The organism is Pseudomonas helvetica, assembly GCF_039908645.1.
In the GTDB taxonomy this organism is placed as follows: Bacteria; Pseudomonadota; Gammaproteobacteria; order Pseudomonadales; family Pseudomonadaceae; genus Aquipseudomonas; species Aquipseudomonas helvetica.
In genome coordinates, this window is the sequence record NZ_CP150917.1 from 5,309,762 (window position 1) to 5,367,432 (window position 57,671).

Here is a 57,671-nt window from a genome sequence, read left to right on the forward strand (position 1 = left end):
GGTTGCTCAGCAGTTGGCGCACGTAATCCCACTTCGGCCCGTCGCTGCGCTTGCCCCGGTCCTGATCCATGTCGACCAGGCCGCCGTTGTCGGCGATGTGTTTGAACTCGGCGTCATTGATCATCGGGTGCTGGCGCGGGCTGTGGATAATTTTCAACCAGATCAGCGAGAACACGATGCCGATCCCGCCCATCACCATAAACACGTGCTGCCAGCCAAAGCTGTAGACGATCCAGCCCATCAGCGGCGCGAAGATCACCGTGGCGAAGTATTGCGCCGAGTTGAAGATCGCCGAAGCGGTCCCGCGTTCGGCGGTTGGAAACCAGGCCGCAACGATGCGTGCATTACCGGGGAAGGATGGCGCTTCGGCCAGGCCCACCAGAAAGCGCAACATGAACAGCGCGACGATGGCGGTGGAGACACCGAACTCACCGACATAGCCTTGCAGCACGGTGAACAGCGACCAGGTGAAGATGCTCAGGGCATAGACTTTTTTCGAACCGAAGCGGTCGAGCAGCCAGCCGCCGGGGATCTGACCGGCGACGTAGGCCCAACCGAATGCAGAGAATATGTAGCCGAGGGTGACGGCGTCGATGCCCAGGTCTTTTTGCAGGCTGGAGCCGGCAATGGCGATGGTGGCACGGTCGGCGTAGTTGATCGTGGTCACCAGAAACAGCATGAGCAGGATTAAATAGCGGACGTGGGTCGGCTTGGTCGCTTGCATGTAGATGTACTCCCACTAATTATTTTTTTTGCGGGTAATCGTTTTATTTTTTGCTCTCTGTGGGAGCGAGCAAGCTCGCTTCCACAGAGAGCGGTGTTGCGTGTTACGAACCGATATAGGAAGTCTTCACCACGGTGTAGAACTCCTGCGCGTAGCGACCTTGCTCCCGCGATCCATAGGATGAACCTTTTCGGCCACCAAAAGGCACGTGGTAATCCACGCCGGCAGTCGGCAGATTGACCATCACCATCCCGGCCTGGGAGTGGCGCTTGAAGTGGTTGGCATACTTCAACGAGGTGGTGGCGATACCCGCCGACAAACCGAACTCGGTGTCGTTGGCCATCGCCAGCGCCGCGTCGTAATCGGCCACCCGAACGATGTTCGCCACCGGGCCGAAGATCTCTTCGCGGCTGATACGCATCGCCGCCTCACTGTCGGCAAACAGCGTTGGCGCCAGGTAATAGCCTTCGGTGTCACAGGTCACCAGGCCACCACCGCTGACCAGTCGCGCACCTTCGGACTGGCCAATGTCGATGTACTTCAAGTCCTGTTCCAGTTGTGCTTGCGAGACCACCGGGCCGATATCGGTGCCGCTCTTCAAGGCATGCCCGACCTTGATCGACCTCATCCGCTCAGCCATGGCCTCGACGAATTTGTCGTGAATCCCGGCGGTGACGATCAAGCGGCTCGAGGCCGTGCAACGCTGGCCAGTGGAATAAAACGCGCTCTGCACCGACAGTTCGACAGCTTGCTTGAGGTCGGCATCGTCGAGAATGATCTGCGGGTTCTTGCCGCCCATTTCCAACTGCACCTTGGCCTGACGCGACACACAGTTGACCGCGATCTGCCGGCCTACGCCCACCGAGCCGGTGAAGCTGATGCCATCGACTTTCGGGCTGTTGACCATGGCGTCGCCGATCACTCGACCGCTGCCCATCACCAGGTTGAACACCCCGGCCGGGAAACCTGCCCGGGAAATGATTTCAGCCAGCGCCCAGGCGCAACCGGGCACCAGTTCTGCCGGCTTGAGCACCACGCAGTTGCCGTAGGCCAAGGCCGGGGCGATTTTCCACGCCGGGATCGCAATCGGGAAGTTCCACGGCGTGATCAAACCCACCACGCCAAGGGCTTCGCGGGTGACTTCGACGTTGACGCCAGGACGCACCGACGGCAGGTAATCGCCGGACAAGCGCAGGCACTCACCCGCAAAGAACTTGAAGATGTTGCCGGCACGAGACACCTCGCCGATGGCTTCGGGCAGGGTCTTGCCCTCCTCCCGCGCCAGCAAGGTGCCGAGTTCTTCGCGACGCGCGAGGATTTCGCTGCCGACTTTATCCAGCGCATCGCTACGGGCCTGAATGCCAGAGATCGACCAGGCCGGGAATGCAGCACGAGCGGCGTCGATGGCGGCGTTCACCTGAGCCAGGTCAGCCTTGGCGTATTCGCCAATGACATCGGACAACTCGGACGGGTTGATATTGGTCGAGTACTCGGCACCTGCGACCCATTGGCCGCCAATGAAGTTGTCGAATCGTTTTACGTCTGCCACAACAATCTCCTTACGCAAAAAGCCACTGATCGCTCAGCGGCCCTGGTTGATTCAGCGGGTTATTGCGCGCCTTGCTTGTCCATCAACGCCGCGAGCATTTCGAACTCTTCTGGCGTCAGGTCAGTCAGCGGGGTACGTACGGGACCGGCATCGTAGCCGGCGATTTTCGCGCCCGCCTTGACGATGCTCACCGCGTAACCGGCCTTGCGGTTACGGATGTCCAGGTAAGGCAGGAAGAAGTCATCGATCAGTTTGCCGACGGTAGCGTGATCGTCGCGGGCGATGGCGTGGTAGAAATCCATCGCCATTTTCGGCAGGAAGTTGAACACCGCCGAGGAATAGACCGGAACGCCCAGCGCCTTATAAGCCGCGGCATAGACTTCGGCAGTCGGCAGACCACCCAGGTAGCTGAAGCGATCACCGAGACGGCGACGGATCGACACCATCAACTCGATATCACCCAGACCATCCTTGTAGCCGATCAGGTTCGGGCAGCGTTCAGACAGGCGTTCCAGCAGCGGCGCGGTCAGGCGGCAGACGTTACGGTTGTAGACGATTACACCGATCTTGACCGATTTGCACACGGCTTCAACGTGAGCGGCAACGCCGTCCTGACTGGCTTCAGTCAAGTAGTGCGGCAGCAGCAGCAAGCCTTTGGCGCCCAGGCGCTCGGCTTCTTGAGCGTATTCAATGGCCTGACGGGTCGAACCACCGACACCGGCCAGAATCGGCACGCTGCTGGCGCAGGTGTCTACAGCCGTCTTGATCACATCGGAATATTCGCTGGCCGCCAGGGAGAAGAACTCACCGGTGCCGCCTGCGGCGAACAAGGCCGAAGCGCCGTATGGGGCCAGCCATTCGAGACGTTTGATATAGCCCGCGCGATGGAAATCGCCCTGAGCATTGAAATCGGTAACCGGGAAGGACAGCAAACCGGAGGAGAGGATGGACTTCAGTTCTTGTGGATTCATTATTCGAACACCCTGGACGCACGTTGTGATGAGAAAACCTGCTCAGCTCTCGCCGAAGTTGTAAGTCATCGTACAACTTAAAATACGACCGTCAACTGCATTTCATCGCCAGATGGAAAATCCGGGTAAGAAAAAGCACTTCCTTGACGTAGGAGATTTTGCAGCTATGCTCGACAACAACTGTATATACATACAGTTATTAGAGACGCAACCTACGACATATCAAGGAGCTAGAAATGTCAGGTCTACACACCCAATCGCAGGAAAACCTCAATCATGACGACCGGATCATTGCCGATCTGGATCAGCTGTTCAGCGAACGTGGCATTGCCATTTCCGATGACGGCGATCACCTGATACTGCTGACTCACAGTCAACACAGCCCCAAACATCACACACCGGGTCTGGCTGGAAAATCGCTGAACACCGAGCCTGCACCTCGCTTCGAAGGCGGCGAACACACCGCCATCGGCGATGCCACCCTGCTGCGCTTCGTCAAGGACGCACCGGCCATTGCGGCCTGGCAAGTGCCATTGCACCTGCCCAATGGGCTGGCACTGAGCTACGGCCAAATCGTTTCGCTAGGCGGTGATTTCTACGGCATTCCCGACCAGCCAATCTGCGATGGCGCGACCCCGGTTGATCGCATCCAGCGTTTTACTGCCGCGTTCAACTCACTGGCCGTACTGCCGGCGTCACGAGCAGAAGCCGGGTTGATTCTCGGCGTGATGCAGAAGGAAATCACTGCCGCCAATCAGGCGATCAGGGACGGCAAACAACCCCACGAGGCCTACGACGCACTCGGTGATACGTTGTCCGAAGAGTGGAACAAAATCACCGGCGGCGGCAGTTTCGTCTCAGCACTGTTCCCCTTGGGGCGCTATCTGAAACTGGCGGCGAACAACGCCGATCACTTCGGTGAATGGGCGTTGCTGGCGTACATCGCCGGGCACACCGCCGCCCTGCAACAGGCTGTTCTGGCCCACAACAGTGGCGATGAAAAGCAGTTGGAACTGGCCTACGCAATGAACGCATTTGCCGACCATTACCTGACCGACCTGTTCTCTGCCGGCCATCTGCGAATCCCGCGCAAACAACTGGCAGCAGCGGTTACGCCGAGTGACCTGGGTTCGCTGATCACCCGTTTCATGCACGACGAAGACAGCAAATACGGCCTCAACGTGAACAACACCAACGGTGATCAGTGGCATGCCTACGGCGACAAACGCTACTTCGACTCGGTCGACAGCGCCAACCGCAAACAGGTCAAACTCGCGGTCCAGCGCTCGGCCGACGAAGTCTTCGATACGTTCCTCAGCGGTTCACTGCCCGCGCCTTCCAGCTACGTTGCACTGAAGTATCTGCCTGACCTCAACGCCGTGAAAAAACCGGCGGGAAACTTCTCCGGGTTATTTGTTCTGGATGGCAACAAGGTGCTGCGTCGCAGCGACGTCAACAACCTCAACGACAGCAGCAAGATCGACAACTGGTGGGGCTGGAGCACTTACTTGCTGCTCAAGGACTACACACCGAACAAACCGGCCGGCTACCTGGAATCCCCAGCCACAGCGCCGACGATCCAGGCTGACGGCTGGCAGAGCCAAACGCCCGGCGAACCCAACTGGTTGCCAGGCAATGCCGTGCGTTACGCCTTCAGCTACACCAACGGCTTGAATGAGTCCTACATCGGCCCCTGGTCGAATTACGCGGAGTTGAGCGAACGCTTTCAGCCAACGCTGAACGTGCCGGGCAACGGCGCCTCACGCAACATTTTCCGCCAGTTTCGCGGTGGCTCACCCGAGCTGATCGGCTCGATCGACACGCACACCAGCACCTTCATTGACCGTAACGCCTGATAAGGAAATCACCGATGACTATCAACCTGACACTCGAACTGGCCTCGGGCCAATCCCTCAACGGCGCACCGCTGGAACTGCTGGCCAATGGCGTGCCGGTTGCCCGGGCGACTGTGGATGACAAGGGCCACGTGGCGTTTGATGCCAAGCCCGGAGCCGGGACACTGGCGGTGAGGGTGGATCGTTCGATCCTCAAGACTGGCTGAAGTTATAGCGAGATGGCTGCCGGCCCTTTCGCAAGCAGCGAACGTCGCCCGGCCCTTCCCATATTTGATCGTTGTCGTACACAGCATCTGAGTACGACTTCAATCCAGTGTGAGAAGGGCCGGGCGACGTTCGTTTGCTCGTGAATGCAGTCTGCCGGACGACACCCTTCTTGCAGCTGGACCTCTGAAGACCGACCACTCGTCGAACCTGTAATTTCTGACAGTAGGCGGACTTGAGCGGCTGTGACCTAAATAGCTCCAGAGTTAACAGACCGGCTCCTTCAGCGCAGCACTCAACGACGCGTTTTTCAAACAGTTTGAAACATCATTAAAGGGATTTTGATCATGACTGCACAACATAAAGTTCTGCTTGCCCCCGACCTGAAAGAAGCGGTCGACAATGTTCTTTACGTCCACAAACTAAAAGACGCAGCCCATGGCGTGGTTCCGCCGAACACCGGCATGAAGGTAGGCGCAATCGTCACGTTTAAGGTTCAGCCATCTCATGGCAATGCATGGAGTAGTGAGCGGCACGTCGTAACTGATCCAAGCAAGCCCATCACTTTCGCAATTCCGAAGCACGTGTTTGAAAAGAACCTGTTCCCCGACGCCACGGCAATACTTCATTACAGCGTCAAAGACCAGTCTGGCAATGTGGTCGTATCTTCAGTCTTGACCATCAAAGTCGAAGAATAACCCGTCCCGCCTCAGCGCTGCGCTTCTGCCTCTTCATGGGCATGGCGCAGTCGTTCGCGGCTGTTGGTCAGGTGCAGGCGCATGGCCGCTCGGGCCGCGTCCGAATCCTGGCGGGCGATGGCGTCGTAGATTTCTTCGTGCTCACGCGCCAGGCGATTCATGTAGTGCTGCTGGTCATCGTGGGCCAGCCGCGCAGAATTGAGCCGGGTACGCGGAATGATGCTGGTGCCCAGGTGGGTCATGATGTCGGTGAAGTAGCGGTTGCCGGTGGCCAGGGCAATCTGCAAATGGAACTGGAAGTCCGATGCCACCGCATCGCCGGCGTGGGCCGCGCTTTCGTTGAGGGCATCCAGTGCCGCGCGCATCAAGGCCAACTGTTCGGGACTGCGGCGTTGCGCTGCGAGGCCTGCGGATTCCACTTCCAGGCTGATGCGCAACTCCAGGATCGCCAGCACATCGCGCAAGGTCACCACGGTCGCCGGATCGATGCGAAAGCCGCTTGGGCTCGGCGTGTCGAGCACAAACGTGCCGATGCCATGACGGGTTTCAACCTGCCCCGCCGCCTGCAAACGCGATATCGCTTCACGCACCACCGTGCGGCTGACGCCATGGGCCTCCATGATCGCCGACTCGGTGGGCAACTTGTCGCCACGCTTGAGCATGCCGTCGCGAATCTGCTCGGACAGCACCGTAACCAGTTCCTGCGCGAGGCTGCGGCGCTTGCGCGGAAGACGGGGGGCGTCGATCGGGTTTTCCATGGTGAACATCAGTCTCAGGCAAACGGTGGTGAACGCATCATAGCGCAGCGCAGTTGTACGATCACTGCCGGTGAACTTCGCCCCGTAGAAGCAAGGCTTGCCCGCGATGAACGATGATGCGGTTTATCAGAGAGACCGCATCAAGACCATCGCGGGCAAGCCTTGCTCCTACACTTACGCGGTAACGGTCTGCTCCAGCAGATGCCCGCTGTCGATCCGCACATGCCGTGGATGGAAACGTTTCAGGCTGCTGCGATGGCCGACGCTGACGATGCTCAGGCCTGGCAAGTGATCGATCAGTGCCTGATACAGCGACGCTTCATCTTCTTCGTCCATCGCCGAAGTCGCTTCATCCATGTACAGCCATTGCGGCGCGTAGAGCAGCGCTCGGGCAAACGCCAGACGTTGCTGCTCACCCGGTGAGAGCATTCGCTGCCAGTGATTGGCTTCGTCGAGACGGGAAACCAGATGCGGCAAACGGCAGGTTTCCAGCACACGCGCGTAGTGCTCGTGCGTGTAGGTGTCGCCGGCCTGTGGATAACTCAGGGCGTCACGCAGGCTGCCAATCGGCAAATACGGCTTTTGCGGGAGGAACAGATAGCGCGCAGCCGGCAGTCGGATGTTGCCGTGACCCGCAGGCCAAAGATGCCCCATCGCCCGCAGCAAGGTGGATTTGCCACTGCCGGAACGACCGCTGAGCATGACGCGCTCGCCCGCCTCTACCGTCATGTCGGCATTAGTCAGCAAGTGACGACCGTCGGCCAGGTCCAGCCCCAGGTTGTGGATCTTCAGCTCCGAGCCCTGATTCTGCACGTCGATGGCCGGCTGGCGCTCTTCGTTTTCGCTCATGGCCTGACGGAAACTCAGCAAACGGTCGCAGGTGGCGCGCCACGAGGCGAGTTCCTGGTACGCACTGATGAACCAGCTGAAACTCTCCTGCACGTTGCCGAAGGCCGAACTGATTTGCATCAGTTCACCGAGTTCGATCTTGCCGGCAAAGTAGCGCGGCGCGGCGACCATGAACGGGAAGATAATCGCGATCTGGCCGTAACCGGAGGTAAAGAAGGTCAGGCGCTTGGACACTTTCATGATGTCCCAGAAGTTGTGCCAGACCCTGCCAAACCGTGTGCTCAAGCGCTGATGTTCGTTCGGTTCGCCGTTGTACAGGGCGATACTCTCGGCGTTTTCACGCACCCGGACCATGGAAAAACGCAGGTCGGCTTCGAAGCGTTGTTGTTGGTTATTCAGACCGATCAAGCGGCGACCGATCAAATGCGTCAGCCAGCTGCCAACCGCCGCATAGACCAGCACGCACCAGAACATGTAGCCGGGAATGGTAAAGCCAAACACCTCGATACTGCCCGACACACCCCACAGGATGATCGAGAACGACACCAGGTTGACGATATTGCGAATCAGGCCCAGCCCCAAAGCCAGGGTGTTGGACGTGAAGTTGTTAAGGTCTTCGGAAATCCGCTGGTCCGGGTTATCGGTGTACCCGCCCTGCTCCAGCTGGTAGTAATTCTTGTCGCCGAGCCAACGGGCGAAGTGCTTCTCGGTGAGCCAGGCCCGCCAGCGAATGGTCAGCATCTGGGTCAGGTAGAGCCGGTACACCGCACCGACAATCGCCACCGCGGCAATCGCGCTGAAATACAGGATCAGATGCCAGAATGCCGCTTCGTCCTTCTTTTGCAGGGCGTTGTAGAAGTCCTTGTACCAGGTGTTGAACCACACCGAGATCCCCACGCTGATCAGCGACAGCACGATCACCGCAACCAGCAGTGCCCAGGCCGTGCCCTTCTCTTCACTGCGCCAGTACGGCGTGATCATCTGCCAGACACGGCGAAAAAACTGCCCGCGCACACTGTCGTTGACCGCGGAATATTCAGCGTTCTGATTCATGGTTCAGACTCGATAAAGAAAAGAACAGGCACAAGCCGATCATAGATGATCGGCTCGGGTTGTCGCGAGGCCTGGCGATAACCGTTCAGCGCCGGTTCAGCGACGAACGGGACGCTTCTGCAGTTTGCGCTGCAGGGTGCGCCGGTGCATGCCCAGGGCGCGGGCAGTGGCGGAGATGTTGCCTTCATGCTCGGTCAGCACGCGCTGGATGTGCTCCCATTGCAGGCGGTCCACCGACATCGGGTTTTCCGGCACCAGGGTATCAAGGTCGGCGTGTTCTGAGAGCAAAGCGGCCAGCACGTCATCGGCGTCGGCCGGTTTGCACAGGTAGTTGCAGGCACCGCGTTTGATCGCCTCGACGGCAGTAGCAATGCTCGAGTAACCGGTGAGGATCACCACGCGCATTTCCGGGTCGAGTTCGAGCAGCTTGGGCAGCAGCACCAGGCCCGAATCGCCGTCCATTTTCAGGTCCAGCGCGGCAAAATCAGGCAGATCGGCCTGAGCGATGGTCAGGCCTTCTTCGGCAGAGCCTGCGGTGCTGACCCGAAAGCCACGGCGGCTCATGGCGCGGGCCATGACGCGGGTGAATGTTGCGTCGTCGTCTACCAGCAACAAATGCGGCAGCTCTTCGCCTTCGACTTGGATCTCGTCACTCATGTTCGTCTCCTCGGGCGACACGGGGCAGGCGCAGCTCGGTGAGCGTACCGCCTTCCTCATGACTGTAGAGTTTCACTGAGCCGCCAGCGCGTGTCACGCTGGCCTTGCTCAAAAACAGGCCCAGGCCGAAACCTTTGCCCTTGGTGGTAAAAAACGGTTTGCCGATCTGTTCGGCAATCGCCAGCGGCACACCGGCGCCATGGTCGCGAATACTGATGGTCAGCTCGACGGAATCCCAGTTCAGCGTCACTTCCAGCCCTTCGGGGCAGGCATCGGCGGCGTTGTTCAGTAAGTTCAGCAAGGCTTGGGTCAAGTCTGGCGGCGGCGCCAGACGCGGCTCATCGCCAAGTCCCAGGCGCCGCAAGCGGTAGGTTGCTTCGGGACGCATCAGGTGCCAGCGGTTAAGCGCTTCATCGAGCCAGACGCTGACGCCCTGCACCTCCACCGCCAGCCGACGATTGGCTTCGGCGGCGCGAACCAGCTGTTGCAAAGTCTCCTTGCACAGCTTCACCTGATCCTGCAGCACTCTCAAATCATCTTGCAGCAGCGGGTCGTGATGGTCCTGCTGCATTTCCTTGAGCAGCACGCTCATGGTCGCCAGCGGCGTACCCAGTTCGTGAGCGGCGCCAGCGGCCTGAGTCGCCACGGCCAGCAATTGTTGATCGCGCAGACCTTCTTCCCGACGAATCGCCCGCAGTTCTTCCTGGCGGCGCAACTCTTCGGCCATCCGCGCAGCAAAGAAGGTAATCACCGCAGCGGCCAAGGCAAAACTCAGCCACATGCCGTAGATCTGCATCTTTTCCCGGTACATCGGGAATGTTTCCAGCGGGTAAAACTGCGCCAGTAACAAGGTGTACATCGCCAGCGCGATGCCCGAGAGAATCACCGAATAACGCCACGGCAGCGTCACGGCGGCGATGGTCAGCGGCACCAGGTAATAGGAAACGAACGGGTTGGTCGAACCACCGGAGAAATACAGCAGCGCACTGTGGATAAATAGGTCGCAGGCCAGTTGCACGGCGTATTCGAGCTCGGTGACCGGCCACGAAGTGCGCAAGCGGATCGCGGTAAAGGCACACAACAGCATCGAGCAACCGAGGGTCGCCGCCAGTTGAAACCACGGCAGCGGCAACAGGTTGAACCAGTAGGCGAGCCCCACCGAACCGGCCTGAGCGGCCAGCACCAGGGTGCGGATGAACGTCAGTCGCCAGAGGTTCTGGCGAGTCGCGGAAAGCAGTTGTACGGGGGCGAGCATGAGCTCTCCTGATGAGCGCTCCAGGCGGATCGCGTCGAGTATAACCAAGCGAGGGCCCCGACAGGCAAAAGTGCGGCAAAGCGCCACAGGACATTGAAGATCCATTGTGGTGAGGGGGCTTGCCCCCGCCGGCCGGTCCGCGCTCGGGCGCAGCAGTCGTAATCCTGTGTACGCGGTTTCCCTGAAATACCCAGTCGACAGGTTTTGGGCCTGCTTCGCAGTCCAGCGGGGGCAAGCCCCCTCGCCACAAACGCTCTTCGCCAAAGGGAACGGTAGGCGGTCAGATCTGTATAGAAGTTGTAACTGGGTGAACCAGGTATTTAAAGCTACAGTCTGATGGTTTCACGCAGGCTTGGACCATAACCCCTGCGCATCATCCAAGGAGACGTCATGAACACATTGCGCCGCAGCGCCGCCCTTCTCGCCCTCAGTGTCGGCACCGTTGCCAGCCTGCCGGCATTGGCCGCCGACGAACTTCACTACAACCAGATTTCCCTGCGCGCCGAAGTCAGTCAGGAAGTGGCCCGCGACCTGATGATCGTGACCCTCTACACCGAAGAACAAAACACCGACCCGGCGAAACTCGCCGCCGACGTCAGTACCACCATGAACAAGGCGCTGGCCCAGGCCAAACAGGTCAAGGACATCACCCTGCGCCAGGGCAGCCGTCACAGCTACCCGATCTACGACACCAAGGGCCAGAAGATCACTGGCTGGCGTGAACGTGCCGAACTGCGCCTGGAAAGCTCGAACTTCGCGGCGCTGTCCAAGCTCACCGGCGAACTGCTGACCGACCTGAAAATGGGCGGCATGGACTTCGCCATCGCCACCCCGACCCGCAAGGCCAGCGAAGATGCGCTGCTCAAGGAAGCCGTCACCGCCTTCAAGGCCCGCGCCCAACTGGCCACCGATGCACTGGGCGGCAAGGGTTACAAAATCGTCAACCTGAACCTCAACAGCAACGGTTATCCACAGCCTTACCTGCGTGCGCCGATGATGATGAAAGCCGCGGGCATGGACTCGGCACCGGTGACCCCGGATGTCGAAGCCGGCACCAGCCAGGTCAACATGACCGCCGATGGCTCGATTGAAGTGTTGATGCCTTGAAGTTGAGGTGGGTCAGCCAGCCTTCCGCTGACTGACCCACTGCGCCCTACTTGACCTGGTACTCCGCTGGCTCCGACACATCGAAATCATCCAGTGCCCTGTCCACCAGCAACTGCACGCCATCCACCAGCCGACAAATCGCCAGCGCCACATGGCGCCGCGAACCTTCGATCTCGAACGCCAGGTCGGCGGCCATGACTTTCACCGACGCCAGGTCTTCCGAGGCATTGGCCAACAGGCTTTCAGTGCCCACCTCAGGGGCGACACTGAATAACCGGTCGGAACGCAAATCGCTGAAGCGCAGTTTGGCGAGCGTCGGTTTCAGGTAGTGATCCAGTGCCCGGTGGGCAGCGTCGTGGAGCTTTTTGGAATCGAGGGATTCGTACGGGGAAACGTCGTCGGGTGCGGGGGGATCGGGGATTAACTTGTCCATGCAGATGCTCCTTACTCGCAAATTGGAGCCATCTTTTGCCATTTCCACACGGCAAATAGGTGGCGGCTATACGTGGGGTGGAAAACGGGACAGTAGGACCCCGGTCAGACCGAAGTCTGCCCACGCACAGCCGCCATGACGCTTTTCTTGCCGACGAGAGAATACATCGGCAACGATTGCGGTGGTGAGGCTATACGCCTACTGAGATTCCAGGTTTCCACACCTGATCGCTGATTTTGCAGCGACAGCAAAAGGTTAGGCGCAGCCCCAAACCCAGCGCAACCGCCACAACTCGTCGGAACATTCGTCCTCATGCCCTTGGCTGACAGCGCTTTTTGTAGGAGTCGCTGGTGTTGTAAACATTAATGTCGGCATGCCAACGAATCGGATCATCCCTACACCCGTCACCGAATCGCCCGGCATCGTTTCCTGAGTCCACTCGCCACAGTCGCCTGTTTCCACAGAACGGGACACGGGCGTGACCAAACTCATCCCCAAAAGCCAACTCGCCGGCCAGCGCGGCCGGGTGCTCGACAGCAGCCAGGCGGCCTACGACCTGCGCCAGGCCCTGAGTTCTCCAGACAATCTGCAAGGCTTCGACGATTTGTTGGATGCAGTCGGCGCCCATCGCTCCAACTACATGCAGGCGGTCCATCAGAAAAAACTCATCGACGCTGTCAGCAGCGGAGACTGGGTGATGGTGGCACCACGCGTCGCCCCCGATAACGGCGGCGCCTCGTGGAATGCGTACAAGCCTAAATCCGAACCGCCACCGGCGCAGCATCTGGTCGAAGAACACGCCTTCACTCTGCCCCAACCGGTCGAATCAGGGTTTCACGTCATCCAGCGGCCGATGAGTCTCGAAACACTGGAACGCTCACTGTACGAAAACCCGCCCAACGATGCCTTGCGCAAAGTGTTCCGCTCGCTCAACCGGCATCTCGGCGAACAGGTGAAGCCCGGGCAGATGGTGATCTTCAGCGACCCTCGGCATTACATGTGTCGCCGGGAGGAGGCGCAATTGATGATCGCTGCAAATAAGGTCAACGAAGCGCTCAAGGATCTTAGCGATGAAGAAGCTTCGTTCATGGTTGAGCATCATGAGGTGATTGAGCCGTTTCTTGAGGTGTCGGCGGGGTCGTTGGGTGTGGCTTCTTTCATGATCGGGCAACATCTGGAAACGCTGAAAATCACACTGAAACACTTCGAGGAGCTGCATCAACAGCACTACCGCCAATACGGTCACCTGCACTCACCAGAGTTCTTTGCCCAACGCAAACGCCTGATGGCAAAGCTGGATGCCAGTCTGGGACCTTTGGTGCGCAAGGGCATCGGAATTCCAGATCATCCCAAGCTCAAACGTGCGCTGGGGCTGTCGTCTCGTAGAACGATTCACCATTGGAATAAGGCAGGAGCGCCGGCGCAGTTGCCGGGTTATGCCACGAACATTGAAGGAGTAGCACGGGCCGCGAGGTTCATGCAGGCAGGAGGATATGTCGGCATCGGCTTAGCGACAGGGGCCTCAGCTATGCGAATCAATGAAGTCTGTCGCACCGGAACCGACGAAGAGTGCCGGAAGGTGAAAGTCATAGAAGGAGGAAAGTTGGCCGGCAACGTTGGAGGCTCAGCCATCGCGGGTGCTTATGCCGCACCTGTCACAATGGAGTATTGTGCGGGTTTGGCGCTGAAAACTCGCGGAATTGGAGGCGTAATATGCGTCTTGGTTTTAAGTGGCGCGACAGCATCTGTTGGAGGAAATCTAGGCTCGAAAGCCCTGGAATCCGCCAGTGAAATCATTTACGAAGCTACAACGCCATGAATGAAGCGAAGTTGCTTTACGCGGCTGTTGCTGTTGTCTTGTTCACGCTGATTTTTATCAACTTGGCCGTCATGGCGTACGTGAGCCTTTTCAAACTCGACGAAATTGAGTCTCACCTCACGCACTGTTATCTCGTTCAAAGCAACCGCCGGGATATGGGCAATGGCTTATACGGCCGCAGGTACAGACTCAGGCAAATCACTGCAATACTTCGCGGGCGCGCTTCTGTGTTGCTAATAAACAACCCGCAGGCACTTGAAGACATCAGGCGCTTTCCCCCGCATCTACGACGCTGGGTCATTATTCCGTTTCGAATGGCGGCTTTTTCTTTCGGCGGTGTACTTGTTCTAGGGGTATTGAGCGAATGCCTATAGAAGCCGAATCATCGTATGGGTCCCGCACCGGTCACTCCGGATGTCGAAGCCGGCACCAGCCAGGTCAACATGACCGCCGATGGCTCGATTGAAGTGTTGATGCCTTGAAGTTGAGGTGGGTCAGCCAGCCTTCCGCTGACTGACCCACTGCGCCCTACTTGACCTGGTACTCCGCTGGCTCCGGCACATCGAAATCATCCAGCGCCCTGTCCACCAGCAACTGCACGCCATCCACCAGCCGACAAATCGCCAGCGCCACATGGCGCCGCGAACCTTCGATCTCGAACGCCAGGTCGGCGGCCATGACTTTCACCGACGCCAGGTCTTCCGAGGCATTGGCCAACAGGCTTTCAGTGCCCACCTCAGGGGCGACACTGAATAACCGGTCGGAACGCAAATCGCTGAAGCGCAGTTTGGCGAGCGTCGGTTTCAGGTAGTGATCCAGTGCCCGGTGGGCAGCATCGTGGATGCTTTTTGGAATCAAGGGATTCGTACGGGGAAACGTCGTCGGGTGCGGGGGGATCGGGGATTAACTTGTCCATGTGAATACTCCACTCATTTTGGGAGCCATCTCTTGCCGATCTCACTCGGCGAAGGGGTGGCAGCTGTGTGCGGTGTGAGATTACCGGGAGTAGAACCGGCCAGACCGAAGTCTGCCCGCACACAGTCGCCATAAAGCATTGCGAACAGCGGATAAGCTGGCGGCAATTATGGTAGTACTGGCACTCGATTCATACTCTTTGCCGGGATCTCACACCCGTTCGCTGAGTTTTCAGCGACAGCAAAAGGTTAGGCGCAGCCCCAAACCCAGCGCAACCGCCACAACTCGTCGGAACATTCGTCCTCATGCCTTCGGCTGACAGCGCTTTTTGTAGGAGTCGCTGGTGTTGTAAACGTTAATGTCGGCATGCCAACGAATCGGATCATCCCTACACTCTTCACCGAATCGCCCGGCATCATTTCCTGAGTCCACTCGCCACAGTCGCCCGTTTCCACGGAACGGGACACGGGCGTGACCAAACTCATCCCCAAAAGCCAACTCGCCGGCCAGCGCGGCCAGGTGCTCGACAGCAGCCAGGCGGCCTACGACCTGCGCCAGGCCCTGAGTTCTCCAGACAATCTGCAAGGCTTCGACGACCTGCTGAGCTCCGTCGGCGCCCATCGCTCCAACTACATGCAGGCGGTCCATCAGAAAAAACTCATCGACGCTGTCAGCAGCGGAGACTGGGTGATGGTGGCACCACGCGTCGCCCCCGATAACGGCGGCGCCTCGTGGAACGCCTTCAAGCCCAAACCCGAACCGCCACCAGCACAGCACCTGGTCGAGGACCACGCATTCACCCTGCCGCAGCCGGCCGAGTCCGGGTTTCACATCATCCAGCGGCCTATGAGTCTCGAAACACTGGAACGCTCGCTGTACGAAAACCCGCCCAGCGATGCCTTGCGCAAAGTGTTCCGCTCGCTCAACCGCCATCTCGGCGAACAGGTGAAGCCCGGGCAAATGGTGATCTTCAGCGATTCCAGGCATTACATGTGTCGCCGGGAGGAGGCGCAATTGATGATCGCTGCAGATAAGGTCAACGAAGCGCTCAAGGACCTGAGCGATGAAGAAGCTTCGTTCATGGTTGAGCATCATGAAGTGATAGAACCGTTTTTAGGTGTCGCCTCAGGAGCGCTGGGTGTAGCGTCCTTCATGGTTGGCCAGCATCTGGAAACGTTGCGAAACACCCTCACCGAGCTTGAGCGTTTACATCAGGAACAGTACCGGCAATACGGCCACCTGAAATCCCCCGGCTTTTTTGCGCAGCGTAAGCGACTCATGGCGAAACTGGATGCCAGTTTGGGACCTTTGATGCGTAAGGCTACGGGCATCCCGGATCACCCCAAACTCAAACGTGCGTTAGGACTATCCACTCGTCGAACGGTTCATCATTGGAGCAAAGCTGGCGCACCGACTCAGTTGCCAGGTTATGCCACTCATATCGAGGGTGTTGCGCGAGCCTCGAAGTACATGAAAGCGGGTGGTTATGTGGCGATTGGTTTGGGTGCTAGTGCTGCGGCGATGAAAATTCATGAAACGTGTCGTACAGGAAGAGAGGACCAGTGCAGGCAGGTTCGGTTTGTGGAAGGTGGGAAACTTGCTGGCAATATTGCGGGTGGCGCTCTCGCGAGTGCTATTGCTCCCGCTGTAGCCAAGGGGACATGTTTAGCCATTGGCGTTGGTACAGGTGGGGTCGGCGGCGTTGGCTGTATGTTGCTGGTAAGTGGGTTTCTCGCAGCAGGACTAGGGGATCTTGGCGCAGCGAGTGGCGAGCGTTTGGGTGAAGCTTTGTATGAGAGGACCGAACCATGACACTTGATCTGCTGATAGTTTTTTCCGCAGGGCCACTTTTTATATTGACAATACTCAACTATGCATTCTGCGCTTATGTAGCCACTCACAAACTTGAGGAAATGGAGAGCCACTTCGAGCATTCCATATTTGTCTCCCGCTATCACAGCAATTCCTACCGCTCAATCATCCGCCGAGTCGGCTGTTTGGGAACAGTTTGGGCGGTGCTTGTATTCAAACATCTGCGAAATCTCGACCCTGGCTCAATCGAAGGGGTTAACCACTTCCCCAAGCATTTGCGAGCTTGGGTCATTATTCCTGGCCACATCAACGCGTTTTGCACGATCTGGCTGGTGGCAATCGGGGCATGGAGCAGGTTTATACTGTAGTCACTACTCAAAACTTGTTTTGCGATGAATGATATAAGGTTTGAATTATGGAACTTAACCAAATAGTAGACCTATCTGGCCTTCTGCTTTTCGCACTGTTTTTTCTGAACAACGCATTTATGGTATATATCGCGACCTACAAGCTCAAAGAGATACAAAGTCACTATCAAAAGTCCCGCCTGGTCGCGTCTCACCGAGGTGACACCAGTACTCCGATCATCCTCAGAACCGGAAATCCAGTGTTGATATGGTCACTATTGGTGTTCAAATTTTTCCGCAAAATGGACCCAGACTCAATCGAGGAAGTAAAGCGCTTCCCAAGAAGCCTGCGGCCCTGGGTCATTATTCCTGGTCACATCAATGCGTGTTGCATCGCCTGGGGAGTTGGAGTTTTAGTTTGGATCAACATTAAGGGCTACTTGTGATAGCTCTGCCCATTGATCACATTCAACTCACTTTATGGACAATTGTTTTTCTTCTGATTTTTCTCAGCCAGGCAATCATATTGTTTGCCGCCTGCTTCAAGCTCGATCACATTGAAAAACACTTCATCGCATCTCATCTCGTGAGCATCAATCGAAACAGTGTAGGCAACGGTCTGTTTGGACGGATGAACAGACTAAGACTGATAGGCGCGTTAACAGGCAGTTTCTATCAGCATCAGATGTTGGACCCCTATGCATTTATGGAAGCTGAAATCCTGCCAAGGCGTCTAAGAAAATGGGCAGAGATTCCAAAAAACCTGATACGCATTGCGATGACCAGCGCTGGACTCCTCTTGCTCTGGGACGGCTTGCTGTATATGCGCACAACAATTGCCAGCCCAATGGGCGAGCTGAAATTGCTCTACACAGCCATATTGAGTGCCTTTCTTGCCTTGACGCTGATGATTTTATTGCTGCGGGTATACATCAGCTTTTTCAAACTGGAAGAACTTGAATCACACCTCAGCAACTCCTACTTCGTAGGCCGCAATCTCCGAGTAATGGGTAATGGGGTGTACGGCCGTAGCTACCGCCTGAGCCACCTCTCGATAATGCTGCACGCGAAAGATTCATTTCTGCAGAGAAGCGACCCGCACTCTATCGATGACATCAAGCGCTTTCCCCCGCACCTACGACGTTGGGTCGTTATTTCACATCGAATGGTTGCCTATTCATTCTTCGGCTTTTTTGCCCTATGGGGATGGGGGAAGTACTCCGGACTGCTGGGCTGAGCCGCGGACCACACACGTCTAAGGCCAACAACCCGCCGTGTATGCCATAACAGAGGGGTCCCCCTAACAAACTGATATTTCCGCGCTCCCCGTCAACAACGCTACTCTCCAGAAAAAGCCGCCGCCAAACCCTCGGGGACTCCATGGATAGAACCACCGTCAAACCGCTTCTGCTTGCCCTCACCCTCGCCACCATCGCCCCATTCGCCCAGGCCGCGACGACCCTGGTCTACTGCTCCGAAGCCAGTCCTGCCGGGTTCGACCCGAGCCAGTACACCAGCGGCACGGATTTCGATGCCTCGGCGGAAACAGTCTTCAACCGCCTGACGCAGTTCAAACGTGGTGGCACCGAAGTCGAGCCAGGGTTGGCAACGAGTTGGGACGTCTCCAAAGACGGCCTGACCTACACTTTCCACCTGCGTGACGGGGTGAAGTTTCATACCACCGACTACTTCACGCCGAGCCGCGATTTCAACGCGGACGATGTGCTGTTCACCTTCCAGCGCTTGCTCGACCCCGCCAACCCATTTCGCAAGGCCTACCCCGCCGAGTCGCCGTACTTCACCGACATGGGCCTGAACACCACGATCAAGAGTGTTGACAAGGTCGACGAACACACCGTGCGCTTCAGCCTGAACAACATCGACGCCGCGTTTGTGCAGAACCTGGCGATGAGCTTCGCCTCGATCCAGTCCGCCGAGTACGCCGACAAGTTGCTCAAAGAAGGCAAAGCCGCTGACCTAAATCAGAAGCCGGTCGGTACCGGACCCTTTGTGTTCAAGCGTTATCAGAAGGACTCGCAGATCCGCTACAGCGCCAACCGCGCCTACTGGAAACCCGAGGACGTAAAACTCGACAACCTGATTTTCTCGATCACCCCGGACGCCGCCGTGCGCCTGCAAAAGCTCAAGACCGGCGAGTGCCAGGTCAGCGGTTATCCGCGACCGGCCGACATCGAAGTGATGGAGCAGGACCCGAACCTGCGGGTGCTCAAGCAAGCCGGATTCAACCTTGGCTTCCTGGCCTACAACGTATCCCACCCACCACTGGACCAGCTCAAGGTTCGCCAGGCGCTGGACATGGCCATCGACAAGCCGGCGATCATCAAGGCCGTCTATCAAAGCGCCGGACAACTGGCGCAGAACGCCCTGCCGCCAGCGCAATGGTCGTATGACCCGACCATCAAGGACGCGCCCTACGACCCGACCAAGGCAAAGGCGCTACTAAAAGAAGCAGGGGTTGCACCCGGTACCACTATCAATTTATGGGCAATGACCGTGCAGCGGGCGTCCAACCCGAACGCGCGAATGTCGGCACAGATGATTCAGCAGGACTGGGCCAAGGTCGGCATCACGGCCAACATTGTCAGCTATGAATGGGGCGAGTACATCAAGCGCGCCAAGAACGGCGAGCACGACGCGATGATCTACGGCTGGACCGGCGACAACGGTGACCCGGACAACTGGCTCGGCGTGCTCTACAGCTGCGCCGCCGTAAAAGGTAGCAACTACGCCAAGTGGTGCGACCCGGCGTACGACAAGCTGGTTCAGCAGGCCAAGGTCTCCACTGACCGTGACGAGCGGGTCAAGCTCTATCAACAGGCACAAAAAATCCTTAAGCAACAAGTGCCTATCACACCGATCGCCAACTCGACGGTTTTTCAACCTCTGCGCAAGGAAGTTTCCGACTTCAAGATCAGCCCGTTCGGCCTCACACCCTTTTATGGCGTGGGTATAAATAAGTAACACCACGCTCCGGCCGGGTGCGCCAGGCGCCCTGGCCGCACCTCAATGGTGCGTCGTTTGCACCGAGAAATACGACCGCAAACGGTCAAATGCGTCAACTTTTATACATATGCGACATTTAGGTACGTTCGTGCCACTGTTTAAGGCTTGTAGCTCCCCGGCATCTTGCATTGGGTATGGGCCCTGCATAAGTATCGGCAGGTCGACTCACGAGGTCGTCCTCTAATTCCAAAAATGACAACAAATCATGAGGCCACCATGCTTAAACACGCGGTCATTCCGTTTTTAGTCGGCGCAAGCTTATTAGCTAGCGCACCTTTCGCCCAAGCGGCGACTAACCTGGTGTTTTGCTCCGAAGGGAGCCCGGCCGGTTTTGATCCTGGTCAGTACACCACCGGAACCGACTTCGACGCCTCAGCAGAAACCATGTTCAACCGTTTGAGCCAGTTCGAACGTGGCGGCACCGCCGTTGTTCCTGGCCTGGCCACCAGCTGGGACATTTCCCCCGATGGCCTGACTTACACCTTCCATCTGCGCGATGGGGTGAAGTTCCACACCACGCCGTATTTCACGCCGACCCGTAACTTCAACGCCGACGACGTGCTGTTCACCTTCAATCGCATGATTAACAAGGATGACCCGTTCCGTAAGGCGTACCCGACCGAATTCCCGTACTTCACCGACATGGGGATGGACACCAACATCACCAAGATCGATAAAGTCGACGATCACACCGTCAAGTTCACCCTCAAGGAAGTTGATGCCGCGTTCATCCAGAACATGGCCATGAGCTTCGCTTCGATCCAGTCCGCCGAGTACGCTGCCCAGCTGCTCAAGGAAGGCAAAGCCGCCGACATCAACCAGAAGCCGGTCGGCACTGGTCCGTTCGTGTTCAAGAGCTACCAGAAAGACTCCAACATCCGCTACACCGGGAACAAGGACTACTGGAAGCCTGACGACGTCAAGATCGACAACCTGATCTTCGCCATCACCACCGACCCGTCGGTACGTATTCAGAAGCTGAAAAAGAACGAGTGCCAGATCACCCTGTTCCCACGCCCGGCTGACCTGAAGGCGCTGAAAGAAGACAAAACCCTGAAGGTGCCTGACCAGGCTGGTTTCAACCTGGGTTACATCGCCTACAACGTGATGGACAAGATCAAGGGCAGCGATCAGCCGAACCCGATGGCTCAACTGAAAGTGCGTCAGGCACTGGACATGGCCGTCAACAAGCAGCAGATCATCGACTCGGTTTACCAGGGTGCGGGTCAACTGGCGGTCAACGCCATGCCGCCAACCCAGTGGTCCTACGACACCACCATCAAGGATGCGCCATACAACCCTGAGAAAGCCAAACAGCTGCTCAAGGAAGCCGGCATCAAGGAAGGCACCGAGATCAACCTGTGGGCGATGCCGGTGCAGCGTCCTTACAACCCGAACGCCAAGCTGATGGCTGAAATGCTGCAGTCCGACTGGGCCAAGATCGGTATCAAGGCCAAGATCGTGACCTATGAGTGGGGCGAGTACATCAAGCGCTCCAAAGGCGGCGAAAACGGCGCGATGCTGATTGGCTGGAGCGGCGACAACGGTGACCCGGACAACTGGCTGAACGTGCTGTTCGGCTGCGATTCACTGCAGGGCAACAACTTCTCAAAATGGTGTGACAAGAAGTTTGACGGCATCGTGAAAGAAGCCAAGCGCACCACCGATCAGGCCAAGCGCACCGAACTGTACAAACAGGCGCAACACGTCCTCAAAGACGCCGTTCCAATGACACCTATCGCTCACTCGACGGTGTTCCAACCCATGCGCGACAACGTGCAGGACTTCAAGATCAGCCCGTTTGGCTTGAACTCCTTCTACGGAGTCAGCGTCAGCAAATAAGGTTTTGCAACGGTGACGTCCCTGACGTCGCCGTTGCCTTATCTGCCAAGACAGCTGGAATTCGCCTACTTCCCAAACCACTGCGGACCACTGCAGCGGGCTTAGGACGTGTCGCCTTTTCCTACCTGTTTTTCAGGCCTTACGCATTTACCGCCTGACCTTCGACTCATACCGTCGGGGTACGGCCGTTTTTTCGCTGCGGCTGGCAACTGCTGACTCCATGGCTTTGGATCAGTGATGTCTGCACGTCCCAGGACGGGACGACGACTCACTGTTTAACACCTAAAAAGAGAGGGAGCGTTATGCGCCATACCTTGGTTTTATCCGCATTACTGGGCACCGGTCTGTTGGCCGCCACGTCAATCAGCCAGGCCGCCAATAACAGCCTGGTGTTTTGCTCTGAAGGCAGCCCGGCGGGCTTCGACACCGCGCAGTACACCACTGCGACCGACAACGACGCCGCCGAACCGTTGTACAACCGGCTGGCCGAGTTCGAAAAAGGCTCCACCAATGTCGTACCGGGCCTGGCCACACGTTGGGATATTTCCGAGGATGGTCTCAAGTACACGTTCCACCTGCGCGAAGGGGTGAAATTTCACACCACCCAGTACTTCACACCGAGCCGCGACTTCAACGCCGACGATGTGTTGTTCACCTTTAATCGCATGCTCGATACCGAGCATCCATTCCGCAAGGCTTACCCGACCGAGTTTCCGTACTTCAACGGGATGAGCCTGAACAAGAACATCGCCAAGGTCGAGAAGACCGGGCCGTTGACCGTGGTCATGACCCTGAACTCGGTAGACGCCGCGTTCATTCAGAACATCGCCATGAGTTTTGCCGCGATTCTTTCCGCCGAATACGCCGACCAGTTGCTCGCGTCCGGCAAGCCGAGCGACATCAACCAGAAGCCGGTCGGCACCGGGCCGTTCGTGTTCAAGAGCTACCAGAAAGACTCCAACATCCGTTACACCGGCAACAAGCAGTACTGGGACCCGAGCCGGGTCAAGCTCGACCAGCTGATTTTCGCCATCAACACCGATGCGTCGGTGCGCGTGCAGAAGCTCAGGAAAAACGAGTGCCAGATCACCCTGCACCCACGTCCGGCCGATGTCGACGCGCTGAAAAACGACCCCAAGCTGCAACTGATCGAGAAGCCCGGTTTCAACCTTGGCTACATCGCCTACAACGTGCAGCACAAACCCTTCGACCAGCTCGAAGTACGCCAGGCATTGGACATGGCGGTGAACAAGCAGGGGATTCTCAAGGCGGTGTACCAGGGCGCCGGCCAACTGGCGGTCAACGCCATGCCACCGACCCAGTGGTCCTACGACGAAACCATCAAAGACGCCGCCTACAACCCGGAAAAAGCCAAGGAATTGCTCAAGGCTGCCGGGGTCAAGGAAGGCACCGAGATCACTCTCTGGGCCATGCCGGTCCAGCGCCCGTACAACCCGAACGCCAAGCTGATGGCTGAGATGCTGCAGTCGGACTGGGCGAAAATCGGCCTGAAAGTAAAGATCGTCAGCTACGAATGGGGCGAGTACATCAAGCGCACCAAGAATGGCGAACACGACATCAGCCTGATCGGCTGGACCGGCGACAACGGGGACCCGGACAACTGGCTGGGCACCCTCTACAGCTGCGACGCGATTGGCGGCAACAACTACTCCATGTGGTGTGACCCGCAATACGACAAGCTGATCAAGCAAGCCAAGATTGTCACCGACCGTGAGCAACGCACGGTGCTCTACAAACAGGCTCAGCAATTGCTCAAGCAGCAAGTGCCGATCACGCCTGTCGCCCACTCGACGGTCAACCAGCCGTTGAGCGCCAAAGTCGAAGGATTCAAGGTCAGCCCCTTCGGCCGTAACGTCTTCTCGGGTGTCAGCATCGACCAATAACTGATTAGCCAAAAACCTGAGGGCGATTTTCGCCCTCACGCAAAGGTGTTGCCTGAATTCGGCGAACACGCCGAATGCAAACGTTTGCGATACGTGAATGAGTTCAAAACCAAATAGCCGGATCACCAAAAAAGACCGGCATTAAAAAAAGAAAGAAAGGAGCTTCACCCATGAAACTGAGCAGCACCGCGTTATTGGCCTTGGCCATCAGCAGCGTCACGGCTACCGCCTACGCTGAACCTGCAAGCCAGGATTTCGTTCCAACCGGCCTGAGCACCACCAATGCCCAGGCTGATACCAAGGGTTTTATCGAAGGTCAGAGCCTGTCGGGATCCACCCGCAACTGGTACGCAAACGAATTGAAGCGTCGTGATGACCGCTTCAAATACCAAAAAGATGGCGTACTCACCACGACTCCACGTCGTACAAACTGGGTTCAAGGCACGATTCTCAATTACACCTCGGGCTTTACCCAAGGCACGGTCGGTATCAGTACCGAGATCGCCGCGTATAACGCGATTGCTCTGGATCGCAGCCGTCACGACGTTGCCGCTGGCAGCGGTGGCGCAAGTGCAAACAACCGCACCCTGAGTGACAACAATGGCGATCCGGTAGATCAGTGGAGCAAGCTCGGCCTGGCGAACGTCAAGGCACGTATTTCCAACACCACCCTGACCGCCGGCCGTCAGAACTTCAGCACCCCGATTGTCGATGTCATCGGCAACCGTCCACTGCCTTCAAGCTTTGAAGGTGTGTCGATCCACAGCGAAGAGTTCAATAACCTGTCGTTCGATCTCGGCACGTTCGACCGCGTATCGCCACGGACCGAACAAAGCCTGTCGAAATTCCGCTCCGAATATAACAACAACAACGCCGAAACCGACCACGTGAACACCGCTGGCCTGAACTATCAGCCGTTCAAAAGCCTGAAGACCAGCCTGTACGTCGCGAATGTCGAAGACTTCTGGAATCAGTACTACTTCGGCGCCACCCACGAACTGGGCGATAGCTCGGTGCTGGGCCTGACTACCGGCCTGAACTACTACAAGACCCTCGACACCGGCAAAAAGGAAATGGGCAAGATCGACAACGATGCCTACTCCCTGTCGTTCGGCCTGACCCACCAGGCCCACAGCCTGACATTCTCCTGGCAGCAAATTGTCGGTGACGAGTACTTCGACTACCTGCACGAAACCAACGGCATCTACCTGGCCAACTCCCTGCTGTCGGACTTCAACGGCCCGAATGAGAAATCCTTCCAGATCGCCTACGGCCTGAACATGGCTGAATACGGCGTGCCCGGTTTGAAATTCAACATCTACCAGGCTCGCGGCTGGGGCATCGACGGTACGCACTACACCGGGACTGCCTATGACGTGAAAAACCTGGATGGCGAACACCACTATGAATACGGCATCGGTACTTCCTACGCCGTACAAAGTGGCCCGCTGAAAGCCACCACCGTTCGCGCGACCTACACCACTCACCGTGCAAGCGCGAACCAGGGCGACGGCAACATCAACGAGTTCCGTCTCGTGACCACCATCCCGTTCAACATTCTGTAAAAGCGCTGCCAAACGGTTGACTCACGATGAGTCGGCCGTCTGGTTTTTTCCTGTTCAACCGATTGCAGAGGGCTCTTGATGAAAATGCTTCCCCTACGTGCGGCCATCGCCGCCGCGCTGCTGAGTGTCGCTATCGGCGCCTCGGCCAAACCCTTGGTGGTCTGTACCGAAGCCAGCCCGGAAGGCTTCGACATGGTCCAGTACACGACTGCAGTCACAGCCGATGCGGTGGCCGAAACCATCTTCAACCGTCTGGCGGACTTCAAGCCCGGCACCACTGAAGTGATTCCGGCACTGGCCGACTCCTGGGACATCAGCGAGGACGGTCTGACCTACACGTTCCACTTGCGCAAAGGCGTCAAGTTTCACACCACCGAATACTTCAAGCCGACCCGCGACATGAATGCCGACGACGTGGTCTGGAGTTTCCAGCGTCAGCTGGACCCGAACCACCCGTGGCACACCAAGTCGAGCGTGGGCTTCCCGTACTTTGAAAGCATGGGCTTCAAAGAGCTGCTCAAGAGTGTCGAGAAGGTTGACGACAACACGGTCAAATTCACCCTGACCCGCCGTGAAGCGCCGTTCCTGGCGGACATCGCCATGGCCTTCTCCTCGATCTACCCTGCCGAGTACGCCGATCAGTTGCTCAAGGCCGGCAAAACCGGTGACCTGAACAACAAACCGGTCGGTACCGGCCCGTTCATCTTCCAGCGTTATGCCAAGGATGCGCAGGTTCGCTTCAAGGCCAACCCGGAGTACTTCCGTGGCAAGCCACCGGCTGAAGCGCTGATCCTGGCCATCGCCACCGACAACAACGTGCGCCTGCAAAAGCTCAAGGCCAACGAGTGCCAGGTCGCGCTGTATCCCAAGCCCGATGACATCCCGAGCATCAAGAAAGACACCAACCTGAGCGTCGATGAACTCGACGCGATGACTGTTTCGTACATCGCCATGAACACCACCCACAAGTACATGAGCGACGTGCGGGTCCGCAAAGCCATCGATATCGCGTTCGACAAGGAAGCCTACGTCAATGCGCTGTTCGGCAAAGGCAATGCCTCGGTAGCCGTGAACCCGTACCCACCGACCCTGCTGGGTTACAACAAGACCCTGCAAAACCCGAAACGTGACCTGGACAAGGCGCGCGCCCTGCTCAAGGAAGCTGGCGTGCCGGATGGTACCGTGTTCACCCTGTTCACCCGTAACGGTGGCGGCCCGACCAACCCGAACCCGATGCTCGGTGCGCAGATGATGCAGGCCGACCTGGCCAAGGTCGGGATCAAGCTCGACATTCGCGTCATGGAATGGGGCGAAATGCTCAAGCGCGCTAAAAACGGTGAACACGATATGGTGTCTGCCGGATGGGCGGGCGATAACGGCGACCCGGATAACTTCCTGACGCCTATGCTCAGTTGCGAGGCCGCCAAGAACGGCGAAAACTACGCCCGCTGGTGCAACGAGAAGTTCCAGACGCTGATCGATGAAGCCCGGGCTAAAGTAAACCCGACCGAACGTGCAGCGCTCTATGAACAGGCGCAGGCTATTTTCAATCAGGACCAGCCATGGATCAGCATGGCCCACACCCGAATGTTTACGGCCATGCGCAATAACGTCGAGGGTTATCACATTAGCCCCCTGACCACTAACAACTTCGCTACCACCCAAGTGAAGTAGATAAGAGAACGCCCGGCAACGTTGACCCCAACGCTGCCGGGAACGCCTAACCGGCTGATGAGGTACACCACAAGATGTTTAGTTTTATTGCCCGCCGATTGGGATTATTGATCCCCACGTTCTTCGGCATCACCTTGCTGACTTTCGCGTTGATTCGCATGATTCCCGGCGACCCCGTGGAAGTCATGATGGGCGAACGTCGGGTCGATCCCGAAATGCATGCTCAGGCAATGGAACGCCTTGGTCTGAACAAACCGCTGTATGCCCAGTATCTGGACTACATCGGCAAACTGGCCCACGGCGACCTGGGTGAATCCCTGCGGACCCGTGAAAGCGTATGGACTGAATTCACCTCGCTGTTCCCCGCCACCCTGGAACTGTCCATGGCGGCCCTGCTGTTCGCTGGCGTTCTCGGCCTGCTGGCCGGGGTGATCGCGGCGCTGAAGCGAGGGTCCCTGTTCGACCATGGGGTGATGGGCATCTCCCTTGCCGGGTATTCGATGCCGATCTTCTGGTGGGGCCTGATCCTCATCATGTTCTTCTCGGTCTCGCTGGGCCTGACCCCGGTGTCCGGGCGGATCGACCTGCTGTATGACATCGAGCCAAGAACCGGCTTCATGCTCATCGACACCCTGCTGGCCAATGACACCGGCGCGTTCTTCGACGCCCTGCACCACCTGATTCTTCCGGCCATCGTGCTCGGCACCATCCCGCTGGCGGTGATCGCCCGGATGACCCGTTCCTCGATGCTCGAAGTCCTGCGCGAAGACTACATCCGCACCGCCCGGGCCAAAGGCCTGTCGCCGTCGCGCGTGGTGTTCGTTCACGGCCTGCGCAACGCCTTGATCCCGGTACTGACCGTGGTCGGCCTGCAAGTCGGCACATTGCTGGCCGGTGCGGTTCTGACCGAAACCATCTTCTCGTGGCCCGGCATCGGCAAATGGCTGATCGAAGCCATTGGCGCCCGGGATTACCCCGTGGTGCAAAACGGAATTCTGTTAATCGCCTGCCTGGTGATTCTGGTCAACTTTGTAGTGGATATTCTTTATGGCTTCGCAAACCCACGCATCCGTCACCAGCGCTGAGACCCTACGAATGAGTACTCCAACTACCGCCGTAGCAGTCGATCAAAGCCTGCTATATCCGTCGCCGTACAAAGAGTTCTGGCAAGCGTTCTCCAAGAACAAGGGCGCCGTCGCCGGCCTGTTGTTCATGCTGCTGGTTATTTTTTGCGCGATTTTCGCCCCATGGGTTGCTCCGCATAACCCGAGCGAGCAGTTCCGCGACTTCCTGCTGACCCCGCCGGCCTGGCTGGCAAATGGGCAGATGCAATTCCTGCTCGGCACCGATGAGCTGGGACGCGACCTGCTGTCGCGCCTGATCCACGGTTCGCGCCTGTCCTTGATGATCGGCCTGTCGTCGGTGGTCATGTCGCTGATTCCGGGGATCCTGCTGGGTCTGTTCGCCGGGTTCTTCCCACGCCTGCTGGGCCCGACCATCATGCGCCTGATGGACATCATGCTGGCCCTGCCGTCCTTGCTGCTGGCTGTGGCGATCGTCGCCATCCTCGGCCCTGGCCTGATCAACACCGTGATCGCCATCGCCGTGGTGTCCCTGCCGGCCTACGTTCGTCTGACCCGCGCTGCGGTCATGGGCGAACTGAACCGCGACTACGTGACCGCCGCGCGCCTGGCCGGTGCCGGTCTGCCGCGCCTGATGTTCATCACCGTGCTGCCCAACTGCATGGCGCCGCTGATCGTTCAGGCGACCCTGAGCTTCTCCTCGGCGATTCTCGATGCCGCAGCACTGGGCTTCCTCGGCCTTGGCGTACAACCGCCAACCCCTGAGTGGGGCACCATGCTGGCTTCGGCTCGCGACTACATCGAACGCGCCTGGTGGGTCGTCAGCCTGCCTGGCTTGACCATTTTGCTCAGCGTGCTGGCAATCAACCTGATGGGCGACGGCCTGCGCGACGCGCTGGACCCGAAACTCAAGAACGCCGCCTGAGGAGATTCAAATGTCACTGTTGGAAATCAAGAATCTCAACGTTCGCTTCGGCGACAAGAACGCCGTTCCGGTGGTCGACGGTCTCGACATTTCCGTGGACAAGGGCGAAGTCCTGGCCATCGTTGGCGAGTCGGGGTCCGGTAAATCCGTGACCATGATGGCGCTGATGGGCCTGATCGAACACCCGGGGATCGTCACCGCTGACGCCCTGAATTTCGACGGCAAGAACATGCTCAAGCTCAGCAATCGTCAGCGTCGGCAAATCGTCGGCAAAGACCTGGCCATGGTCTTCCAGGACCCGATGACCGCGCTGAACCCAAGCTACACCGTCGGCTTTCAGATCGAAGAAGTACTGCGCCTGCACCTGAAAATGTCCAGCAAGGACGCCCGCAAGCGCGCCATCGAGCTGCTGGAAAAAGTCGAAATCCCGGGCGCCGCAAGCCGTATGGATGCCTACCCGCACCAACTGTCCGGCGGTATGAGCCAACGTGTGGCGATTGCCATGGCGATTGCCGGCGAACCGAAACTGCTGATCGCCGACGAACCGACCACCGCACTGGACGTGACGATTCAGGCGCAGATCATGGACCTGCTGCTGGCGCTGCAAAAAGAGCAGAACATGGGCCTGGTGCTGATCACTCACGACCTCGCCGTGGTGGCCGAAACCGCCCAGCGCGTGTGCGTGATGTATGCCGGCCAAGCGGTAGAAGTCGGTCAGGTGCCGCAGTTGTTCGACATCCCGGCACACCCGTACAGCGAAGCGCTGCTCAAGGCTATTCCCGAGCACAGCCTGGGTTCCTCGCGCCTGTCCACCCTGCCGGGCATTGTTCCCGGTCGCTATGACCGTCCGCAAGGCTGCCTGCTGTCGCCGCGCTGCCCGTACGTGCAGGACAGCTGCCGTCAACAACGTCCAGGCCTGGACCCGAAAAGCAACAGCCTCGCCCGCTGCTTCTATCCTTTGAATCAGGAGGTGGCGTAATGGCCGTCGTTCTCACCGCCCGTGACCTGACCCGTCACTACGAAGTCTCCCGCGGCCTGTTCAAAGGCACCGCGCTGGTACGCGCACTCAATGGTGTGTCGTTCGAACTCGAAGCCGGCAAAACCCTCGCCGTGGTTGGCGAATCCGGCTGCGGCAAGTCGACCCTGGCCCGCGCCCTGACGCTGATCGAAGAACCGTCTTCGGGCTCGTTGAAAATCGCCGGGCAGGAAGTCACCGGCGCCAACAAGGCCGAACGCAAACAGCTGCGCAAAGACGTGCAGATGGTCTTTCAGAGCCCTTACGCGTCGTTGAACCCACGGCAGAAAATCGGCGATCAGCTTGCAGAGCCACTATTGATCAACACCAAGCTTTCCGCGGCCGAACGCCGTGAAAAAGTCCAGGCGATGATGAAGCAGGTCGGCTTGCGTCCTGAGCACTATCAGCGTTATCCGCACATGTTCTCGGGCGGCCAGCGCCAACGGATCGCCCTGGCGCGCGCCATGATGCTGCAACCCAAAGTGCTGGTCGCGGACGAACCGACCTCGGCGCTGGACGTGTCGATTCAGGCCCAGGTGCTGAACCTGTTCATGGACCTGCAGCAAGAGTTCAACACCGCCTATGTATTCATCTCCCACAACCTGGCGGTGGTGCGCCACGTCGCCGACCAGGTGCTGGTGATGTACCTCGGCCGTCCGGTGGAAATGGGCCCGAAAGAAGACATCTACACCCGTCCCCTGCACCCGTACACACAGGCTCTGCTGTCGGCCACGCCGACGATCCATCCGGATCCGACCAAGCCGAAAATCAAGATCGTCGGCGAACTGCCGAACCCGCTGAACCCGCCGTCCGGCTGTGCGTTCCACAAGCGCTGCCCGTACGCCACCGAACTGTGCAGCAAAGAAGAGCCGGCCCTGCGCCAGCTCGACAGCCGCCAGGTGGCCTGCCATTACGCCGAGCAATTCGTCGTCTAGGCCGGGCATGAAAAAGCGCCCTCTCGGGGCGCTTTTTGAAACGCGTTGACCAACCCTCCTCCTGTCGGACTGCGCATCAGTCCGACAGGAGGAGGGTTCTTTTGTCTGAATCCTTAAGCCTTAACCCTGGGTATCGTCTTCGGAATCGTCGGAGGATGGGTCCTCATCGCCTTTAGTGTCACTTTGACTCTGATCACCGGTGGCAACCATCAAGCCACTGCCCTGCACACTTTTTGCTGCCCAAAAACCCTGGTCCTGCACCGCGCCGCTGCTCGCCCACGCTGCCGAAGTGCCCACCGACAGCAGCACCAGCACTTTGATCAGTAAAACCATGCGTTGAAAAATGCTCATAGCTGATTCCATCCTTTCGTAGGTGAATCACGAGTAGCTACGGATCGTATGTCCAACGAGCGTAGCGCTGTCTGAAATCTAGTCTGGATAGATCGGATTGACCAGATAGGACACTAACGATGGTCGCCAATTGCCGTTTGCCAAAAGACAGGTTTGGAATAATGGCTAGGTCGAATCGCTATTTAATTGCCACTGGGCACTGGTGGTGACTTGCCCAATAAAAAGCCCCGCAGCTTACGCAACGGGGCTTGGGATACAACCAATCAGCCTGTAGGAACTAAGCTTGCTCGCGATGGCAAATTCGAAATCGCCATCGTCGGCAAGCCGTACTTCTACAAATTAATGATGCTCACGCGTCGCACGGAATTTCACGTCCGGCCAGCGCTCTTCCATCAGCGCCAGGTTGACTCGGGTCGGGGCCAGGTAGGTCAGGTGGCCGCCGCCGTCGAGGGCGAGGTTTTCCACAGCCTTGACGCTGAACTCTTCGAGCTTCTTCTTATCGCTGCAATCGATCCAGCGCGCGGACCACACGGTGATCGGCTCGTAGGCGCATTCGACCTTGTATTCCTCTTTCAGGCGGCTGGCGACCACATCGAACTGCAGCACACCGACGGCGCCAAGGATGATGTCGTTGCTGCGTTCCGGGAAGAACACCTGGGTCGCGCCCTCTTCGGCCAGTTGCTGCAAGCCCTGGCGAAGTTGCTTGGATTTCAGCGGATCCTTCAGGCGTACGCGACGGAACAGTTCTGGAGCGAAGTGCGGGATACCGGTGAAGCCCAGGGCTTCGCCTTCGGTGAAGGTGTCGCCGATCTGGATGGTGCCGTGGTTGTGCAGACCGATGATGTCGCCGGCAAACGCTTCTTCCAGCTGCTCACGCTCGGAGGAGAAGAAGGTCAGCGCGTCGCCGATCCGGACGTCCTTGCCGGTGCGCACATGGCGCATCTTCATGCCTTTTTCGTACTTGCCGGAGCAGATACGCATGAAGGCGATACGGTCGCGGTGTTTAGGGTCCATGTTCGCCTGGATCTTGAACACGAAGCCGCTGAACTTCTCTTCTACCGGTTCCACCGTGCGCTCGTTGGCGACACGGGCCAGCGGCTTCGGTGCCCAGTCGACCACGGCGTCGAGCACATGATCGACTCCGAAGTTACCCAACGCGGTACCGAAGAACACCGGCGTCAGTTGGCCATCCAGGAATTCCTGTTGATTGAACTCGTGGCAGGCGCCTTGCACCAGCTCCAGCTGTTCGATGAAGCGCTCGTACTCGTCACCCAAATGCGCGCGGGCTTCATCGGAGTCGAGCTTCTCGATGATTTTCACATCGGTCCGCTCGTGGCCGTGGCCTGCGGTGTAGACGATGATGTAGTCGTCGGCGAGGTGATAGACGCCTTTGAAATCGCGGTAGCAACCGATCGGCCAGGTGATCGGCGCAGCCTTGATCTTCAGGACGGCTTCGATTTCGTCGAGCAGTTCGATCGGGTCACGAATGTCGCGGTCGAGTTTGTTGATGAAGCTGACGATCGGCGTGTCACGCAGACGGCAAACGTCCATCAGGGCGATGGTCCGTGGCTCTACACCCTTACCGCCGTCGAGGACCATCAATGCCGAGTCGACCGCCGTCAGGGTGCGGTAGGTGTCTTCGGAGAAGTCTTCGTGGCCCGGGGTGTCGAGCAGGTTGATCATGTGATCGCGATACGGGAACTGCATGACCGACGTGGTAATGGAAATACCACGCTGCTTTTCCATTTCCATCCAGTCGGAGGTGGCATGACGGTCGGATTTGCGAGACTTCACCGTGCCGGCAACCGCAATCGCCTTGCCCATCAGCAAGAGCTTCTCGGTGATGGTGGTCTTACCCGCATCGGGGTGGGAAATAATGGCGAAAGTGCGGCGTTTCGCGACTTCGGCGGCCTGTTTGGTCATGGGAAATCGCCTGGCAGGTGATTCAAAAAAGGGCGGCGAGTATAGCTCAAAACGACATCTACGGACCACCATTCGCCCTGTAGCAGCTGCCGAGCTTGCGAGGCTGCGTTCGGCGGCCCAGCCGTCGTAAATCAAAAAACGTGGTCTTTCAGGCATACCGCGCATGACGGTTTTACGGCCGCTTTGCAGCCGAACGCAGCCTCGCAAGCTCGACAGCAGCTACGGGAAGTGAGGCGACCGGGGTGGCCAAATACTGTCTAACGTGGGAACCTTTTAAACCGTGGAGCCGTCCACTCCCCTGTTACGACCTGTCGTCAGGGGCTGAAATATCAGCAAGTCAGCCTGACGAGGCTGCGCTTATGGCTCGATCTCATGCCGCTTTGCCGGCATTGACGAGCTGCTTTTCGCGAACAGTGTCTTCGGCAGCCAAGTATGGCGTTGCCACACGAAGCGCTGTTCGCCGACTGAAATAAAGGAGTCCGCCTGTGGCTATTCGCTATGGCAAAGGGCTGATAGGAGGAGCGGTTGTCGTCGCCCTTCTGGCCCTGCTGATCCACTGGATCGGCATCAACACGATCGACCTGTACCGCGACGATTTGTTGTTTTACCTGCAAGCTCATCTGATTCTCGTCCTCGCTTCCATGCTGGCCGCCCTCGTTGTGGGCATCCCCGCCGGTATCTTCCTCAGCCGCCCGACCATGGTCGGACGCGCCGAACGCTTCATGCAGCTCTTCAACATCGGCAACACTGTCCCGCCTCTCGCCGTACTGGCCATCGCCCTGGGAATACTCGGGATCGGCAGCGGCCCCGCGATCTTCGCGCTGTTCCTCGCGTCCCTGTTGCCCATCGTGCGCAACACCTACGAAGGCCTGAAAAACGTTCAGGGCTCACTCAAGGAAGCGGCCATCGGCATCGGCATGACCCCACGCCAAGTGCTCTGGCGGGTCGAACTGCCGAACGCGATGCCGATCATTATCGGCGGCGTGCGCGTCGCACTGGCGATCAACGTCGGCACTGCGCCGCTGGCGTTCCTGATCGGCGCCAACAGCCTGGGCAGCCTGATTTTCCCCGGCATTGCCTTGAACAACCAGCCGCAATTGATTCTCGGCGCAGCCTGCACCGCCCTGCTGGCGTTACTGCTCGACGGTCTGGTGACACTGGCCAGCCGACTTTGGCTGGAACGCGGTTTACCCCAGTCCTGAATCCGGCTGAGCGAAGGAATAATCATGAAGACATTTAGCTTATTACTAGGCTGCGTCCTGCTGTGCGCAGGATTTGCCAATGCCGCCGACAAACCGTTGATCCGCATCGGCGCCCGGGTGTTCACCGAACAAACCCTGCTCGCGGAAATCACCTCGCAATACCTGCGGACCAAGGGTTATGAGGTCCAGGTGACCGGCGGCCTGGGCAGCAGCCTGGCCCGCAGCGCTCATGAAAACGGTCAGCTCGACCTGATGTGGGAATACACCGGTGTGTCGCTGGTGGCTTACAACCATGTCACCGAGAAACTCGATAGCGAACAGTCCTACGTCCGGGTTAAGGAACTCGACGCGAAAAAGGGTCTGGTCTGGCTCACACCGTCGAAATTCAGCAACACCTACGCCCTCGCGTTGCCGAAGAACGTGGCTGACGAATACCCGCAGATCAACCGCATCAGCGACTTGAACAACGTGCTCGACGCTGAGGCAAAGGCCAACCACCTGGTGGCTCTGGACACCGAGTTCGCCAACCGTTCCGACGGCCTCAAAGGCATGGTCAAGCTCTACGACATGAACCTGACCCGCAACAATATCCGGCAGATGGACGCCGGACTGGTCTATACCGCGCTGCGCAATGGCCAGGTGTTTGCCGGTCTGGTCTACACCACTGACGGTCGCTTGAACGCTTTCAAATTGAAACTGCTGGAAGACGACAAGCATTACTTCCCGGACTACACCGCTGCGCCGGTTGTGCGTCAGGTGTACCTCGATGCCCATCCGCAACTGGCCGAACAACTCAAACCACTGGCCGAACTGTTCGACGACCAAACCATGCGTCAGCTCAACGCGCGGGTCGATGTCGATCATGAAAGCCCTTCCGCCGTGGCCGCAGACTTCTTGCGCCAGCACCCATTGAACTAAGGAGGAAAAGCCATGGAATTTCTCAACGCCTTTTCCCACCTGGACTGGCCACTCGTCCTGCACCTGACCTGGCAACACATCACCCTGGTCGGCATCGCCGTGACCCTGGCGATTGTGGTCGGCGTGCCGCTGGGCATTCTGATGACGCGCTTCCCGACGCTGGCCGGTCCCTTGCAAGCCAGCGCCACGGTGCTGTTGACCATCCCGTCGATTGCGCTGTTCGGTCTACTGCTGCCGTTCTACTCGAAATTCGGCCAGGGCCTGGGACCGATGCCAGCCATCACCGCGGTATTTCTGTATTCCCTGCTGCCAATCATGCGTAACACCTACCTGGCACTGACCGGTGTCGAACCCGGCATTCGCGAAGCAGCCCGGGGCATCGGCATGACCTTCGGCCAACGCCTGCGCATGGTCGAGTTACCAATTGCGGTGCCGGTGATCCTCGCCGGCGTACGCACTGCCGTGGTCATGAACATCGGCGTGATGACCATCGCCGCCACCATCGGCGCCGGTGGTCTGGGCGTACTGATCCTCGCTGCCATCAGCCGCAGCGATATGTCGATGCTGATCGTCGGTGCGGTGTTGGTCAGTCTTCTGGCGATCTTCGCCGACCTGCTTCTGCAATGGCTGCAACGTTCGCTGACTCCAAAAGGATTACTCAAATGATCGAACTTCAAAACCTCAGCAAAACCTTTCACAGCAACGGCAAAGATGTGAAAGCCGTGGACTCGGTAAGCCTGATCGTCAATGAAGGCGAGATTTGCGTGTTCCTCGGCCCGTCGGGTTGCGGCAAAAGCACCACGCTGAAAATGATCAACCGGTTGATAAAACCGACCTCGGGCAAAATCCTGATCAACGGCGAAGACACCACCGATCTCGACGCCGTTACCTTGCGCCGCAACATCGGTTATGTGATCCAGCAGATCGGCCTGTTCCCGAACATGACCATCGAGGAAAACATCACCATCGTGCCGCGCCTGCTCGGTTGGGACAAACAGCAATGCCACGATCGCGCCCGCGAATTGATGAACATGATCAAGCTCGAACCCAAGCAGTACTTGAGCCGCTACCCGCGTGAGCTGTCCGGTGGCCAGCAACAGCGGATCGGCGTGATCCGCGCCCTCGCCGCCGACGCCCCGTTGCTGTTGATGGACGAACCGTTCGGCGCGGTCGACCCGATCAACCGCGAGATGATCCAGAACGAATTTTTCGAGATGCAGCGGGCGCTGGGCAAGACCGTAATCATGGTCAGCCACGACATCGACGAAGCGATCAAGCTCGGCGACAAGATCGCGATCTTCCGTGGCGGCAAGTTGATTCAGGTCGATCACCCGGACACCCTGCTCGCGCACCCGGCGGATGACTTTGTCAGCAACTTCGTCGGCCAGGACAGCACGCTCAAGCGCCTGCTGCTGGTCAAGGCCGAGGACGCGGCGGACAACGCGCCGTCAGTCAGCCCGGAAACCCCGGTGGCCGAAGCGCTGGAGTTGATGGACGAACTCGACCGCCGCTACGTGGTGGTCACCTGCGCCGACAACAAGGCACTGGGCTACGTGCGCCGCCGCGATCTGCACCGTCAGGCCGGCACCTGCGTGCAATACCTGCGCGAATTCAACGCCACGGCAGCCTACGACGAGCACCTGCGAATCCTCTTGTCGCGCATGTACGAGTTCAACCGCTCGTGGCTACCGGTGATGGACGCTGAGCGGGTGTTCCTCGGTGAAGTGACGCAGGAGTCGATTGCCGAGTACCTGAGTTCCGGGCGCTCGCGGGGTGGCAAGACCAGCATTGTTTCGCCTGCAGAGACTGCGCTGGCCTGACGGATACTGTGGCGAGGGAGCTTGCTCCCGCTCGGTTGAGCAGCAACCGAAAATTGGGGGCAGCTTCGCAGCCCAGCGGGAGCAAGCTCCCTCGCCACAAAGACAATGAAAACCCTTCCAGAATGCCTCAATCGGGGAACATCAACCTGTCATCAGGGTCGGTTACACAAGTGACTGACGAGGACCGCACGACGGATGCGTGCAAAAACGCGACATTTTTTGTTGATCTCAAGGCCTTCACGCCCTAAAGTTCGCGCCGAACGTCCATGCTGGAAACGATCCATCCGGCTCAAGTACTGACGACGAGACAGCAAGGCCAAGGGAATCTGCATTTCCCATGGCCTTTTTGCTTTCGGCGACATGCCTTGGGAAGTAGGCGAACCAAAGTGGGGATACGGAGGACGTTCATTTGCACCCATTTATTTACGTTGTTTGCCAGTAGGAGCTCCCAAGTATGTCGATTCAGGTCGAAGACTATTTTGCGCGCGAAACCTTTCAGAAAATGAAGGCCTTCGCTGACAAGCAAGAAACCCCGTTCGTGGTCATTGATACTGCGATGATTGCCCAGGCCTATGACGACCTGCGTGCCGGTTTCGAATTTGCCAAGGTTTACTACGCGGTCAAGGCCAACCCGGCCGTCGAAATCATCGACCTGCTGAAAGAGAAAGGTTCGAGCTTCGACATCGCCTCGATCTACGAGCTGGACAAAGTGCTGGGCCGCGGCGTAACCCCGGACCGCATCAGCTATGGCAACACCATCAAGAAATCCAAGGACATTCGCTACTTCTACGAGAAGGGCGTGCGTCTGTATGCCACCGACTCCGAAGCCGACCTGCGCAACATCGCCAAGGCTGCACCGGGTTCGAAAGTCTATGTGCGCATCCTGACCGAAGGCTCGACCACCGCCGACTGGCCTTTGTCGCGCAAATTCGGCTGCCAGACCGACATGGCCATGGACCTGCTGATCCTCGCTCGCGACCTGGGCCTGGTGCCTTACGGCATCTCCTTCCACGTCGGCTCGCAGCAGCGTGACATCAGCGTCTGGGACGCGGCGATCGCCAAGGTCAAAGTGATCTTCGAACGTCTGAAAGAAGAAGACGGCATTAACCTCAAACTGATCAACATGGGCGGCGGCTTCCCGGCCAACTACATCACCCGCACCAACAGCCTGGAAACCTACGCCGAAGAAATCATCCGTTTCCTCAAGGAAGACTTCGGTGACGATCTGCCGGAAATCATCCTTGAGCCAGGCCGCTCGTTGATCGCCAACGCCGGCATCCTGGTCAGCGAAGTGGTGTTGGTCGCACGAAAATCGCGCACCGCCGTCGAGCGTTGGGTATACACCGACGTGGGCAAGTTCTCCGGCCTGATCGAAACCATGGACGAAGCCATCAAGTTCCCGATCTGGACCGAGAAGAAAGGCGAGATGGAAGAAGTGGTCATCGCTGGCCCGACCTGCGACAGCGCCGACATCATGTACGAAAACTACAAGTACGGCCTGCCACTGAACCTGGCCATCGGTGACCGCCTGTACTGGCTGTCCACCGGCGCGTACACCACCAGCTACAGCGCCGTTGAGTTCAATGGCTTCCCGCCGCTGAAATCGTTCTACGTCTAAACGCAGCGGTTAAGGCTGTAGGAGCACGGCTTGCCGGCGATAGCGATCTCAGGAACGCCTTCGCCGGCAAGCCGTGCTCCTACAGGACCTGCGCCAGGCCAGCGGCCCGTCGCTGATAATCCGTGGCCAACGCCCGGATTTGTGGATCGCTCGCACTCAACAGCGCCGCGCCTGCCACTTTCAAGAACTTCAAATTCCCACCCGCCAATGCCTCGTGCAGCCAGCTCAGCGCAGCCTCGATCTGCCCTTGGTGGGCCAGCACTGCCGCATAACTGAACTGCCCCCGAAAGTCCCCACCCTCTGCCGAACGTCGATACCAATCCACTGCGGCCAGAGGATCCGCCGGGCAGAATCGCCCCTCTTCCAGATAGCACCCCAGCAGGTTCATCGACTTGGCGTGGCCCAGTTCGGCGGCTCGGCGATAAAGATTCAGGGCTTGCGACTGATCCTCGACCACACCACGCCCGGTGGCCAGCAGGTTGGCGTAGTTGTACATCGCCCAGTCCAGTCCGGCTTCGGCGGCGAAGCGATAATGTCCCGCAGCGACTGTAGCGTCGGCATTACAGCCCCAACCATGTTCATGACAACGCCCGAGCATGTTGCGCGCCATCAGATGCCCGCCGTTGGCGGCGATCTTGAACCAGCGCAAGGCCAGTGCCTGGTCCTTGGCGATGCCCTGCCCTTCGAGCAGGATTTGACCGAGCAAGGCCTGGGCGTCGAGGATCCCGGTCTTCGCTGCAATAAGTATTGCCTGAGCGGCACGGGCCGGGCTCTCGGTGAGCATCACACTGAGTTGATCGCCATCGAGGACTTCCTCGCGGCGCAGTCGATAGCTCACGGTTACACCTCGACCCAGCGGCGCAGCAGGTTGTGATAGGTGCCGGTCAGGCGAATCAGCGATGGGTGATCCGGCATGTCCCGGGTCAGTTGCTGGATCGCCTCGTCCATCTCGAACAGCAAGGCGCGCTGGCTGTCTTCGCGAACCAGGCTTTGGGTCCAGAAGAATGAGGCATAGCGTGTGCCGCGAGTCACCGCGTTGACCTTGTGCAGGCTGGTGCCCGGATAGAGCACCAGGTCGCCGGCCGGCAACTTCACTCGCTGGGTGCCAAAGGTGTCCTGGATTTCCAACTCGCCACCGTCGTACTCGTCCGGATCGCTGAAGAACAACGTCGACGACAGGTCGGTGCGAACGCGCTCGATGCTGCCCTTGGGCTGACGCACGGCGTTGTCGATATGAAAGTCGAAGCTGCCCCCCGCCGTATAGCAGTTCAGCAGTGGTGGAAAAACTTTGTGCGGTAACGCTGCTGACATGAATCGCGGATGTTTCCACAACCGTTCAAGCATCGCCGCGCCAATTTCCTGCGCCAGCGGGTGACCTTCCGGCAGTTGCAGGTTGTGCTTGGCCTTGGCCGACTGAAAGCCAGCGGTGATCTTGCCGTCCGCCCAGTCAGCCTGCTCCAGCGCCTCGCGAATGCGCTGCACCTCTTCGCGGGAGAACAAGCCGGGAATATGCAGCAGCATGGGGTGTTACCTGAGGGTAAAGGAATGCCAATGGTATTGATTCTTATTGGCAATGTAAAATCGCTCTGACGGATGAGTCCGCAAAACCCGTAAGGGAAAACTGTAAAGAATGTAAATTCAGCGCAAATAGCAATATATCTCAATTGATACAAATACGTATTTACCCTATATTCCGCCGCCTCAAACCCTGGGGAGGGGAATTCACAATGTCACGCCAACTACCACAATCACCGGTCAGCTCACCGCGTCTACTCGCCTCTGCAATTGGCGTGGCGATCACTGCCAGCTCTGCAGCGCACATGGCTTACGCGGCAGAAAAGACCGACGATAAAGCGCCGCGCAATGCGATTGCCCTGGATGCCACCAGTGTCACCGGTGAAGCCCAGGACTCCACCTCCTACCAGGTCGAAAAAGCCTCTTCGCCCAAGTACACCGCGCCGCTGATTGATACCCCGCGTTCGGTAACCGTGATTCCACAGCAGGTCCTCAAGGACACTGGCGCCCTCAATATGCAGGATGCGCTGCGCACCGTCCCGGGCATCACGTTCGGTGCTGGTGAAGGCGGCAACCCGCAGGGTGACCGTCCATTTATTCGTGGTTTCGACGCTCAGGGCGACACCTACCTCGACGGCGTACGTGACACCGGCTCCCAGAGCCGTGAAATCTTCGCCGTTGAGTCGATTGAAGTCAGCAAAGGCCCGAACTCCGCAATTGGCGGTCGTGGCGCAGCCGGTGGCAGCATCAACCTGGTGAGCAAAAAGGCGCACCTGGGCGACTCGTTCAATGGCGGTTTCACCTGGGGTTCGGACCAGACCCAGCGCTACACCCTGGACAGCAACTACCAGTTCAGCGATACCGCCGCTGGTCGCCTGAACCTGTTGAGCCACGAAAGCAACGTCGCTGGTCGTGACAAGGTCGACTACGACCGTTGGGGCATCGCGCCGTCGCTGGCCTTCGGCCTGGGCACCGACACCCGCGTCAACCTCGACTACTACCATCTGCAAAGCAACGACCTGCCGGACTCAGGTATTCCGTACACCGTACCGGCTTCGGGCAAGACCGCCGATCGCACCAAGAGCAGCCCGGACAAACCTTACGCGGGCGGTGACAGCAGCAACTTCTATGGCTTGACCGACCGCGACTTCCGCAAGACCCGTACTGACACTGCGACCTTCGCCATCGAGCACGACCTGAGCGATGCGCTGACCATCAAGAACACCCTGCGCCACGGCACCAGCATGCAGGATTACATCCTGACCCAGCCGGACGACAGCAAGGGCAACGTGAACAACGGCAGCGTTTGGCGTCGTGCCAACACCCGTGTCAGCAACGTAGCGACCACCACCAACCAGACCGATCTGTTTGGCAACTTCTACATCGCCGGCTTCAAGAACAGCTTCTCCACCGGTGTCGAGTTCACCCGTGAAGAAGGCGAAAAATCCTCGTACAACGTGAACACCGATACCACTCCAGGCTCGGGTCCAGCGGACAAACCAAGCAGCAACTGCACGCCATCGATGATCGGCGCGTCCAGCGGCTACAACTGCACCTCGCTGGCCAACCCGAACCCGAACGATCCGTGGAACGGTGCGATTTCGCGCAACTACGCGGGCACCGACACCACCGCCAACACACGTGCCCTGTACGTCTTCGACACGCTGGAACTGTCGCCGCAATGGCTGGTGAACATGGGCCTGCGCTACGACCACTTCGACACTAAGTACAAGACCTTCACCGCGGCGGGTGCCACCACGGCCAAAGGCGCTGACACCAGCGAGTTCGTCACCGGTCAGTTGGGTGTCGTTTACAAACCGGCTGAAAACGGCAGCATCTACGCCTCTTACGCGACCTCCGCCACACCACCGGGTAATACCCTGGGCGAAGGCATGGATGGCAACCCGCTGTCGGGCACCAAGGATCGCAACGGCAATCTGCTGAGCAGCGACATGGAGCCGGAAACCACCAAGAACTACGAAGTCGGCACCAAGTGGGACCTGCTCAATGATCGTCTGTCGTTGACCGCCGCCCTGTTCCGTACCGAGAAAGAGAACGCTCGTGTTCAGGTTGATACCACTTCCTACGCAAACGCCGGCAAAACCCGCGTTCAAGGGATCGAGCTGTCGGCCAACGGCAAGATTACCGACAAATGGCAAGTCTTCGCTGGTTACGCCTACATGGACAGCGAGCAAGTCGATGGCGGCCCGCTGAACCACGCCACCGATGGCAATCAATTGCCTAACACCCCGAAAAACAGCGCCAGCCTGTGGTCGACCTACAACGTCACGCCGAAGCTGACCTTGGGCGGCGGCGCGTTCTACGTCGATGACGTATTCGGCAGCGTGGCCAACACCACCATGGTCAACTCCTACGTTCGTTATGACGCGATGGCCAGCTACAAATTGACCAAAAACGTCGACCTGCAACTGAACCTGCAGAACCTGACCGACGTGACCTACTACGACAAAGCCTTCGCCACCCACTTCGCCAATCAGGCGCCGGGCCGTACGGCATTGCTGAGCACCAACTTCCACTTCTGATAAAGAACGATGTCGCCAAGCCCCGCCCATCACGATGAGCGGGGCTTTTGCATGTAAAAAAGAATGTTTCTCGACAACTCACGGCATAATGCGCGCCGTGACGTTTCTTATTGAACAAACAGTTTTAGACGAACAAGGCGGTCGACGTGTTGAAGAAAACCCTGTTCCAGCTGCACTGGTTCTTCGGCATCAGCGCGGGTCTGGTACTGGCCTTGATGGGCATTACCGGTGCAGCGGTGTCGTTTCAGGATGAGATCCTGCGGGCACTCAACCCACAGGTCCTGCAGGTCGAGAAGCAGGTGGCCGGCGTTCTGCCGCCGGCAGATCTGGTGGCCAAGGTCGAGGCTGCCGAAGGCAAGAAAGTCGCGATGCTCTGGGTCGAAACCGAGAGCGGCTTTGCGGCGCGCGTGTTCTTCACCCCGCCGCCGGGCGAGCGCCGTGGCCAGATGCGCTACGTCGACCCGTACACCGGCGACTACATGGGTGATGCCGTCGGCCAGGATTTTTTTGGCCTGATGCTGCAACTGCACCGTTTCCTGGCGATGGGCGACACCGGCCGGCAAATCACCGGTGCCTGCACACTGATTCTGATTTTCTTCTGCCTGTCCGGGCTCTACTTGCGCTGGCCGCGTCAGGTGGCGAGCTGGCGTGCCTGGCTGACCCTCGACTGGGCGAAAAAAGGTCGCAGCTTCAACTGGGACCTGCACTCGGTCGCAGGCACCTGGTGCTTGCTGGTGTATTTGTTGGCCGCGCTGACCGGGCTGTCCTGGTCCTATGAGTGGTACAACAAGGGCCTGAGCAAACTGCTGTCCGATGCACCGCAAAACGAACGCATCAGACCAGGTCGTGGTACCCCGCCACCGGCCGGCCCCCTGCCGACCGCCGATTACAACGCGATCTGGAGCAGCATCTACAGCGCCGCGGGGCCGGGCCTGAGCGCGTATAACGTGCGCATGCCACCGGTGGCCGGACAACCGGCGACTGTGTTCTATCTGTTGAAAAACTCACCCCATGACCGGGCGCTGAACCAGATCACTCTCGACCCGGCCACCGGTGTTATCAGCCGTCATGATCGCTACGGCGACAAGAGCTTCAAGGCGCAACTGTTGACCAGCATTTACGCGCTGCACGTCGGCAGTTACTTTGGTCTCGTCGGGCGAATCGTGCTGACACTGGCCTCGCTGACCATGCCGCTGTTCTTCATCACCGGCTGGTTGCTGTACCTGGACCGTCGACGCAAGCAACGCCAGATCAAAAACGCCCGCAAAGAGCTGATGCACACCACCAGCGATGTACCGGCATGGCTGATCGGCTTCGCCAGCCAGAGCGGTTTTGCCGAACAGTTGGCCTGGCAGACCGCCAGCCAATTGCAGGCTGCCGGGTTGCCGGTAAAGGTCCAACCGCTGGCGGCTGTCAGCGAGCAGGACCTGCGCGAGTCGAGCAATGCGCTGTTCGTGGTCAGTACCTTTGGCGACGGCGAAGCACCGGACAGCGCTCGTGGTTTCGAGCGCAAGGTGCTGGGTCGGGCGCTGAGCCTTTCGAGCCTGAACTACGCCGTGCTTGGCCTCGGTGATCGGCAGTATCAACACTTCTGCGGCTTTGCCAAACGCTTGCACAGCTGGCTTTCGGAACACGGTGGCACCACGTTGTTTGCCCCGGTGGAAGTCGACAGCGGCGACCCGTACGCCCTGCGCCATTGGCAGCAGCAACTCGGTCAACTGACCGGGCAGCCACCGGTCGATACCTGGAAAGCCCCGAGCTACAACAACTGGACCTTGAGCAAGCGCGAACTGCTCAACCCCGACAGCAGCGGCGCCGACGTTTACCTGCTGGGCCTGACGGCGCCCGACACCAGCAGTTGGCTGGCCGGCGACCTGGTTGAAGTGCTACCGCGCAACTGCCGGGGCGCGATTGAACAGTTCCTTGAAGGGCTGGGCATCGCCGGCAACAGTCGGGTGCAAATCAATGGCGTGCAGGAAACCCTGGAACACGCCTTGGCCAGCCGTCAATTACCCGAAAATCGCGTGCACCTGGTCGGCTTACACGCTCAGGCGCTGGTCGACGCGCTGGTGCCATTGGCCATGCGCGAATACTCGATCGCCTCGATTGCCGCCGACGGCGTGCTCGAACTGCTGGTGCGTCAGGAATGTCATGCAGATGGACGTCTGGGCATCGGCTCCGGCTGGCTGACCGAATACGCGCCATTGGGTTCTGCCATCAGCCTGCGGGTACGGCGCAACAGCGGTTTTCATCTACCGGCAACGCCCGTACCGATGATTTTGCTGGGCAACGGCACCGGACTGGCTGGCCTGCGCAGCTTGCTCAAGGCACGAATTGCCGATGGCCAGACACGCAACTGGCTGCTGTTTGGCGAACGCAACCGCGAGCATGACTTCCTCTGTCGCGATGAGCTCGAGGGATGGTTGATCGAAGGCGATCTGGAGCGGCTGGACCTGGCGTTTTCGCGGGATCAGGCCGAGAAGATCTACGTTCAGGATCGCCTGCGCCAACGTGCCGTCGAGCTGAAAAAGTGGCTGGCGGACGGTGCATCGATCTACATCTGCGGCAGCCTGCAAGGGATGGCGACAGGCGTGGATCAAGTACTCAACGAAGTGCTCGGTGTTGATGAAGTCGAGCGGCTGATCGAGCAGGGCCGCTATCGCCGCGACGTCTACTGAAGCCCCCTCACCCTAACCCTCTCCCCAGGGGGCGAGGGGACTGACCGAGATGTCTTGCGCTGTCCATCGACCTGAAATGCCGAGTCGAACTCAGGTTTGAAAACGAAGAAGATTAGCTCCCTGTAGTGGTCAACTAATTCCGGACACCTCGATAGGTGGTTTAGACGCCATTGCCGTTCGTAAACGGTCGGTGGCAGATATCCCAGTTTCGAGTGCAGCCGCTCGTTGTTGTAAAACCCAACGATGTATTCAGTGATGTCACGTATCGCTTCGGCGTGATTGGCGTAATCGCGCCGCCATACCCGCTCCATTTTCAAACTCAGGAAGAAGCGCTCCATCACTGAGTTGTCCCAGCAGTTACCTTTACGGCTCATGCTTTGCTGCATGTTATTTCTTGTCAGCAGCGCCCTGTAGCTCGCGCTGGCGTACTGGCTACCGCGATCCGAATGAGCGATCAGACCAGGTGGCGGTTGACGCTGAGCAACTGCCAGTTGCATTGCACTACACACCAGCTCAGCCGGCATGTTCGGGGCCATGGACCAACCCACGATCTTGCGTGAGAACAAGTCCAGTACCACGGCCAGATACAGCCAGCCGCTACGGGTCCGGATATAGGTAATGTCCGCTACCCAGGCCTTGTTCACCGCTTCGGGTTCGAATTGGCGATTCAACACATTTTCAGCAATCGGCAGATCATGGTTGCTATCGGTCGTGTGCACAAACTTGCGCTTCCAGGCCGAACGCAGACCGTGGGCACGCATCAAACGACGAATTTTATAAACGCCTATTTCCATGCCCTTGGCGCGTAACGCTTTACGCAACGGGCGACTGCCATAACAGCCGCCACTCGCGGCAAACGATGCCTTGAGTTGCAGAGCCATGGGACAAACTGATGCTGGCGCTTCAGCACGCTTGTTGGCTTCGTAGAAGCCGGATCGACTGATACCCAGCAGCCGACAGACATGCGCCACCGAATAAGCCTTCTGTTGCAGCTGCCGAACCAAGCGATACGTTACTTCAGCTCGCGGGCAAAGAAGGCGGTAGCTTTTTTTAATACATCGTTATCCATCTTGAGCTGGCGGTTTTCCTGCTCTAACTGTCGGATACGTTGTTGCTCAGCAGTCAAGGGTTTGCCGATTCCGGTCTCTCCCAACTGTTCAGCCTCGTACTGCTGTACCCAGCGCCGGACGGCAGTCTCACCAATATTCAGGTCGCGGCAGACCTGCGGAACGGCCAGTCCCTGGTCCTTGATCATCTTTACGACTTGCAGCTTGAAGCTGTCGTCGAATGTTCTGCGTTTGCCAGTCATGAAAAACTCCTCGATAGATGCATTCTCCACCTATCGAGGTGTCCGGGGAAATTAGACCACTACACCCTTTCCCCCTCTCCCCCCTGGGGAGAGGGTTGGGGTGAGGGGTGGTTCTAGAGCCGCAGTACAAAACCCGACTACAGTTAAACCTCCATTCCCTTCACACGGACGTGAAGCATGCCCAACCGCCCCACCCTCGACCAACGCCAATTCGCCCGCACACTTCGCGTCAACCAGACCGATTGCGAACGCCTGCTCTGGCAAAAACTCCGCAGCCGGCAAATTGCCAATCTGAAATTTCGACGCCAATTCCCCTGCCCGCCGTACATTCTGGATTTCTATTGTGCCGAGCTGAAACTGGCTATTGAACTTGATGGCGGTCAGCATTATGAAACGGCCGCCATAATCCATGATCGGCGTCGAACGCTCTACCTTCAGCAGCAAGGGATTGAGGTTGCGCGGTTCAGTAATCTGGAGGTCATTGAGCAGATGAGTGATGTTCTGGAGCAGGTTCTCAGGGTGGCGGCGGATCGAATGCCGTGATCCTGATCTGAAATCGTCCCCTCACCCTAGCCCTCCCGAAACGTCGGACCGCCCCAAGGGGCGAGGGGACTGACCGAGGTGTCTTGCGCTGTCCATCGACCTGAAATACCGAGTCGAACTCAGGTTTGAAAACGAAGAAGATTAGCTCCCTCTCCCCCTCGGGGAGAGGGCTGGGGTGAGGGGGTGGTTTTTGAAGATCCACACACTCAAACCGGCTGCAACCGCTGCTCAAACACCGCCACGCCATCCAGGTCGCGCAGGATGACGCTCATTTCGGCGGTCTGGCCATCGATATTCACCTCGCCGAAAAACTGAAACCCGGCAAACGGTGAGGTGTTCTGCGCCGGTGGGGCTTTCTCGAACACCACTTCGGGGCCAAAGGTTTTATCCAGCGGATTGGGGCCGAAGCTGCCGGCATTCAAGGGACCTGCGACAAACTCCCAGAACGGTTCGAAGTCCTGAAACGCTGCGCGATCCGGGTGGTAATGGTGAGCGGCGCAGTAATGCACATCGGCCGTCAGCCAAACGTAATTGCGCACCTGCTGCGCCCGCAAGAAACCCAACAACTCAGCGATCTCCAGCTCGCGGCCCTGGGCCGGGCCTGGATCACCGTTGGCCACGGCTTCCCAGCGCGGCACGCCGGGGCTGACTTCGCCATCAGGCACGCCAAGACCAATCGGCATGTCCGCGGCGATGACTTTCCACTGCGCGCCGGAGTTTTTCAGTTCACGCTTGAGCCACTCCAGTTGCTCGCGTCCGAGGAAGGCTTTTTCGCCGCCGAGGTTGTCGTCGTTGGCCCCGCGATAGCTGCGCATGTCCAGCACGAACACATCCAGCAGCGGCCCGTAACCGAGCTTGCGATAGATCCGTCCGCCGTTGTCGGCGGCCTGTAAGCGCATCGGCGCGTATTCGAGCCAGGCTTGCCGCGCACGGCCGACCAGGCTGTGGATATCCTTGCTTTGGTAGCGCTCGTCGAGCTGTTTGCCCGGCGACCAATTGTTCACCACTTCGTGGTCGTCCCACTGCCAGATCTGCGGCACCTCGGCATTGAAACGGCGGATGTTTTCGTCCATCAGGTTGTAGCGGTAGTTGCCGCGATATTCGTCGAGGGTTTCCGCGACTTTGCTCTTGGCTTCGCTGGTGATGTTGCGCCACACCCGACCGTTTTCGGTGGTCAGTTGCGCCGGTACCGGGCCGTCGGCATAGATGGTGTCGCCGCTGTGGATAAAGAAGTCCGGCAGGCGCAAACGCATGGCTTCGTAGATGCGCATGCCGCCGATATCCGGGTTGATCCCGAAGCCCTGGCCGACGGTGTCGCCGCTCCAGACAAAACGGATGTCGCGACGGGTCTGCGGCACGCTGCGCAGGTGACCGAACCACGGTTCGCTGGCCACGCCGCTTTGGGCGTCTTCGAAGTACACGCGATAGAAGATCGCCTGATCGGCGGGCAGCCCGGTCAGCTCGACCCGGGCCGTGAAGTCGGTGCGGGCATCAGCCAACGGTGAGACGAAACGCCGAGGATTGCTGAACAGGCTGCGAGTGTCCCATTCCACGACCATCCGCGCCGGGCGGTCGCTGCGGCTCCAGATCATCGCCCGGTCGCCCAGCAGATCACCGGATTGCACGCCATCGGTGAGCTGTGGGCGATCCTTGACCGAGGCGATCACCGCCGGAGCCAGGCCAGGTAACAACAAACCGGCACCGACAGCCTGCATCACTCGACGGCGTCCCAAGTCGAATTCGCTCATGGAGTTCTCCCTAAAAGGAAAACTTAAACATGGCTGTGTGAACGCGCGGTGACATTCACCCTCTGACCTGTAGGAGCAAGGCTTGCCCGCGATGAACGATAACGCGGTACATCAACCAGACCGCGTTGGCTTCATCGCGGGCAAGCCTTGCTCCTACGGAACCTCAGGCGTTGGCCGGTTCCAATGCCAACTCGGCGACTTCCGGGCGTTTGACCGCGGCGTAAACCACCGCCGTCAACAGGCTCCCGGCAACAATCGCCAGCAGGTACAGCAGCGCATGGTTGATCGCATTCGGGATCAGCATCACGAACAGTCCGCCGTGAGGCGCCATCAGCTTGCAGCCAAAATACATCGACAGTGCACCGGCCAGTGCACCACCGGCGATGCTCGCCGGGATCACCCGCAACGGATCCTTGGCGGCGAACGGAATTGCCCCTTCGGAGATAAAGCACAGCCCCAGCACCAAGGCGGCTTTACCGGCTTCGCGCTCGGTCTGGGCAAACTTGCGCCGGGCGATGAACGTGGCGATGCCCAGGCCAATCGGCGGCACCATGCCAGCGGCCATGGTCGCGGCCATCGGCGCATAACTTTGCGACGCCAGCAGCCCCACCGAGAACGCATAAGCGGCCTTGTTGATCGGCCCGCCGAGGTCGACGCACATCATGCCGCCGAGCAATACCCCCAGCAGAATCGCATTGGTGGTGCCCATGCTGTCGAGGAAATGCGTCAGGCTTTCCAGCAGTCCGGCGACCGGTTTACCGACCACATAGATCATCACCAGGCCGGTGAACAGACTCGCCAGCAACGGGATGATCAGAATCGGTTTCAGCGCTTCCAGACTTTGCGGCAGACGCGCATAACGGTTGATCGCCTGCGCCGCGTAGCCGGCAATGAATCCGGCAATGATCCCGCCGATAAAACCGGCGCCCAGGGTACTCGCCAACAGGCCACCAATCATCCCTGGCGCCAGGCCAGGACGGTCAGCAATCGAATAGGCGATGTAACCCGCCAGCAACGGCACCATCAACTTGAACGCGGTATCGCCACCGATCTGCATCAGTGCCGCCGCCAGCGTGCCCGGCTCCTTGAACGCGGTGATGCCGAAGACAAACGACAGCGCGATCATCAAGCCCCCGGCCACCACCATCGGCAACATGAACGAGACGCCCGTCAGCAGGTGTTTGTAGACCCCGGTTTTCTCTTTCTTGGCCGGGCCTTGGACGCCGCTCGATGCGGTTTCTTGCTTGCCTTCGGCCAGTGCTTTGTTGAGTGTGGCCTCGGCCTGCTTCAGGGCGATGCCAGTGCCGCAGCGGTATATTTTCTTGCCGGCGAAACGCTCGGTGGCGACTTCGATGTCTGCCGCCAACAGCACCACATCGGCATCAGCAATGGCTTGCGCGCTCAACGGATTACGGGCGCCGACCGAACCCTGGGTTTCCACCTGCAAGTCATAACCCAGACGCTTGGCCGCTTGCTGCAAGGCTTCGGCCGCCATGAAGGTATGGGCGACACCGGTCGGGCACGCAGTGACCGCCACCAGACGCGGCGCGGTTTTGCTGACAGTTGCGGGTTCAACGACAGCTTGCGGGGCGACATAGATTTGGGCTTCTTCAGCACCACGGCGCAGCACTGCATCGACGTCTTGCAGGGCTTGGGACGGCGTGCTCTGGAACACCCGCTTGCCGACAAACCGCGACATATCCACAGTCCCGGTGCTGACCAGCAACACCCACTCGGCGTCTTCCAGGGTCGCGGCGGACAGTTGGCGCTCCGGGTGTGCGGCGTCATGCACTTCAACACTGGTGCTCCAGCCCTGACGCTGCGCGGCGGCATCGAGCAAACGCGCGCACAGCACACTGGTAACCATGCCATTCGGGCAGGCAGTAACAATGGCTAACTTCATGACCAACCCTCTTATTGTTCTGTCAGGAGGCGCACGCGCACCTCCTGTTCGAGCTGCGCCAGTTGCGCGGCGTCACCGATACCAAAACCGATCTGCGTAACGGCCATGGCGGCAATCGCCGTGGCGGTGCGCAAGGTTTGTTCTGGCGTATCGGCACTGAGCAAACCGTGGAGCATGCCCGCGAGCAATGAATCGCCGGCACCCACCGTACTGACAACACTGACCCTGGGTGGTGTGGCGTGCATCGCCGAGCCAACACTGAACCAGTTAACGCCTTCGGCACCGTGGGAAATCACCACATGTTCGATTCCATGAGCGTGCAAACGACTCGCCGCTTCAGCTTGTGCAGCCACCGAAACCGCCTCGCAGTCCAGCGCCTCGGACAGCTCTTCAGTGTTCGGCTTGATCAGCCACGGTCCCGCCGACAGCCCTGCGCGCAAGGCTTCGCCGCTGGTGTCGAGGGCGACTTTCAAACCCCGCGACTTGAGGCGCAACAGCAACCCGTGCAACCACTGTGCGCTGACGCCACGCGGCAAACTGCCGGCGACCACTACGGCGTCATGACCCAAGGTGATCTGATCCAGACGATCGAGCAACGCCTGCTGCGCAGCCGCACTGACCACCGGCCCTGGACCGTTGATGTCAGTGATGCGTCCGTCCGCTTCCGCCAGTTTGATGTTGCTGCGAGTCTCACCGGGTACGCGGATGAAGGCGTCGACAAAACCGCGTTTGGCGAACAGGGTTTCGAACGCCTGAAGATTGTCCTCACCGAGAAAACCGCTGACCGTCAGCTGATGCCCGAGGTCTGCCAGCACCTGTGCCACGTTGATACCCTTGCCGGCGGCGTGGGTGTGCATGGCTTCGCTGCGATTGACCTGACCAGGTTCCAGATGCGGCAACTGAACGGTGAGGTCCAGCGCCGGGTTGAGGGTCAGGGTTAGGATTTTGGCCATTACAGAGCCTCCACTAATGCGCGCACTTCATTCGCGCTGCCCACGGCCAGAGCCAGTTGGGCCAGATGTTTTACCTGCGCAAGACTCAGCTCACGAACCCGTGCCTTGACCTCGCCGATGCTGCGCGCCGAAACGCTCAACTCATCCACCCCCAGGCCGACCAACACCGGTACCGCCAGCGGGTCTGCCGCCAGTTCGCCGCACACGCCAACCCATTTGCCATGAGCATGGGCGGCGCGCACCGTGATGTCGATCAGTTGCAACACCGCCGGGTGCAAGCCATCGGCCTGGGCCGACAGGGTCGGGTGACCGCGATCGATGGCCAGGGTGTATTGGGTCAGGTCATTGGTGCCGACGCTGAAAAAATCGACTTCCTTGGCCAGAACCGGCGCCAGCAAAGCCGCCGACGGCACTTCGATCATGATCCCCAGTTGCAGGTCGGCCACTGGGATTTCCAGACGCAGGCGCTCGGTCATATCTCGCGCCTGACGCCATTCATCGACGCTGCCGACCATCGGGAACATGATCCGCAACGGTCGGTTGTCAGCGGCGCGCAGCAAGGCACGCAACTGCGCTTCCATGATCTGCGGACGTTGCAAGGTCAGGCGAATGCCACGCACGCCGAGGAACGGGTTTTCCTCCTTGGCAATCGGCCAATACGGCAACGGTTTGTCACCGCCAACGTCCAGGGTCCGCACCACCAGCGGCCGCCCGGCCAGACCATCGAGCACCCGACGGTATTCGACTTCTTGAGTGGCTTCGTCCGGCGCTTGCTGGTGGGCCATAAAAATCAGTTCGGTGCGCAGTAGACCAATCCCTTCAGCGCCCTGCTCCACCGCGCTGACCACACCTGCACTTTCGCCGATGTTGGCAAACACTTCGACCGCGTGGCCGTCAGTGGTCAGCGCCGGTTGGTGACGCTGGGCCGCAGCCGCTTGCAGGCGTTGCTCGCGGTTGTCACGTTCTTCGGCGGCACGCTGCAACGTCGCCGCATCGGCGTCGACATGCAGCCGACCGCGCTGACCATCGAGCAGCAATGGCGTGCCCGAAGCCAGCCGCAACACCGCCGCGCCAGCACCAACCAGCGCCGGAATGCCCAAGGCCCGAGCGACAATCGCGCTGTGGGCGGTGGCACCACCGCGCGCGGTGAGAATACCGGCAACCCGCGCCGGGTCCAGGCGTGCGACATCCGAAGGCCCGACTTCATCCATCACCAGGATGTACGGCTGATCCGGTTCGCTCGGGGTTTCGATGCCGCACAGTTGCGCGAGCACCCGTCGACCGATATCGCGCAAGTCCGCTGCTCGCTCGGCGAGCAAGGCATCCTGCAAGGATTCCTGTTGTCTGGCTGCCGCGTCGATCACCGCCATCCACGCCGCTTCAGCGCTTTCGCCTTGCTTGAGGCGAGTGTCGACTTCATCGGTCAGTTCCGGGTCGTCGAGCATTTCCTGGTGGGTGATGAAAATCTCTCGGATGGCCTTGGCCTTGCTGCGCTGGATCAACCCTTCGATGTCGCGACGGACATCGGCCAGGGATGTTTTCAGACGCTCTCGCTCGATCGCCGTGGACTCGCCACGCAACGGGTAATCGATCGCTTGCAGCACCTGAATATGTGCAGGACCAATGGCAATCCCTGGTGCAGCAGCGACAGCTTGAATCACGCTGCCGGAGGCGGGAGCAACCACGACGTCAATGATTTCGTCGATGACCTCGCTCTGTGCACTCACTGTCGGCAACGGTTCGATGTCTTCGCCCAGGCCTTCCTCGATAGCCGCCAGCAGCGCTGGTAACGCATCGGCGGCGATGCTCGGCTCGGCAATCAACTCCAGCACCTGGCCTCGACGGGCACCGAGGCTGAGCAGTTTGCTCAAGCTCTTCACCGACACCGCGCTGTCCTGACCGTCGACAATGCGGATGCGGATCTCGCCTTCAAAACTTTTCGCCAACTGCGCAAGGATCTTCGCCGGCCGCGCGTGCAAGCCATGGGCGTTGGCCAAGGCAATACGAGCGCTCGGCCAATCGGCCGGCAATTCACCGCCGAGCACTTCCAGCACCGCACGCCGGCTGGTGGCGCGACCGAGTTCGTGACCTCGGCCTTCAATCAGCAAGGCGCAAAGACGTTCGAGCAAGGCCTGATGCGCCTCGCCAAGGCTGGCCAGACAGAACAGCCCGCTCAGTGGCTGGCCGAGGTAACGAATCGGTTTGTCCGGGGTGACGAAGGCCAGGCCGGGGCGCTTGACCGTTTGTTCGCTGTGCAGCCACCACAGGCCATCACCCAACGGCAGCGCTTCGACCTGCTGCAATACCGCCGAAAAACCATTGCTCACGCAGTCGGCCTGACGCAACAACCGTGCGCCACGCCAGACCAGCTCTTCGAAGTCGTCGGCGGAGACGCCCAGGCCAATCATTTGTGCATCCAGCGCCAGCTCTTGCGGCGCGCCTTGCAGCAGTTTCAGCAAGGCTTCGGCGCTGCTGGCGCGGCGCAAGGCCTGGCCCAGATCGGTTTCACCGAGGGCGCGGGTCAGCAATTGCAGCAGGCGTAAATGCTCGTCAGATTTGGCCGCGATACCGATCGCCAGGTACACGATGTGCCCGTCGCCCCAATCCACCCCTTCGGGGAACTGCAGCAAACGCACGCCGGTGGTGTGCACCAGATCGCGGGTATCGGGGGTTCCGTGGGGGATCGCAATACCTTGGCCGAGAAAGGTCGAACCCTGGGCTTCACGCGCCTGCAAGCCGCTGAGGTAACCCTCGGCCACCAGGCCATCGTTAACCAGCGTGTCGGCCAGCAAATGCAATGCGGCGGCTTTATCCACAGCCGACTGGCCCATGGATATCTGCTCTATGGTGAGCTCGAGCATGCTTTCTCCTTTTTGGCGCGGGGTCGCGCCAGGTATTGTTTTGATTGAATCAGTTTAGGCTTTATTCAGAGCACTCTTTTTCAGAGCATCCTTTGTCGGTTTCACGGCAGAACCGGCAAAAAGAGCCAATAGCGCAGAAAATACGCTTGCTGAAACGTTTAATCTAGATGAGTTGGCACGTTACTCGATAATCTCCCAACCTTGAAGTCCAACTTGTCGGATGCGTTGCGACATTGGTCGCCTGCCGTAATCGGGTAGGATTGGACAAAATGTCGGGGCAAGCTCGAAAAAACAAGGAAATCCCGAGTTGAAACTCAGTGATATCGCCCAGTTGGCCGGTGTGTCTGTCACCACCGCCAGCTATGTCATCAATGGCAAGGCCGAACAGCAGCGCATCAGCAACGCCACCGTCGAGCGCGTGCGCGCGGTGGTCGAGCAACATGGCTTTACGCCTAATCCTCAAGCGGCCGGGTTGCGCAGTCGGCACACCCGCACCCTGGGTTTCATTCTGCCGGACCTGGAAAACCCCAGTTACGCGCGGATCGCCAAGCTCCTCGAACAGGGTGCCCGGGCGCGTGGCTATCAGTTGCTGATTGCCAGCTCCGACGATGCACCGGACAGCGAGCGCCAGTTGCTCAAGCTGTTTCGCGCACGGCGTTGCGATGCATTGATTGTCGCCAGCTGCCTGCCGGCCGGCGATGACAGCTATCGCCAGTTGCAGGCCAAGGGCTTGCCGATCATTGCGATTGACCGGGTCATGGAGCCTGAGCATTTCTGCTCGGTGATCAGCGATGATCGCGAAGCCAGCCTGAACCTCACCCGCAGCCTGTTGCAACCGCAGCCCAAGCAGATTGCGCTGATCGGTGCGCGACCCGAGCTGAGCATCAGCCAGGAACGTGCCGCCGGCTTCAAACAGGCTCTGATCGACTTCAAGGGCGAAGTCCTGATCGAACACGGCGAGGCGTTCAGCCGCGACTGCGGTCGACAACTGATGGAAGAATTACTGCAACGCCTCGGCCATTTGCCGGATGCGTTGGTGACGACGTCCTACGTGCTGCTTCAAGGCGTGTTCGATGCCTTGCATGACTTCCCGTTGAAAACCCGCCCGTTGCGCCTCGGCACGTTTGGTGACACGCAGTTGCTGGACTTCCTGCCGCTGCCGGTCAACGCCATGGCCCAACAGCATCAATTGATCGCCGATAAAGCCCTGCAGCTGGCGCTTGCGGCGATTGAAGAGGCCCATTACCAACCCGGCGTGCAAGCCATCGCGCGGACCTTCAAACAGCGTATTCGCCAGGACTGAAACGTGGAGCTGATCGACAGCCACACTCATCTGGACTTCCCGGACTTCGACCCGGACCGTCAGGCGCTGCTGGCTCAATGCCGCGCCTTGGGTGTGAAGCGGATGGTGGTGCTGGGGGTTTATCAACGCAATTGGCAGCGGGTCTGGGACCTGGTGCAAAGCGATCCGGACCTGCATGCCGCGTTTGGCCTGCATCCGGCCTACCTCGATGAGCATCGTCCCGCTGACCTGACCGAGTTGGCGGACTGGCTGACGCGTCTGGCCGGCCATCGGCAACTGTGCGCCGTGGGCGAAATTGGCCTCGATTACTTTCTTCAGGACCTGGACCGCGAACGCCAGCAAACGCTGTTTGAAGCACAGCTGCAACTGGCGGCAGACTTCCAGTTGCCGGCGCTGCTGCATGTGCGGCGCAGCCATGCGGCGGTGATTGCGACCTTGAAACGCTTCAGGCTCAAACGCGCCGGCATCATCCACGCCTTTGCCGGCAGCCAGGAAGAGGCCCGCGAATACCTCAAGCTCGGTTTCAAACTGGGATTGGGCGGTGCGGCAACCTGGCCACAAGCCTTGCGCATGCACAAAGTAATCGCCGGTTTGCCGCTGGAATCGGTGGTGCTGGAAACCGATTCACCGGACATGGCGCCCGCCATGTACCCCGGACAACGCAACAGCCCTGCTCACCTGCCGGCGATTTGCGCGGCACTGGCGCAGATCATGGCCATCAGCCCCGAGCAACTGGCCGCTGCCAGCACCGCCAACGCCTGCGAGCTGTTCAACTGGTAATAACTGACAGCACAACACACCACATTTATTCGTGGTTACGCTTCAAACCCTGAACGCGCTGATCAAGTGCTTCAACTGCACCACTTGGGCCGAAAGTGCACGGCTGGCATGCTCGGTCTGGTGCGCACCTTCGGCGGTGCGCTCGCCGGCCCGGTTGATCTCGACAATGTTCTGGTCGATATCGTGGGCCACCGCGGTTTGCTGCTCGACTGCCGCGGCAATTTGCTGGTTCTGATCGACGATCATACCCACCGCGCCGAGGATGTTTTCCAGGGCTTGCTGGACCTTTTCCGACTGACCGACCGTGCCGCTGGCCATCTGGTGACTGACACTCATGGCCTTCACGGCGGCGCCAACGCCAGCGTGCAGCCTGGTAATCATCTGCTCGATTTCTTCGGTCGATTGCTGGGTCCGTTTGGCCAGGGTGCGGACCTCATCGGCCACCACCGCAAAGCCACGTCCCTGCTCACCCGCACGGGCGGCCTCGATGGCCGCGTTGAGCGCCAGCAGGTTGGTCTGCTCGGCGATGCTCTTGATCACTTCCAGCACGCGACTGATGGACTGACTGTCGCTGGCCAGTTGATTGATCACCAGCACTGACGAGTCGATCTCGCTGGCCAGTTGCGCAATGCTGCCTTGTTGCGACTCGACCAAGCCGCGACCGCTAATGGTTTCATCGTTGACGCTGTGGGCGCTGCTGACGGCAGCCGCCGCACTGCGCGCCACTTCC

Annotated in this window: 46 protein-coding genes and 2 pseudogenes (2 of these 48 running past the window's edge); 29 read left to right on the forward strand and 19 right to left on the reverse strand. The window is 59.0% G+C overall.

The window, feature by feature from the left end; translation table 11 throughout:
* The 3 genes from AABM55_RS24575 to kdgD form a co-directional block, all read right to left on the reverse strand.
* A protein-coding gene (locus AABM55_RS24575) for an MFS transporter (protein WP_347927990.1) crosses the window boundary here: on the reverse strand, positions 1-724 show its 5' portion. Its footprint begins 638 nt before the window's first position; the window shows 724 of its 1,362 coding nt (coding positions 1-724); the start codon lies at positions 722-724; its stop codon lies off the left edge, out of view.
* 103 nt (positions 725-827) lie between these two features.
* Positions 828-2,273 (reverse strand): aldehyde dehydrogenase family protein, encoded by a 1,446-nt coding sequence (locus AABM55_RS24580; protein WP_347927991.1) that lies wholly within the window; start codon positions 2,271-2,273, stop codon positions 828-830.
* A gap of 59 nt (positions 2,274-2,332) precedes the next feature.
* Positions 2,333-3,244: a 5-dehydro-4-deoxyglucarate dehydratase gene (gene kdgD, locus AABM55_RS24585; protein ID WP_347927992.1), complete on the reverse strand. Its 912-nt coding sequence runs from the start codon at positions 3,242-3,244 to the stop codon at positions 2,333-2,335.
* 236 nt (positions 3,245-3,480) lie between these two features.
* Between kdgD and AABM55_RS24590 the strand changes: the two genes are divergently transcribed.
* The 3 genes from AABM55_RS24590 to AABM55_RS24600 all read left to right on the forward strand — a co-directional run bounded on the left by AABM55_RS24590 (position 3,481) and on the right by AABM55_RS24600 (position 6,002).
* Positions 3,481-5,100 (forward strand): phospholipase, encoded by a 1,620-nt coding sequence (locus tag AABM55_RS24590; protein WP_347927993.1) that lies wholly within the window; start codon positions 3,481-3,483, stop codon positions 5,098-5,100.
* A 14-nt stretch (positions 5,101-5,114) separates the two neighbouring features.
* A complete protein-coding gene (locus AABM55_RS24595; RefSeq protein WP_054594017.1) occupies positions 5,115-5,306 on the forward strand; it encodes a hypothetical protein in 192 nt (63 codons plus the stop codon).
* A gap of 345 nt (positions 5,307-5,651) precedes the next feature.
* The gene (locus AABM55_RS24600) at positions 5,652-6,002 is read left to right on the forward strand and encodes a hypothetical protein (RefSeq protein WP_347927994.1); all 351 of its coding nucleotides are present in this window, start codon (positions 5,652-5,654) and stop codon (positions 6,000-6,002) included.
* A gap of 11 nt (positions 6,003-6,013) precedes the next feature.
* Here the strand turns inward: AABM55_RS24600 and AABM55_RS24605 are convergent, their stop codons facing one another.
* The 4 genes from AABM55_RS24605 to AABM55_RS24620 form a co-directional block, all read right to left on the reverse strand.
* Positions 6,014-6,760 (reverse strand): FadR/GntR family transcriptional regulator, encoded by a 747-nt coding sequence (locus tag AABM55_RS24605; protein WP_054598177.1) that lies wholly within the window; start codon positions 6,758-6,760, stop codon positions 6,014-6,016.
* 174 nt (positions 6,761-6,934) lie between these two features.
* The gene (locus tag AABM55_RS24610) at positions 6,935-8,662 is read right to left on the reverse strand and encodes an ABC transporter ATP-binding protein/permease (protein ID WP_347927995.1); all 1,728 of its coding nucleotides are present in this window, start codon (positions 8,660-8,662) and stop codon (positions 6,935-6,937) included.
* A gap of 96 nt (positions 8,663-8,758) precedes the next feature.
* Positions 8,759-9,319, reverse strand: coding sequence for a response regulator transcription factor (locus AABM55_RS24615; RefSeq protein WP_054594020.1), 561 nt, complete (start codon positions 9,317-9,319; stop codon positions 8,759-8,761).
* Complete coding sequence (locus AABM55_RS24620) at positions 9,312-10,574, reverse strand: ATP-binding protein (protein WP_347927996.1); 1,263 nt, start codon at positions 10,572-10,574, stop codon at positions 9,312-9,314. Before AABM55_RS24620 ends, AABM55_RS24615 begins: the two co-directional genes overlap by 8 nt.
* A gap of 390 nt (positions 10,575-10,964) precedes the next feature.
* On the opposite strand from AABM55_RS24620, the gene AABM55_RS24625 reads away from it, so the two are divergent.
* The gene (locus AABM55_RS24625; protein WP_347927997.1) at positions 10,965-11,681 is read left to right on the forward strand and encodes an SIMPL domain-containing protein; all 717 of its coding nucleotides are present in this window, start codon (positions 10,965-10,967) and stop codon (positions 11,679-11,681) included.
* A 46-nt stretch (positions 11,682-11,727) separates the two neighbouring features.
* Here AABM55_RS24625 and AABM55_RS24630 read toward each other — a convergent pair whose 3' ends face one another.
* Complete coding sequence (locus AABM55_RS24630) at positions 11,728-12,114, reverse strand: DUF6124 family protein (protein WP_347927998.1); 387 nt, start codon at positions 12,112-12,114, stop codon at positions 11,728-11,730.
* A 478-nt stretch (positions 12,115-12,592) separates the two neighbouring features.
* Between AABM55_RS24630 and AABM55_RS24635 the strand changes: the two genes are divergently transcribed.
* Positions 12,593-13,933, forward strand: coding sequence for a hypothetical protein (locus AABM55_RS24635; RefSeq protein ID WP_347927999.1), 1,341 nt, complete (start codon positions 12,593-12,595; stop codon positions 13,931-13,933).
* Entirely contained in the window at positions 13,930-14,307 is a 378-nt protein-coding gene (locus AABM55_RS24640; RefSeq protein WP_347928000.1) for a hypothetical protein, read from the forward strand. Before AABM55_RS24635 ends, AABM55_RS24640 begins: the two co-directional genes overlap by 4 nt.
* A gap of 154 nt (positions 14,308-14,461) precedes the next feature.
* Here the strand turns inward: AABM55_RS24640 and AABM55_RS24645 are convergent.
* A pseudogene (locus AABM55_RS24645) lies at positions 14,462-14,849 on the reverse strand (DUF6124 family protein).
* 470 nt (positions 14,850-15,319) lie between these two features.
* Between AABM55_RS24645 and AABM55_RS24650 the strand changes: the two are divergent.
* From AABM55_RS24650 to AABM55_RS24710, 13 genes are all read left to right on the forward strand, one after another.
* Positions 15,320-16,660, forward strand: a complete 1,341-nt coding sequence (locus AABM55_RS24650) for a hypothetical protein (protein WP_347928001.1) — start codon at positions 15,320-15,322, stop codon at positions 16,658-16,660.
* A complete protein-coding gene (locus AABM55_RS24655) occupies positions 16,657-17,028 on the forward strand; it encodes a hypothetical protein (RefSeq protein WP_347928002.1) in 372 nt (123 codons plus the stop codon). The genes AABM55_RS24650 and AABM55_RS24655 overlap by 4 nt, the downstream gene beginning before the upstream one ends.
* A gap of 47 nt (positions 17,029-17,075) precedes the next feature.
* Positions 17,076-17,453: a hypothetical protein gene (locus tag AABM55_RS24660; protein ID WP_347928003.1), complete on the forward strand. Its 378-nt coding sequence runs from the start codon at positions 17,076-17,078 to the stop codon at positions 17,451-17,453.
* Positions 17,450-18,244, forward strand: a complete 795-nt coding sequence (locus AABM55_RS24665; RefSeq protein ID WP_347928004.1) for a hypothetical protein — start codon at positions 17,450-17,452, stop codon at positions 18,242-18,244. The genes AABM55_RS24660 and AABM55_RS24665 overlap by 4 nt, the downstream gene beginning before the upstream one ends.
* A gap of 143 nt (positions 18,245-18,387) precedes the next feature.
* The gene (locus AABM55_RS24670; RefSeq protein ID WP_347928005.1) at positions 18,388-19,989 is read left to right on the forward strand and encodes an ABC transporter substrate-binding protein; all 1,602 of its coding nucleotides are present in this window, start codon (positions 18,388-18,390) and stop codon (positions 19,987-19,989) included.
* Positions 19,990-20,247: 258 nt separating this feature from the next.
* Positions 20,248-21,873 (forward strand): ABC transporter substrate-binding protein, encoded by a 1,626-nt coding sequence (locus tag AABM55_RS24675; RefSeq protein WP_054594027.1) that lies wholly within the window; start codon positions 20,248-20,250, stop codon positions 21,871-21,873.
* Positions 21,874-22,175: 302 nt separating this feature from the next.
* The gene (locus AABM55_RS24680; RefSeq protein WP_054594028.1) at positions 22,176-23,777 is read left to right on the forward strand and encodes an ABC transporter substrate-binding protein; all 1,602 of its coding nucleotides are present in this window, start codon (positions 22,176-22,178) and stop codon (positions 23,775-23,777) included.
* 170 nt (positions 23,778-23,947) lie between these two features.
* Positions 23,948-25,342 (forward strand): OprD family porin, encoded by a 1,395-nt coding sequence (locus AABM55_RS24685; RefSeq protein WP_347928006.1) that lies wholly within the window; start codon positions 23,948-23,950, stop codon positions 25,340-25,342.
* 78 nt (positions 25,343-25,420) lie between these two features.
* Positions 25,421-27,016, forward strand: a complete 1,596-nt coding sequence (locus tag AABM55_RS24690) for an ABC transporter substrate-binding protein (protein WP_347928008.1) — start codon at positions 25,421-25,423, stop codon at positions 27,014-27,016.
* 74 nt (positions 27,017-27,090) lie between these two features.
* Positions 27,091-28,101: an ABC transporter permease subunit gene (locus AABM55_RS24695; protein WP_054594031.1), complete on the forward strand. Its 1,011-nt coding sequence runs from the start codon at positions 27,091-27,093 to the stop codon at positions 28,099-28,101.
* Between the two features lie 10 nt (positions 28,102-28,111).
* On the forward strand, positions 28,112-29,023 hold the full coding sequence (locus tag AABM55_RS24700; protein ID WP_019691855.1) for an ABC transporter permease subunit: 912 nt from the start codon (positions 28,112-28,114) through the stop codon (positions 29,021-29,023).
* Between the two features lie 10 nt (positions 29,024-29,033).
* Positions 29,034-30,002: an ABC transporter ATP-binding protein gene (locus AABM55_RS24705; RefSeq protein WP_054594033.1), complete on the forward strand. Its 969-nt coding sequence runs from the start codon at positions 29,034-29,036 to the stop codon at positions 30,000-30,002.
* Positions 30,002-30,973, forward strand: a complete 972-nt coding sequence (locus AABM55_RS24710) for a peptide ABC transporter ATP-binding protein (protein ID WP_054594034.1) — start codon at positions 30,002-30,004, stop codon at positions 30,971-30,973. Before AABM55_RS24705 ends, AABM55_RS24710 begins: the two co-directional genes overlap by 1 nt.
* Positions 30,974-31,093: 120 nt before the next feature.
* On the opposite strand, the gene AABM55_RS24715 is transcribed toward AABM55_RS24710, so the two are convergent.
* Together AABM55_RS24715 and AABM55_RS24720 are read right to left on the reverse strand one after the other, a co-directional pair.
* Positions 31,094-31,324 carry a hypothetical protein gene (locus AABM55_RS24715; protein ID WP_103315791.1) on the reverse strand — a complete coding sequence of 77 codons (231 nt, stop codon included), beginning with the start codon at positions 31,322-31,324 and terminating at the stop codon, positions 31,094-31,096.
* Positions 31,325-31,663: 339 nt separating this feature from the next.
* A complete protein-coding gene (locus tag AABM55_RS24720; RefSeq protein WP_103315796.1) occupies positions 31,664-33,247 on the reverse strand; it encodes a peptide chain release factor 3 in 1,584 nt (527 codons plus the stop codon).
* A gap of 485 nt (positions 33,248-33,732) precedes the next feature.
* Here AABM55_RS24720 and AABM55_RS24725 point away from each other — a divergent pair, with 485 nt between their 5' ends.
* From AABM55_RS24725 to AABM55_RS24745, 5 genes are all read left to right on the forward strand, one after another.
* Complete coding sequence (locus tag AABM55_RS24725) at positions 33,733-34,449, forward strand: ABC transporter permease (RefSeq protein ID WP_347928009.1); 717 nt, start codon at positions 33,733-33,735, stop codon at positions 34,447-34,449.
* Positions 34,450-34,473: 24 nt separating this feature from the next.
* The gene (locus AABM55_RS24730) at positions 34,474-35,367 is read left to right on the forward strand and encodes a glycine betaine ABC transporter substrate-binding protein (RefSeq protein ID WP_347928010.1); all 894 of its coding nucleotides are present in this window, start codon (positions 34,474-34,476) and stop codon (positions 35,365-35,367) included.
* Positions 35,368-35,379: 12 nt separating this feature from the next.
* Entirely contained in the window at positions 35,380-36,033 is a 654-nt protein-coding gene (locus tag AABM55_RS24735) for an ABC transporter permease (RefSeq protein ID WP_054594039.1), read from the forward strand.
* Entirely contained in the window at positions 36,030-37,187 is a 1,158-nt protein-coding gene (locus AABM55_RS24740; protein ID WP_347928011.1) for an ABC transporter ATP-binding protein, read from the forward strand. Before AABM55_RS24735 ends, AABM55_RS24740 begins: the two co-directional genes overlap by 4 nt.
* A gap of 454 nt (positions 37,188-37,641) precedes the next feature.
* Complete coding sequence (locus AABM55_RS24745) at positions 37,642-38,805, forward strand: type III PLP-dependent enzyme (RefSeq protein WP_054594041.1); 1,164 nt, start codon at positions 37,642-37,644, stop codon at positions 38,803-38,805.
* Positions 38,806-38,884: 79 nt separating this feature from the next.
* On the opposite strand, the gene AABM55_RS24750 is transcribed toward AABM55_RS24745, so the two are convergent.
* Positions 38,885-39,643, reverse strand: coding sequence for a tetratricopeptide repeat protein (locus AABM55_RS24750; RefSeq protein WP_347928012.1), 759 nt, complete (start codon positions 39,641-39,643; stop codon positions 38,885-38,887).
* Positions 39,644-39,645: 2 nt separating this feature from the next.
* On the reverse strand, positions 39,646-40,326 hold the full coding sequence (locus tag AABM55_RS24755; protein ID WP_054594043.1) for a Fe2+-dependent dioxygenase: 681 nt from the start codon (positions 40,324-40,326) through the stop codon (positions 39,646-39,648).
* 206 nt (positions 40,327-40,532) lie between these two features.
* Here AABM55_RS24755 and AABM55_RS24760 point away from each other — a divergent pair, with 206 nt between their 5' ends.
* Complete coding sequence (locus AABM55_RS24760) at positions 40,533-42,863, forward strand: TonB-dependent siderophore receptor (RefSeq protein WP_347928013.1); 2,331 nt, start codon at positions 40,533-40,535, stop codon at positions 42,861-42,863.
* 146 nt (positions 42,864-43,009) lie between these two features.
* Positions 43,010-45,541, forward strand: coding sequence for a sulfite reductase flavoprotein subunit alpha (locus tag AABM55_RS24765; protein WP_347928014.1), 2,532 nt, complete (start codon positions 43,010-43,012; stop codon positions 45,539-45,541).
* 197 nt (positions 45,542-45,738) lie between these two features.
* Here AABM55_RS24765 and AABM55_RS24770 read toward each other — a convergent pair.
* A pseudogene (locus AABM55_RS24770) lies at positions 45,739-46,850 on the reverse strand (IS3 family transposase); the annotation flags it as partial.
* A 177-nt stretch (positions 46,851-47,027) separates the two neighbouring features.
* Here AABM55_RS24770 and AABM55_RS24775 point away from each other — a divergent pair.
* On the forward strand, positions 47,028-47,393 hold the full coding sequence (locus AABM55_RS24775; RefSeq protein ID WP_347928016.1) for an endonuclease domain-containing protein: 366 nt from the start codon (positions 47,028-47,030) through the stop codon (positions 47,391-47,393).
* Between the two features lie 206 nt (positions 47,394-47,599).
* On the opposite strand, the gene AABM55_RS24780 is transcribed toward AABM55_RS24775, so the two are convergent.
* The 4 genes from AABM55_RS24780 to ptsP form a co-directional block, all read right to left on the reverse strand.
* Entirely contained in the window at positions 47,600-49,141 is a 1,542-nt protein-coding gene (locus tag AABM55_RS24780; RefSeq protein WP_347928017.1) for an alkaline phosphatase D family protein, read from the reverse strand.
* 163 nt (positions 49,142-49,304) lie between these two features.
* The gene (locus AABM55_RS24785) at positions 49,305-51,044 is read right to left on the reverse strand and encodes a PTS fructose-like transporter subunit IIB (RefSeq protein WP_054594047.1); all 1,740 of its coding nucleotides are present in this window, start codon (positions 51,042-51,044) and stop codon (positions 49,305-49,307) included.
* An 11-nt stretch (positions 51,045-51,055) separates the two neighbouring features.
* Entirely contained in the window at positions 51,056-51,997 is a 942-nt protein-coding gene (pfkB, locus tag AABM55_RS24790; RefSeq protein WP_103318630.1) for a 1-phosphofructokinase, read from the reverse strand.
* Entirely contained in the window at positions 51,997-54,858 is a 2,862-nt protein-coding gene (gene ptsP, locus AABM55_RS24795) for a phosphoenolpyruvate--protein phosphotransferase (protein ID WP_347928018.1), read from the reverse strand. Before ptsP ends, pfkB begins: the two co-directional genes overlap by 1 nt.
* 307 nt (positions 54,859-55,165) lie before the next feature.
* Between ptsP and cra the strand changes: the two genes are divergently transcribed.
* Together cra and AABM55_RS24805 are read left to right on the forward strand one after the other, a co-directional pair.
* The gene (gene cra / locus AABM55_RS24800; protein WP_103318625.1) at positions 55,166-56,161 is read left to right on the forward strand and encodes a catabolite repressor/activator; all 996 of its coding nucleotides are present in this window, start codon (positions 55,166-55,168) and stop codon (positions 56,159-56,161) included.
* A gap of 3 nt (positions 56,162-56,164) precedes the next feature.
* Entirely contained in the window at positions 56,165-56,941 is a 777-nt protein-coding gene (locus AABM55_RS24805; protein ID WP_347928019.1) for a TatD family hydrolase, read from the forward strand.
* A gap of 42 nt (positions 56,942-56,983) precedes the next feature.
* Here AABM55_RS24805 and AABM55_RS24810 read toward each other — a convergent pair whose 3' ends face one another.
* Positions 56,984-57,671: the 3' end of a methyl-accepting chemotaxis protein gene (locus tag AABM55_RS24810; protein WP_347928020.1), read on the reverse strand. 1,343 nt of this gene lie beyond the right edge of the window; 688 of the gene's 2,031 nt are visible here — the last part of the coding sequence; the start codon falls outside the window, past its right edge; it ends in the stop codon at positions 56,984-56,986.

Bases quoted from the DNA above. Each gene is read 5' to 3' on its own strand.
- kdgD (WP_347927992.1), bottom strand. From the start codon at position 3,244: ATGAATCCACAAGAACTGAAGTCCATCCTCTCCTCCGGTTTGCTGTCC.
- AABM55_RS24590 (WP_347927993.1), top strand. From the start codon at position 3,481: ATGTCAGGTCTACACACCCAATCGCAGGAAAACCTCAATCATGACGAC.
- AABM55_RS24595 (WP_054594017.1), top strand. From the start codon at position 5,115: ATGACTATCAACCTGACACTCGAACTGGCCTCGGGCCAATCCCTCAAC.
- AABM55_RS24600 (WP_347927994.1), top strand. From the start codon at position 5,652: ATGACTGCACAACATAAAGTTCTGCTTGCCCCCGACCTGAAAGAAGCG.
- AABM55_RS24605 (WP_054598177.1), bottom strand. From the start codon at position 6,760: ATGGAAAACCCGATCGACGCCCCCCGTCTTCCGCGCAAGCGCCGCAGC.
- AABM55_RS24610 (WP_347927995.1), bottom strand. From the start codon at position 8,662: ATGAATCAGAACGCTGAATATTCCGCGGTCAACGACAGTGTGCGCGGG.
- AABM55_RS24615 (WP_054594020.1), bottom strand. From the start codon at position 9,319: ATGAGTGACGAGATCCAAGTCGAAGGCGAAGAGCTGCCGCATTTGTTG.
- AABM55_RS24620 (WP_347927996.1), bottom strand. From the start codon at position 10,574: ATGCTCGCCCCCGTACAACTGCTTTCCGCGACTCGCCAGAACCTCTGG.
- AABM55_RS24625 (WP_347927997.1), top strand. From the start codon at position 10,965: ATGAACACATTGCGCCGCAGCGCCGCCCTTCTCGCCCTCAGTGTCGGC.
- AABM55_RS24630 (WP_347927998.1), bottom strand. From the start codon at position 12,114: ATGGACAAGTTAATCCCCGATCCCCCCGCACCCGACGACGTTTCCCCG.
- AABM55_RS24640 (WP_347928000.1), top strand. From the start codon at position 13,930: ATGAATGAAGCGAAGTTGCTTTACGCGGCTGTTGCTGTTGTCTTGTTC.
- AABM55_RS24655 (WP_347928002.1), top strand. From the start codon at position 16,657: ATGACACTTGATCTGCTGATAGTTTTTTCCGCAGGGCCACTTTTTATA.
- AABM55_RS24660 (WP_347928003.1), top strand. From the start codon at position 17,076: ATGGAACTTAACCAAATAGTAGACCTATCTGGCCTTCTGCTTTTCGCA.
- AABM55_RS24670 (WP_347928005.1), top strand. From the start codon at position 18,388: ATGGATAGAACCACCGTCAAACCGCTTCTGCTTGCCCTCACCCTCGCC.
- AABM55_RS24675 (WP_054594027.1), top strand. From the start codon at position 20,248: ATGCTTAAACACGCGGTCATTCCGTTTTTAGTCGGCGCAAGCTTATTA.
- AABM55_RS24680 (WP_054594028.1), top strand. From the start codon at position 22,176: ATGCGCCATACCTTGGTTTTATCCGCATTACTGGGCACCGGTCTGTTG.
- AABM55_RS24685 (WP_347928006.1), top strand. From the start codon at position 23,948: ATGAAACTGAGCAGCACCGCGTTATTGGCCTTGGCCATCAGCAGCGTC.
- AABM55_RS24690 (WP_347928008.1), top strand. From the start codon at position 25,421: ATGAAAATGCTTCCCCTACGTGCGGCCATCGCCGCCGCGCTGCTGAGT.
- AABM55_RS24695 (WP_054594031.1), top strand. From the start codon at position 27,091: ATGTTTAGTTTTATTGCCCGCCGATTGGGATTATTGATCCCCACGTTC.
- AABM55_RS24700 (WP_019691855.1), top strand. From the start codon at position 28,112: ATGAGTACTCCAACTACCGCCGTAGCAGTCGATCAAAGCCTGCTATAT.
- AABM55_RS24705 (WP_054594033.1), top strand. From the start codon at position 29,034: ATGTCACTGTTGGAAATCAAGAATCTCAACGTTCGCTTCGGCGACAAG.
- AABM55_RS24710 (WP_054594034.1), top strand. From the start codon at position 30,002: ATGGCCGTCGTTCTCACCGCCCGTGACCTGACCCGTCACTACGAAGTC.
- AABM55_RS24715 (WP_103315791.1), bottom strand. From the start codon at position 31,324: ATGAGCATTTTTCAACGCATGGTTTTACTGATCAAAGTGCTGGTGCTG.
- AABM55_RS24720 (WP_103315796.1), bottom strand. From the start codon at position 33,247: ATGACCAAACAGGCCGCCGAAGTCGCGAAACGCCGCACTTTCGCCATT.
- AABM55_RS24730 (WP_347928010.1), top strand. From the start codon at position 34,474: ATGAAGACATTTAGCTTATTACTAGGCTGCGTCCTGCTGTGCGCAGGA.
- AABM55_RS24735 (WP_054594039.1), top strand. From the start codon at position 35,380: ATGGAATTTCTCAACGCCTTTTCCCACCTGGACTGGCCACTCGTCCTG.
- AABM55_RS24740 (WP_347928011.1), top strand. From the start codon at position 36,030: ATGATCGAACTTCAAAACCTCAGCAAAACCTTTCACAGCAACGGCAAA.
- AABM55_RS24745 (WP_054594041.1), top strand. From the start codon at position 37,642: ATGTCGATTCAGGTCGAAGACTATTTTGCGCGCGAAACCTTTCAGAAA.
- AABM55_RS24755 (WP_054594043.1), bottom strand. From the start codon at position 40,326: ATGCTGCTGCATATTCCCGGCTTGTTCTCCCGCGAAGAGGTGCAGCGC.
- AABM55_RS24760 (WP_347928013.1), top strand. From the start codon at position 40,533: ATGTCACGCCAACTACCACAATCACCGGTCAGCTCACCGCGTCTACTC.
- AABM55_RS24775 (WP_347928016.1), top strand. From the start codon at position 47,028: ATGCCCAACCGCCCCACCCTCGACCAACGCCAATTCGCCCGCACACTT.
- AABM55_RS24780 (WP_347928017.1), bottom strand. From the start codon at position 49,141: ATGAGCGAATTCGACTTGGGACGCCGTCGAGTGATGCAGGCTGTCGGT.
- AABM55_RS24785 (WP_054594047.1), bottom strand. From the start codon at position 51,044: ATGAAGTTAGCCATTGTTACTGCCTGCCCGAATGGCATGGTTACCAGT.
- pfkB (WP_103318630.1), bottom strand. From the start codon at position 51,997: ATGGCCAAAATCCTAACCCTGACCCTCAACCCGGCGCTGGACCTCACC.
- ptsP (WP_347928018.1), bottom strand. From the start codon at position 54,858: ATGCTCGAGCTCACCATAGAGCAGATATCCATGGGCCAGTCGGCTGTG.